Below are 54047 nucleotides of genomic sequence, written 5' to 3' on the forward strand. Positions count from 1 at the left end.
GCAGGCCACCTGGGTTTTTGGGAGGAGCGGGATCTAGGGGAATCGTGGGAGGTTCTTGGCGGGGGGGGGGGGGGGGGGAAAAGAGGGGGGGGGGGCGTGGGGGGGGGGGGGGGGGGCGTCCCCCCCCCCCCCCCCCCCCCCCCCCCCCTCCCACCCGTTGACCGGGATGGTTCGCCGCCTAGTCGGTCTTGGCGTACTCCCTGGCCATACCGCCCGCGAAGTCGTGGACCACGCACTGTTCGTCGCTCACGACCCAGGCGTCGTGCCCGGGCGAGCAGACGAAGACGTCACCGGGGCCCACCTCGCTCTCGGCACCGTCGTCCATGCGGATCCGCATGCGGCCGCGGACGACGTAGCCGTTGTGGTGGACCTGGCAGCTGTCGGTGCCCGCGAGCGGCGCCACGGACTCCGACCAGCGCCAGCCCGGTTCGAAGGTGGCCACGGCGAAGTCGAGGCCCTCCATGTGCACGGCCTCGAGGTGTCCCCGGGGGAAATCGCGCCGCTCGTCCGGCTTGTCGAGCGTCTTGACGTCGAGCATGACGCTCCTCCTTTCCCTGCCCACCACCCCATCGTCCGCCTGTCAACTCGGCACCGCCATCCGGGGGACGGCACGGTCTCAGCCCGGTGTGCCGCACAGCCGGGCGAAGCGTTCGGCGTCCACGTTGCCGCCGGAGAGGATCACGCCGACACGGCGGGGCAGCGGGCCGGCGCGACCGGTGAGGAGGGCTGCCAGCGGGGCGGCGCCGCTTGGTTCGAGGACGGTCTTCAGCCGCTCGAAGGCGAACCGCATCGCGTCCCGGATCTCGTCGTCGGAGACCGCCACGACCCGGTCGAGCAGTCGCCGGTTGAGGGAGAACGTCAGCTCGCCGGGGGTGGGCAGGGCCTGGCCGTCGGCGATGGTGTGCGGAACCGGGACGGTGACGCGCCGGCCCGCCTCCAGGGAGCGCCTGGTGTCGTCGCCGGCCTCCGGTTCGACGCCGAGCACCCGGGTGCCGGCGTGCAGGCCCTTGACGGCGGTGGCGCACCCGGCGATCAGCCCGCCGCCGCCGACCGGGGTGATCAGCGCGTCCAGCCGCCCCGTCTCCTCGACGAGTTCGAGGGCTGCGGTGCCCTGCCCGGCGATGACGTGCGGGTGCTCGTAGGGCGGGATCAGGCTCAGCCCGCGTTCGGCGGCCAGGGCCTCGGCGAGGGCGGCGCGGTCGCCGGTGTAGCGGTCGTAGGTGACGATCTCGGCGCCGTAGCCGGCGGTGGCGGCCCGCTTGGAGGGCGGCGCGTCCTCGGGCATGACGATCACGGCGGTGGTGCCCAGCTCGCGCGCGGCGAGGGCGACCGCCTGCGCGTGGTTGCCGGAGGAGTAGGCGGCGATGCCGCGGGACAGCTGCTCCGGCGTGAGGCGGGAGGCCGCGTTGTAGGCGCCGCGGAACTTGAAGGCGCCCACCCGCTGGAGGTTCTCGCACTTGAGGAAGACCTCGGCGCCGACGAGGGCGTCCAGCGTGCGTGAGCGCAGCACCGGGGTGCGGTGCGCGACGCCCCGGAGCCGGGCGGCGGCGGAACGGACGTCGTCGAGGGTGACCGGCGGGGTGGTGGTCGTCACGCGTGTCCTCCAGCGGGGTCGGCGGCCGGGCCGGTCGCGGCGCGGGCCTGGGAGAGGTAGCTGTAGGCGGAGGCCCGGGAGATGCCGAGCCGGGCGGCGACCTGCTCGACCGAGCGGCGTACGGCGAACACTCCGCGCCCGTCCAGGTCGCGGAAGAGCTCCAGGCGCTGTGCGCGGTCCAGTGCCGCCCAGCTCCTGTCCCGGCGCAGCGGGTGGGCGTCCACGATGGCGTCGACCACCGCGTCGATGTCGTCGCCGAAGGCGGTCGCGGGTGGATCGGCCGGGGTGCCCGCGGCTCCGGCCAGGGCACCGAGCAGCGCCTGGGCCCGGTCGACGGCGGTCACGTCCAGGTTGACGCACAGGGCGCCGAACACGGCCCCCGTGGAGTCGCGCAGCACCATCGTGGAGGACTTCAGCAGGATGCCGTCACCGGTCCGGGTGACGTAGTTCAGCTCGTCCCGCGCCTCGTCGCCGCGGGCCAGGACCCGCATGCCGATCTCGCTCATCGCCCCGCCCACCGTCCGCCCGGTCACCGAGCCGGCGACGGCCACGACCGACCGCTCGGGGCGCCGGTAGTCGTGCAGGACCACCTCGCAGACCGGGCCGAACGTCGCCGCGATCCCGTGGACGACGGGGCGCAAGGCGGCGAGGACGGCGTCCCGTTCGGCGTCCGGGGACGGTTCGCTCACCAGGTGCCTCCTTACTGGGCAGGCGGATGAACCGAGACTACACGTCCAATGTCTGGACTGTCAGTCCACACGAACTCCCCGTTTGACAACCGGTCCCCAGTTGATCATGCTTCTGCTAATGAATTAATGAAAGCATGGAAGGTGACGTGGTCGAGTACCGGATCGATCGGCAGAGCGGCATCCCCGCCTACGTACAGATCGTGCGGCAGACCGAACAGGCACTCCGGATGGGTGTCCTGCGGGTCGGGGACAGACTCCCGACGGCCAGGGAGGTCGTCGCCGCCACCGCCATCAACCCCAACACCGTGTTCAGGGCCTACCGCGACATGGAACAGGCCGGCCTGGTCCGGTCGCGGCGCGGACTCGGCACCTTCGTGACGCGGTCGCTGGCACGGCCCGGCACGGAGGACGACTCGCCCCTGCGTACGGAGCTCACCGAGTGGGTCGCCCGGGCCCGGTCGGCCGGACTGGAGCGGGACGACGTGCTCGCCCTGGTCTCGGCGGCCCTGGACGAGCACGAGCACGAGCACGAGTCGCACCAGCGGCACGAGAACGACCCGGACGACCGGGGAAGGACACAGGAGGACGTATGACCGGGCCCGACGAGCCCGCCGCGCTGCACGCCAGGGACCTCGGGTTCCGCTACCGGGCACGCGCCGAATGGGCCCTGCGGGACTGTGGGTTCACGGTGCCGCGCGGCCGCATCACCGCCCTGGTCGGCCGCAACGGCGCGGGCAAGAGCACCCTGCTGCACCTGGCCGGCGGGCTGCTGCGGCCCACGCACGGGGCGATCCGGGCGCTGGACACCGCCCCGGACACGGCCACGGCGCGCACCCGGGTCGCCCTGCTCACCCAGGACAAGCCGCTCTACCCCCGCTTCACCGTGGCCGACACCCTGCGCATGGGCGGCAAGCTGAACTCCGCGTGGGACCACCCGGTCGCCGAGCGGGTCGTGCGGGAGGGCGACATCCCGCCGGCCACCCGCGTGGGCGAGCTGTCCCCCGGTCAGCGCACCCGGGTGGCGCTCGCCCTGGCCCTGGGCAAGCGGCCGGAACTGCTGCTGCTCGACGAGCCGCTCGCCGACCTCGACCCGGTGGTGCGCGGCGAGATCATGGCGACGCTGATGGCCGAGGCGGCGGAGCGCGAGGTGAGCATCGTGCTGTCCTCGCACGTCCTGCCCGACCTGGAGCAGACCTGCGACCGGGTGCTGCTGCTGCGGGCCGGCCGGGTGGAGCTGAGCGAGGACGCCGACGCGCTCCGTGAGAGCCACACCCTGGTCACCGGACACGCCGACGAGGCGCCGGCACTGCGGGAGCACACCGTGGTGCACCGCCGTACGCACGGACGGCAGCTGACCGCCCTGGTGCGGCCGCGCGGCCCGCTCGGCGGGAACTGGCACGTCGAGCGGCCCGGCCTGGAGGAGATCCTGCTCGGCCACCTCCGGTCCGATGCCGACGACACGAAGGAGAGGGCGGCGTGAAGGGCACGCTGTGGCTGGCCTGGCGCCAGCAGCGGGTACTGGTCGTCTGCGGCGCGGCGGTCCTCGTGGCCACCGCCGCGCTCGCCGCGTACTTCCGTTCCGGCATGCTCGACGACCTGCACAGCGGGCTGTTCGACCACTGCGACCCCGGACCGCTGTACTGCGTCCGCTCCGCGGACGGCCTGCCCCAGTTCCTGGACGTCGAGCCGCTCAAGCTCCTCGGCGCGCTCAACATCGCCCTGCCCACCCTGATCGGCATGTTCTGGGGCGCACCCCTGCTGGGCCGCGACCGGGAACTGGGCACCCACCGGATGGTCCTGGCCCAGGGCGTGAGCCGGGCCCAGTGGTTCGCGTCCCGGTTCGCGCTCGCCGCGACGGGCACCGTGGTGCTCTCCGGGACCCTGGCCCTGCTGTTCCGGTGGTGGTGGGAACCCGCCGTCAACCGCAGCTACGGCGTCTTCTGGTACGAGGCCACCGCGCTGACCGGCTCGGGCCCCGCCACCGTCGCCGCCGCGCTGTCCGGCCTGGCCGTGGGCACCCTCGCCGGGCTGCTGACGCGCCGGGTGCTGTCCGCGATGACCTGGACGCTGCTGGTCACGGCGGCGGTCACGGTCCTGGTGCAGTGGACGCACCGGGCCCGCCTGCTGGTCCCGCCGCACCGGTACGTGAGCGACGGGTGGCAGCCCAAACCGCCGATGGGCGACAAGTGGTCCACCGGGCACTACGGCCTGATCACGGCCTCCGGACGCCGCGAGTCCGTCCTGGACTGCCCCTACCCGTCCGGCCGCGAGCTGAAGGAGTGCATGTCCCAGCACGGCTACGTCGCCCGCTTCTACGAGGCGAACCCGGCCGGCGACTACTGGACGTTCCAGTGGACCGACACGGCCCTCCTCGGCGGCCTCGCCCTGGGACTCACCGCCGTCACGGTCCTCCTGCTGCGCCGCCGGGTCTGACACCCTCTCCGGCATCCTCCTCACCGCCCCACCCGCACACGTCACACGGAGGTCGATCCGCTCATGCCCAAGGACGCCAAGTCCCCGAAGAAACTGCGCAGCAACCGCGCCGCGCTCACCCACAAGGTCGGGTACGCGCTGCGCCACCCCGAACGCGTCGGCCCCTACGTCCGCCGGGCCGGCCGCGACGCGTGGCTGCGGATCAAGCACCCGGACCACGTCGGTTACTACCGGGCCGTGATGGCCTCCGACACCCGCCGCAACCCCGAGGCCGCGGTCGGCAGCCAGACCCACGACCGCTGGCTGGCGCTCGGGCAGATGCAGTTCGAGTACCTCGTCGAGCACGGGCTGCGCCCCGGGCACCGCATGCTCGACATCGGCTGCGGCAACCTGCGCGGCGGCTGGCGCTTCATCGACCACCTCGACACCGGCCACTACTACGGCATCGACATCTCGCCGGACATACTGATCGCCGCCAAGAAGACGCTGAGCGAGCGCGGACTCCAGGCCAAGCTCCCCCATCTGACCATCACCGGGGACCTCACACTGGACTTCCTGCCCGACGACCACTTCGACGTCGTCCACGCGCACAGCGTCTTCTCCCACTCGCCGCTGAACGTCATCGAGGAGTGCCTCTCCCACGTCGGCCGCGTCCTGACCGACTCCGGGTTCTTCGACTTCACCTTCGACCGCACCGAAGGCACCGAACACCAGGTCCTCCGCGAGGACTTCTACTACCGCACCGACACCCTGCTCGCGCTGGCCCGCAGGCACGGTCTGCACGCCCGGTTCATGGAGGACTGGGAGCAGCGGCCGCACGGCCAGTCCAAGATCCGCGTCAGCCGCTCGCCGCTGCCGTCGTAGACGGCGGACCGAGCGGCCGCGGCACCCCGGGTCCGGGCCCTCCGTCCGGCGCTACGGCCGTGGGTCGGTGCGCCGCCAGCCGGGGCGGGCGTCCGCGCCCCGGCGGCCGGCCGCGGCCGCGCAGCGGGGGCAGACCCGGCGGACGGCGTCGGCCGCGCCGCCGGAGTCGGGCAGTACGTCGGTCCAGGTGACGGCCGGGAACCGGGACAGCTGCGAACGGTGCAGCGCGAGACCGCACACGGTCTGGTTCCTGCCCTGCTCCCACGCGTGCACCTCGCCGGCCGGCAGCCAGCGGTTGTCGTCCTCGTCCCACCAGCGGCCGGAGGCCGCCACGTCGTAACGCCGTGCCCTGGCCATCGGCTCCGCCCGCCGCCTTCCTCTCCCGTGCCCCCCGCCTCACCCGTCGTCCCCGGGTGCCCCGGCGGGCAGGCGCCCACACGCGCGTACCTCCTCCTGTGTGATCACTCCGCACGTCCTGACGGTTTCCGCCGTTATGTCTGCTTAGCATGCGGGGTCCGCGCATCGCGGGTCGGCGCCACCGCGCGACGGAACCCGGGCATGGACGGCGCACACCGGCTCGCCCCGTCGCGAGTACCCCGTGCCGGCGTGCGTGGGGCGACCGCCCGGGGCCCACCCGGTTCCCCGTGCCGTTCGCCCACGGACCGCCCGCCCCGTACGAGAGGACAGCAGATGGCGCCCACGGGCCGTCGCAGCTCACTGGCCGAGCACGCCTTCTCCCCCCACGACGCCGTGATGGGCGCCGCCGCCCGGCACCTCGGCCGCCGGCGTTTCCTCACCGTCACCGCGGCCGCCGCCGCACTCGCCTTCTCCACCAACCTGCCGGCCCGCGGCGCGATCGCCGCACCCCTGCGGACCGCCCGGATCAGCAGCGACCCGTTCACCCTCGGCGTCGCCTCCGGTGATCCCCTGCCGGACTCGGTGCTGCTGTGGACCCGGCTGGCGCCGGAGCCGTTCGCGGAGGACGGCGGGATGGGCACGGAGCGGGTCACGGTCGAGTGGGAAGTGGCCCTCGACGAGCACTTCGCGGCCGTCGTGACCCGGGGCACCGCCGAGGCCCACGCCGAGTACGCCCACAGCGTGCACGTCGACGTCCTGGGCCTGGCGCCGGGCACGGTGTACTACTACCGCTTCCGCACCGGTACCTGGCTCAGCCCGACGGGCCGCACCCGCACCGCACCGCCGGCGGACAGCGCCACGTCGGCGCTGAGACTGGCGGCCGTCGCCTGCCAGGCCTACCAGGACGGCTACTACACGGTGCACCGGCACCTCGCCGAGGACGACGTCGACGTGGTCTTCCACCTCGGCGACTACCTGTACGAGTACGCGGTGAACTCGGCCGGCGGGGAGCGCCGCTACACCGACATCGCACTGCCCGACGTGTTCAACCGCGAGACCATGACCCTCGCGGACTACCGGATGCGCTACGCGCTCTACAAGAGCGACGCGGACCTGCGGGCCGCGCACGCCGCGCACCCGTTCGTCGTCACCTGGGACGACCACGAGACCGAGAACAACTACGCCGGCAGCATCCCGGAGAACGACATCCCGCCGGACCAGTTCCTGCTGCGACGGGCGTCCGCCTACCGGGCGTACTGGGAGAACCAGCCACTGCGCGCCGCCCAGCTGCCCCAGGGGCCCGACGCGCGGCTGTACCGCCGGCTGCACTGGGGCACGCTCGCCCAGTTCGACATCCTCGACACCCGGCAGTACCGCTCCGACCAGGCCTACGACGACCGGCCGCACGCCCCCGGGCCCGAGTCGGACGACCCGGCGCGCACCATCACCGGCGCCGCGCAGGAGCAGTGGCTGCTCGACGGCTGGCAGAGCTCGGCCGCGCTGTGGAACGTCATGCCCCAGCAGGTCTGCTTCTCCCAGCGCAAGTTCGACGTGACCGCCGACGCCGCGGTCTCGATGGACGCCTGGGACGGCTACCGCGCCTCACGCGAGAGGGTCGTCGCCGGGGCGAAGGCCGCCGGGGTCGACAACTGGCTGATCCTCACCGGCGACGTGCACGTGGGCTACGCCCTCGACGTCAAGGACGATTTCGACGACCCCGCGTCGGCCACCATCGGCACGGAGGTCACCTGCACGTCGGTGGCCAGCGGCCGGGACGGCGTGGAGCAGCCCGCCAACTGGGATCTGTACCTGCGGGCCAACCCGCACATGAGGTTCTACAACGGCAAGCGCGGCTACGTCCGGGTCGGACTCGACCGCGAAGCCGCCCGCCTCGACTTCAGGACGGTCTCCGCGGTCACCACGCCCGGCGCTGCCATCAGCACGGCCGCGTCCTTCGTCACCGAGGCGGGTGCCCCGGGGCTGAAGCCCGCCTGACCCCGGCCCGGCGTACGCGTGCGCGTACTGCACTTGGCACCCCCCACGTCCCCCATCGCGCGAAAGACGCCCGGTCCCGGCATCGCCGCGGATCTTTCCGGCAAGGACTGTGACTTCGCCGCAGTCGCACCGTGATCCACGGTCACTCACCGATCCCCGCTGTCTCGCACAGCCCTCGAAGGAGGCACATCGCATGGTCGGCAGACATGCCGCGCGCAGCCGCCGCGCCGCCCTGACCGCGCTCGGCGCCCTGGTCCTGACCGCTCTCCCCGCGGCCGCCTCGGCCGCACCCCCGACCGCCCCGGAGCCGCAGCGCGTCACCGCCCGGACGCCCTCCGCCGGCAAGGCGTCGACGCACGTACTGCGCGCGATGGAGCGCGACCTGGGGCTGACGGCGGAGCAGGCGGCGGCCCGGCTGGTCAACGAGGCGGAGGCGGGCACCCGGGCGGGCATGCTGCGCAACGCCCTGGGCGACCGCTTCGCCGGGGCCTGGGTGAGCGGCGCGGCCTCCGCCGAGCTGACCGTCGCCACCACCGACGCCGCGGACACCGCCGCCATCGAGGCGCAGGGCGCCAGGGCCGCGGTCGTCGAGAGGGGGCTGGGCGAGCTCCGCGCGGTCAAGGAGAAGCTGAACGCCGCCGCCGCCCGTACGCAGACCCCGAAGACGCCGGTCTGGTACGTCGACGTGCGGACCAACCGGGTCGTGGTGCAGGCCACCAGCCGGTCGGCCGCGGCCGCGTTCGTCGAGGCCGCCGGGGTCGAGGACCAGAACGTGGGCGTCCGCATCTCGCCGCACCGGCCGCGGGTACTGGAGGACCTCGTCGGCGGCGACGCCTACTACATCGACGGTCAGGCCCGCTGTTCGGTCGGCTTCTCCGTCACCCAGGACGCCCAGCAAGGATTCGCCACGGCCGGTCACTGCGGCGACCCGGGCGACCCCACCACCGGGTTCAACGAGGCCGACCAGGGCACCTTCCGGGCCTCGACCTTCCCCGGCAAGGACATGGCCTGGGTGGGCGTGAACGCCGACTGGACCGCCACCCCCGACGTCAGGGCGCAGAACGGCCAGAAGGTGCAGGTCACCGGCTCGGTGGAGGCGCTCGTCGGCGCCTCGGTGTGCCGCTCCGGCTCCACCACCGGATGGCACTGCGGCACGATCCGGCAGCACGACACGAGCGTCAGCTACCCGGAGGGCACCGTCGACGGGCTGACCGAGACGACGGTGTGCGCCGAACCCGGCGACTCCGGCGGCCCCTTCGTCGCGGGCACCCAGGCCCAGGGCACCACGTCCGGCGGCTCCGGTGACTGCACGAACGGCGGGACCACCTTCTACCAGCCGATCAACCCGCTGCTCAGCGACTTCGGCCTCACCCTGACGACCACGTCCGGCGCGGCGGGAACGCCCGCGCCGCAGGACGACGCGGCGGCGGACGCGTGGGCGGCGGGCCGCGTCTACGAGGTCGGGGCCACGGTGTCCCACGCGGGCCTGCGGTACCGGTGCCTGCAGAACCACCAGGCGCAGGGTGTCTGGTCGCCCGAGAACACGCCGGCCCTGTGGCAGCGTGTCTGACGGACGGTGAGCCGCCGTACGGCGGACCGGGCGCGGGGTCGCTGCCGGAGGCGGCCCCGCGCCTTCGTCATTCCCCGGCGAGGAACGAGTAGGCCGTGGCGATGAACGGGTCGTGGGCGCGGAAGCGCCGGGTGCACACCGCGGCCAGGGCCGTGCCGGTGTCGGGCCGGAACCCCAGGAACGCCTGCTGGCCGAGGGTGGCGCCGCTGTGGAAGTACATCGGCCCGCCGTCGGTGGGGTGCCGGAACCACGTCACCGTGTGCACGTGCCGGTGGCCCAGCCCGCGCCTCAGCACCGGCACCCGTACGGCCCCCAGCGCGCCGGCGGCCGGTGAGCCGGCCGGGTCGAGGTGGGCCTCGAGGAAGGCGAGCAGGTCGTGCGGGGTGGACCGGACGGCCCCGGCCGCCTGGAAGCCGCCGGCGTCGAAGGGCGGGACGGGGGTGCGGCCGTCCTTGCGGTGGCCGGTGGCGTCGGTCTTCTCGTCCTCCGCGCGCAGGGCCGTGCCGCTCAGGCCGAGCGGGCGCAGGACGTACCCGGTGAGCAGGTCCTCCCATGCCGTGCCGGTGGCCGCGGCGACGGCGTGTCCGAGCACGGAGACGCCGTAGTTGGAGTAGTGCCAGCGGGCTCCGGGACGGTGCCGCGGGCGGTGGCGCAGGAAGGTGGCGGTCAGCCGCTCGGCCGGGTAGCGGGCGTAGGGGTTGGTGCGCCAGGCGGGCAGGGCGCGGGGGAAGAAGTCGGCCGGCAGGGCGGGCAGTCCCGACGTGTGGGTGATGAGGTGGGCGAGCGTCACGGGGTGGGGGCCTACCGGCCGGTCGGGGTCCAGGCAGGCTGCGGCCGGTTCGCCCCCGGTGAGGACACCGTGCCGGATCAGCCGGGTGAGCAGCAGTCCGGCGAGCGTCTTGGAGGCCGACCCGATCTCGTAGCGCAGGTCCTCGCGGGGGACCGCGCGGGGCGGGGCGGTGCCGCCGCTGTGGAGGGTGCGCCGGCCGTGCCGGGAGACGGCGAAGACGACGTCGGGTGCGTCGGCGGCGTCGACGGCGTCGACGGCGTCGGCCAGCCGTTCCCGCAGGGCCACCTCGTCGGCGGGTCCGGGGAGCCCGGGCTCCGGCGGGGCGTTCCCTTCGTCGTCGGGGTCGCCCGGCCACGGCGTGGGGCGGCCCGTCATGAGCCGGTGTGCGCCAGCGCGGTGAGGGCGCGGGAGGTGGCCAGCAGGGAGGCGAAGGCCGCGACCAGCGTCGGGTGGTAGACGATGTCGAACACCGTCTCGGGGTCGCCCGCGGGCATCGTCCGTATCGCGGGCATGGCGCCGTCGGGCTGCTGTGCGGCGGCGAAGCCCCGCCAGGCGGGTTCGTCGAGGGTGGGCCGGGGCAGGCAGGCGTCGACGACGAGGAGTTCGCCGAGCAGGTCCCAGCGTTCCAGGTCCAGCCAGTCGTCGATCCAGACCGGGAGCCAGGTGGCGAGGTAGTCGGCGATCGGGGCCGGCAGGCCGTCGGGGTTCTCGCCCCAGTCGGTGAGGTGGAAGACGGTGTGGGTGATGTCGTAGGCGGTATGGCCCTCGACCGTCCACGGTTCGGGGGTGCCGGCCAGCCAGGTGGTGCCCACCAGGTCGGCCTCCGGGGGCCGGGGCGGCAGGCCGAAGCGGCGCTGGAAGGCGGAGAGGCCCAGGCGCCGGGTCGGCGTCAGCGGCATCCGCGTCCAGCTCGCCAGCCGGTGGTTGAGGACCGCGGCCCGCTCCACCTCGGGCTGGCTGTAGCCGAGCTCCTTGAACGCCAGGTACACCTCGAACGGGATGGGTGAGAACGGCTCGATGCGCTGTCCGCGCACCAGCATGCGGCCCCCGTCCAGGGTTTCGCGCCAGGTGTCGTCGAGCAGCCGGCGGGCCAGTTGCGCCTGCCGGGACCCGGCGACGCCCTCGCGGAAGAGCACCTTGCAGATGAGGGCGAGTTCGCCGATCGGCTTGAAGCGTTCCAGGAAGCCGATCTCGGGGTCCACCTCCGGCTCCAGCCGGAAGCCGTCGCGGTGGGCCCACAGCCATTCCAGGGCACCGGCTCCGACGCGGTGGATCAGTCGGGTGTCCGTCATCCCGGCACTCCTTGTCCGGCGTGGTCCACGTCCCTCGGCCGTGCCGTGGTGAGGGCTGCCGCGAACGCCGCCATCAGGGTGGAGTGGTAGCAGTCGGTGAAGGCGTAGGGGGCGGCGTCGGCGCCGTCGGTGGACCCGGCGGCGTCCTGGACGGCGCCCTCCTCGGGGACCGCGCCGGACACGTGCTGTGCCGCCGCGACGCGCTGCCAGGCGTCCTCCAGGACGGCCGGTTCGGGCGGACGCGGCAGGCTCGCCGCCACCGCCAGCAACTCGCAGCTCAGGTCCCACATCCGCGCTTCCAGGCAGCTGTCGAGCCAGGGCGGCAGCCAGTGCAGCAGATAGTCCGCCAGGTCCGGCGGTACCCCTTGGGCGGTGCGTCCCCATTCGGTGAGGTGGAAGACGACGTGGGTGAGCGCGTAGCCGGCCGCGCGTTCGAAGGTCCAGGGTTCCGGCAGGCCGCCCAGCCAGGTGCGGCCGAGCGCCCGCGGTACCCGGTCGTGCGGGCTCAGGCCGCTGCGCCGCTCGGCCTCGATGACACCGAGCCGGCGGGTGGGGTACTGCTCGGTCAGCCGCCAGCCGCGGGTGCGGGCCACCACGGCGGCGGACGCCTCGTACCCGGGGTGCCGGTGACCGGCCGAGGCGAAGGCCGCGTACACCTCCAGCGGGTAGGTGGCGAAGGGCTCCAGCGACTGCATCAGCAGGAACAGTTCGCCCCGGCGGGTCTGCTGCCAGGCGAAGTCCAGCAGGTCGGACACGCGGGTGTGGAGCGGGTCCGACGGCGGGGCGCACGCGGACACGGACGCGCAGACCTGCGCCAGTTCGCCCAGTGGCTTCCAGGTGCGGTTCACCTGGCCGTCGGCGGCCAGGGCGTCGTCGCCGAGCGCGAAGCGGTCGCGGTGGGCCCACACCCAGGCCAGGGCGGCTTCCTCGACCGCCCGGACGCTCACAGGAGTACTGCGGCCGGCATCAGCCGGGCCGCCTCCAGCTGCAGGGCCACCCGCGGGTCGTTGCCGCCCATGAGCCGGACGAAGTCGAGTCCGGCCTCGAGACCGAGGGTGTCGGGCACGCCGTCCAGGAGGGTGAGCCAGCGCCCGGCTCCGGCCGCCTGCTGCCAGTCGCGGCGACGTACCGCGCGTACGAAGCCGCGGGCGACGTCCACCGGACGGCGCCGGGCCGCACGGGTCACCGCGCACTCCTCGCCGGGCAGCGCGAGCGGGGCGAGTACGGCGAGCTGGTGGGTCAGGTACTGCCAGCCCGCGTCGTCGAGCCATCCGGCGTCGGGTTCGGCGCCCGGATCGTCGCCGTCGAGCGGGTGGGTCAGGGGTTCTTCGAGCCGACGAAGGGCGCGGGCCATGGCCCAGTGGCTCCATACGACGGTGGGGGCCGCGTCGGCGCGCGGCGGATGGGCCGCCACGGCGTCCTTGAACACCGCGAGTCGCCCGGGTTCGGGCGGAATGCGCAGGAGTGCGGTGGGCAACAGCGTGTCGGCGCCCAGGACGCGTACCGCCGCGACGGCGACGCCTTCGGCGCTCCCCGTCAGGGTGCCCCCCGCTCGCACGTGGTCTCCGCTCCGAAGAGCGGAGACCACGTCGGAAGCGAGGTCCAGCACCGTCCCCTGGAGAAGGGCTGACGTGCTCGACTGCTCCATCTCAATGCTCCCGTCGGTCCGTCAGCCCTTCTTCGGGCGCGGGGTCGGCGGCGAAAGCAGCAGCTTGCCACCTCCGGCCTGGAGGGCGAGCGCGGCGCACTCGCGGCTGTCGCGGAAGACTCCGTCGGGCTCGGCGGGGTTCAGTGCCGCTTCGATGTCGATGTTCTCGGTGCGGACTTCCTCGAGCACCTTGTCCTTGGAAGGCATTTCACCATCTCCCTCTGGTAGCCAAAGGCCTTCACACCACAGGTGTCCGGGAAGCCACAAAACATGCCTCTCGTCACAAGATTCACAGAAGGTGACTTTTTCAACAAAATGGACAGGTGCTTTCCGGGGCGCCCCGCTGAACCGGTGCCGGCGGGCGCCGGGAGCGTCGGCACCGGTTCAGCGGGGCCGGGGGCTCACCTCCGCCGCAGGCGCCACACGTGGTCTTCACGGAAGCCTTCGACGCCCTGGGGCGAGGCGCTGGGCCGGCGGACGGTCTCCTTGGTCTCGACGGTCCATTCGCCGTCCGGCAGGGCGAGTTCGGCGAGGACCCCGTCCAGGGTGGGGAAGACGACGTCGAAGGGCGGTTCGGTCTGCCAGGACGGCCACCCGGCGTGCAGCACGACGAGCAGGGTGCCGCCGTCCGCCACGGCCCGCGCGGCGTCACGCAGTACCGTCCGCTGGTCGAGAGCGACCGGGGACTGCAGGTAGTGGGCGCTCACCAGGTCGAACGAGCCCTCGGGGAACGACGTGCCCAGCTCGTGACGTTCCCAGTCGACGCGTTCACCGACCCCCGCGTCCGCGGCGTGCCCGGCGGCGCGTTCGAGCGCGGTGCCGGAGATGTCCACGCCGGTGACCCGCCAGCCGCGCGAGGCCAGCCACACGGCGTCCGCTCCTTCCCCGCAGCCGAGGTCCAGCGCGGTGCCGGGCGCGAGGTCGCTCGCCTCGCGGACCAGCAGGTCGTTGGGGCGTCCGCTCCAGACGCGGTCGGTGTCACGGTAGCGGGCTTCCCAGAACTCTGCGGGAGCCGGCGCGGGCGTGTCGGTCATGGGTGCCTCCTGGGGCGGACGGATCGTCTGCTCGGTGGGGACGCGCGACGACCGCGTGCCCTGTGTGCAGACTGCACCTGCCGGAACCGGACGGCAAAGATCTTTGCCGGTCCCGCAAACACGATCGGCACCGTCCGCCCGGCCCGACCCCGTCAGCGCGTCAGTGCGCCGGGCCCGGAGTCCGCGGTGTCGGTACGCACCCGTACCGTCCGCCGCGGGAAGAAGCTGTCGGTGCCCGCCCAGTCCAGGGCGTCCTCGACCCGGCGGCGCAGCTCGCGGGTGACGCCCCCTGCTGGAGCGGCACGGTCTTCACGGCGAGGCGCACCAGGACAGCGGTCGGCGTCCAGGCGTCTCCGCCGTCGGGCCCGCATGTCCACGGACAGCCCGGACAAGACACCCGGAACGCCACGAGCGTGTTCACCCCCTTTGCCTCTTTCGCCTCTTATGCCAGACGGTTGCGTCATCTTCACCCGGGACCGGCCCATCACCGGCCCGGGCCCGGGCACCCGTGAGGAGTCGTCCACAGCGGAGGGGGGACCTGCGGCGTGGTTGTCGTTGCCGTCCTGCTACTGCCCGCACTGGGGCTGCTGTTGTTCACCATGACGTACCTGGAGGACCGGCTCTTCGGTGATCCGGGGCCGCCCCGGCACGCCCGGCGCCGCCACCTGCGTCTCGTTCCGGGCGGCAGAGCCAGGGAAGCGTCCCCGGCCCGGAACCAGGCACGGGCCGAACCCCGGTCACGCGACCGGGACGCTGCCTGAGGCCGGCCCCCGGCACGGCACCCGCGCCGGTCGCGGGCGTCTGCTCCGGCGGCCCCGGTGCGGCGCCCGGGCCGCAGGACGACCACCGGGGCCACCGCGAGCAGGACTTCGGCGACTGCGCGGTCATGGTGGCCGATGCCCCCTTCACCGGTCGGCCGCGTTCCGGCCGGGGCGGCCGACCGACGGCACCCTCGACCGCCCGGCCCGGGCAGGAGGATGGAGGGCGGCAGGTCACGGCGCACGTCCACCACAGGGTGGGGACGTGCCTGGGGCGGACCGAGTGAGCGGCGGGGGCGGCGCGGGCCGGGCTCGGCGGACGGCACCGGTGTCACGGCCGGTGCCCTGGCCGGAGGCTTCGGCCTGGCGCCGACTACGGTCAGGTCGTGGGACCGGTGCTACGGGCCGGCCCCGGTCGACCGGTAACGCGGTCGGTGCCGGCCGACCGCCACGGGAGTCCCGCCCGCGGAGGCGACGCGCGCGGCGAAGGCGGGTCAGGGCGGGGACACGAGCGGCTCACTCAAGGAGACCGGATGAACGCCGAGGCACGACACGACACGGACGCGGACGCCGAGTTCGTGAGGTTCTGGCAGGAGCGCCGGGTGTGCTTCCTGTCGACGGCGCGCGCCGACGGGACCCCGCACCTGGTCCCGGTCGGGGTGACGTACGACCACGCCACCCGTACGGCGCGCGTCATCACGAGCGGGGGCACCGCGAAGGCGCGCAACGTCCGGCGGGCCGAGCGGCCCGTCGTCGCCGTGAGTCAGGTGGACGGCAGACGCTGGTCCACCCTGGAGGGCGTCGCGACCGTGCGGGACGACGCCGAGGCGGTCCGCGACGCGGAGGCCCGGTACGCGGCCCGCTACCGGCAGCCCCGGGCGAACCCGGAGCGGGTCGTCATCGAGATCGCCGTCCGGCGCTTCCTCGGCACGGTGCGCCCCCTCACACCCTCCGGGGCCGGCACCCCTGGAGGGTGAGCCCGCCGGGGTCAGCCACCACTCCAGGGGCGGGAATCGGAGGTCCCGGCCGCTCCGGCCGGTGTCCGGCGGCCGAGACGCCCGGGCCACCACGCGACGGCGCCGATGTCGCGGGCGAGCGCCGGGACCAGCAGCGAGCGCACCACGAGTGTGTCCAGCAGGACGCCGAAGGCCACGATGAAGGCGATCTGCACCAGGAAGGCCAGCGGGATCACCCCGAGGGCGGCGAACGTGGCGGCGAGTACGACGCCGGCCGAGGTGATCACGCCGCCGGTGGCGGTCAGCCCTCGCAGGATCCCCTCCCGTACGCCGTGGTCCAGCGACTCCTGCCGCACCCGGGACATGAGGAAGATGTTGTAGTCCACGCCGAGGGCGACCAGGAACACGAACCCGTACAGCGGGACGGAGGCGTCGGTGCCGCTGAAGCCGAACACATGGGTGAAGACGAGGGCCGAGACGCCGAGCGTGGCCAGGAAGTTCAGCGCCACCGTCGCCACGAGCAGCACGGGCATCAGCAGGGAGCGCAGCAGGGCGATCAGGATGACCAGGATGATGGCGAGGACCACGGGCACGATGAGCGAGCGGTCGTGTTCGGCGGTCCGCTGGGTGTCGTACTGCTGCGCGGTGTAGCCGCCGACGAGGGCGTCCGCGCCGGGCACGTCGTGGACGGCGGACCTGAGCCGGGCCACCGTGCTCTTGGCGGCGTCGCTGTCCGCCGGCGCCTGCAGCGTCGCGTCGATGCGCACCCGCCCGTCGGCCACCTTCGGTTCACCGCCGCCGGGTCGGCCGGAGGCGGTCACCGCGGCGGCGGAGGCGACGCCGCGGGTGTCGCGGGCCGCCGCGAGGACGGGGTCGAGCCGGTCGGCGTCCGCGATGATCACGGCGGGGTTGCCGGAGCCGCCCGGGAAGTGCCGCGCCAGGGTCTGCTGGGCGGCGACGGACGGAGTGTCGTTGACGAAGATCTCGTCCAGCGGCACGCCCTTGGAGGTCAGGGTCGGTGAGAAGGCGGCGCAGGCGAGCAGCGCGGCGAGCGACACGGCCCAGATGCGGCGCGGGGCCCGGTCCACCAGGGCGGCGACACGGTGCCACAGGCGGTGTCCGGCCTCCGGGTCGCCGGTCCGGACGGGCTTGGCCGGCCAGTAGGCGGCCCGGCCGAGCACGACCAGGACGGCGGGCAGGAAGGTGAGCGTGCTCAGGACGGCGCAGACGATGCCGATGGCGCCGACGGGTCCGAGCGCGCGGTTGTTGGTCAGGTCGCTGAGCAGCAGCGCCAGCAGCCCCAGGGCGACGGTCGCCGCGCTGGCGACGACGGCTCCCCAGGAGGCGCGCAGTGCGGCGCGCATGGCGCCGAAGCGGTCCGGGTGCCGGGCCAGTTCCTCACGGTAGCGGGCGGTGAGCAGGAGCGCGTAGTCGGTGGCGGCGCCGATGACCAGGATGGAGAGGATGCCCTGGACCTGCCCGTCGACGCGTACGACGTCCCGGTCGGCGAGCGCGTAGACGATCGCGCAGGCCAGTCCCAGTGCGAAGACGGCGCCGAGGATGATGACCAGGGGCAGCAGGACGCTGCGGTAGACGAGCAGCAGGATCACCAGCACGGTGACGAGCGCGACGCCGAGCAGCAGCCCGTCGATGCCCGCGAAGGCGTCGGAGAGATCGGCCTGGGAGGCCGCCGGTCCGGCGAGTTGCGCGTGGGTTCCGGGGACCTGTCCGGCGGCTTCGCGGATGTGCTCCAGGACGTCGGGCAGGCGGTCGCCGAGGCCGGGCTCGACCTGGACGACGGCTTGGAGGGCTTCCCCGTCGTCGGAGGGCAGGGCGGGCGTCGCGGGGCCGGCGACCCCGGGCTCCCCTTCGAGGCCCGCGACCGCTCGGGTGGCGGGCGCCCGGTGTTCGGTGACGGCGCCACCGCCGTCCGCGGTCCACACGACGATCACGGGGAGGGTCTCGTCCTGCTGGAAGGCCTTCTGCGCGTCGATGACGCGGGTGGACTCGGCGCTGCGGGGCAGGAAGGCGGCCTGGTCGTTGGTGGCGACCTCACCGAGCTTTCCGGCGTACGGGCCGAGCGCTCCGCCGATGCCGAGCCAGACCAGGAGCAGGACGACGGGGACGAGCCAGCGGGCTCGTCGGGAGGGGATGGACATCGGTCTTCGGGTCTCCAGGTCTCCAGCGGCAGGGAAGTGACTCGATCATAAACAATCTCAATGATTGAGTTACTTGGGGTCGTCGCGACACACCGGCTTCTGCCCGGACCTGTCCCCCGGATGCCCCGATCGCCCGGAGAATCAGCGGTCGTGCGCCCGGACCAGCCGCAGCTCCTCGTTCATCGCCGCCAGGAAGCGGACCACCACCGCCAGTTCGCCGTCGTCGAAGCGCGAGCAGGTGACGGCGGCCGCCTCGGCCAGCGGACGGAAGTACGTCCGGGCCGCCGCCCGGGCGTCGGGCACGTAGCGCAGATGGACGACCCTGCGGTCGGCGCTCTCCCGCACCCGGCGCACGTGCCCGGCGCGCTCCAGCCGGTCGACGCACGCCGTCACCGCGCCGGAGGTGAGCCCCAGGTGCTCCCGCAGCCGCCCCGGCGTCATGGGCTCCTGTGCGTCCAGGATCGCCGCGAGTGCCTGGACGTCGGTGGCGTGCAGTCCGTGCGTGCCGGCGAAGCTCTGCACGAGGCGGTTGATCTCGCCGTTCATCCGCCGGAGCTGCGCCGCGAGGACGTGCAGGTCGCTCTCCTCGGCACCGGCTCCGGTCCCCCGCTCGTGCGCGTGCTGCCCGCGCTGATTCGCTGTCGCCACGTGATCAGCGTATAGAAGGGCCGAACCGGGCCCACCGCGCGTCCCGGGCGACCCTCGCGACAGGAGATCACCGCGACGACTTCCGGTGCGGGACGGAGCCCGCACCCCGTGAGCGGTCCCGGTGACCGTCCGTCGGGGCACGCACCGCGCGCCGGGGTCAGGCGAAGGGACTGTTCGGGAGCCGGGTGCCGGGGCTGTCGGGACGGGCCGTGTGGTCCGGGTGGTTGCGGGTGCGGCGGGCCTCCTTCAGCTCCGCCTCGTACAGATGGTCACGGCCCTCGGCGAGCCGGTCCACCGCCGCGCGCTCCAGGTCCCGGAACGCCTGGTAGTACGTCCGGTCGTACGCCTCGACGATCTGGAACGTCCAGTGCCCGGGGATGACGTTGCGCCCGAGGATCTCCGTGCGGACACGCTCCGCCCATTCCGTGTGGCCCGCCTTGCGCAGCAGCTCGACCGCGCGGTCCAGTTCGAAGTCCGCCGTGCCGGTGAGCTGGTGGAACGCGAACAGGTGCCCACGGGCACGGTCGGTCGTCTCCAGCGCCTTGGACAGGGACCCGAGGGCTTCCACCGTCTCGTCGCTGACGCCCTCGGGGCGCCGGTGCGGGTCTTCCACGTGGTCGGTCCCTTTCGGTGAGTGAAGGTGAGAAAGGTGGCACGTCAGCGGCTCGCGGCCCGGGTTCGTGAGCGCGAACCGGCGGCCGGGGCCTCGGTGCGCTCGGGGGACTTCTCCTCCACCGTCCCCTCGGCCCCGCTGCCGGGGCGGCTCCAGGCGGCCTTGTATCCCGTGCAGGGATTCCGCTCCCCGTCGCGGTTCTTCGCCACCTCACCGCTCCTTCCAGTCCAGACCAGCCTGAACCGGCTGCGGAGGTCCTACCACTCGACGCGGGACCCCGATCGGCTTCGACGTCCTGCGCCGCCGGGCTACGGCCGTGGAGACGTCCGACGACGGGAGTCACCGCACGTACTGCCCCGGGCGTCCACGGCGGGGAGACAGCCGTGACCCGATCGGCGCAGTCCTCCGTGACCCGCCCTGCGGGGAACCGTCGCCCGCCATAGGCTCACGGGTATCCCCCGGAAGCGCCGCTAGGAGTTCCCATGCGTCTGCCCGTCGAACCCAGGCATCTCCCCCCACGACTGGCCATCGGGGCTTTCATCCTCAATTCCGGCCTGGCGAAACGCGGGGCCGACGAGCAGACCGCCGCCATGCTGCATGGAATGGCGAAGAACACCTATCCGTTCCTCGACAAAGTGCAGCCGACGACTTTCGTCCGTCTGCTGTCCGCCGGTGAGATGGCCCTCGGCGCGGCGCTGCTCCTGCCGGTCGTACCGACGGCAGTGGCGGGGATCGGCCTGACCGCGTTCTCGGCCGGGCTGGTGGGTATGTACCTGCGCACGCCCGGCATGCGCGAGGAAGGCAGTCTGCGCCCGACCCAGGACGGCACGGCCCTGGCGAAGGACACCTGGTTGCTCGGCGTCGGTGTCGGATTCGTCGTCGACGGAGTCACGCGCGAGTCACGGTGACCGCGTGGTGTCCGTCGCAGGCCGCCGCGTGGCGCCGAGGATCGCGGTGTGTGCGTGGGCAGCCGCGCACGGGGACGGGTTGCTCGACACGCGGGTGCTGTACGAACACCACGGCATCACGACGCGGGCCGCCGGAACACCGCGGTTCCGGCCGACCTCTCAGGTGTCACGAACCCACGAACCGGCGCACTCCGACCGGGAGCGACCGCGACGAAGCCGACGCGGGTCCGGGGTGAGCGCTGTCCCGCCGGTTGCGCGCGGGTCCGGGGTGAGCGCTGTCCCGCCGGTTGCGCGCGGGTCCGGGGTGAGCGCTGTCCCGCCGGTTGCGCGCGGCACGGGCGGCGCAGGTGGCGAGATCGACGTTTTGCCCTCTTCGTCCCGGGTGACCCGTATGGAGCACATCCACGGTGACGAGGTGAGAACCATGCTGGTACTGGGCCTCCTGCTGATGGCGGGCGCCGCCGCCTTCGCAGGTCTGCTGATCGCGTACAACCTGTCCGGCGGTCCGGACTACACGGTGACCCTGCTGGGCAGCGACCCCTTCACGATCAGCACACTCGGGGCGTTTCTCGGCGGCATCGCCCTGACTCTGATCTTCGGCCTGGGCATGTGGATGCTGCTGGCCGGAACGGTACTGGCGCGCCATCGCAGCAAGAAGCGTCGCGGGGAGCGGGAGGCCGCCCGGCGGGCCGCCGCGGAGCGCGACCGACTGGCCGACCGACTGGGGGGCGGGAGCCGTGAGGACGGCAGCACCAGCCCTTCGGACGAGACGGCGGGACAGCACCGCCCGGCCGCCCACCGGCCGCACCGGCTTCGCTTGCACCACTGACCGACGGCGCTTTCACCGCTGACCGACGCAGCCGGGTGAGCGTCGGCCGTTTCCCTCCCTCCGCCGCTTGCTCTCGTGCCGGTTCGACCGGCACGAGAGCAGGCGGCGAGTTCGTCTCACGCGACGGCGGTTGCCTCGAGTTCGACCATCTGGCCGGGGATCGCCAGCCGTGTCACCCCGAGCATCGTGCTGGCCGGGGCCACCCCGGCGGCGCCCAGCCGCGACGCCAGCACGCCGTAGTGCGGGAACAGCAGAGCGACGTCGGTGGTGTAGACGTTGAGCCGGACGACGTTCGAGAGGGACATGCCGGCCTCGCCGAGCACGGCCTCCAGGTTGTCGAGGCTCAGCGCCAACTGGGCGGCCATGTCACCGTCGTGCTGGGGTTTGCCGTCGGCGGACATCGCGGTCTGTCCGGAGCAGTACAGGGTCCGGGTGTGTCCGGAGACGACCTCACCCTGGTTGAATCCCATCTCGACCGACCAGGTCACCGGGTTGACCGCTGTTCGTTCCACTGCCACATCAGCTCCATCTGTATGCACCGGGAGTAAGTACGACGCCCGGCGGCGACGCAGCCGCCTTCGTCGACGTCGGTGCTGACGAGCCTTCCGGAAAATCACGACACCCTTGGTCGTGTATGCGATGGGTTCCCGCCCGTTCGTGCGCCGATCGGCCCGTCGGGCGCACCCGGCGACTCAGGTGAGGCCGGCGGCGGTGACGGCGAGAGCGGTGCGCAGGGTCGCCGCGAGGTCGATCCTGACGGCCGCGGGGTCGGTGTTCGGCTCGGTCGTCCGGTAGGCGTGGTGCTCGACGGCCGCGCGCAGCGCCGCGTTGATCATGGCGGCCCAGATGGCCGGCCGTACGTCGCCGGCGGGGAGTCCGGCTCGCTCGGCGAGGGCCCGGGCGAAGGCGGGCTCCGCCTCGTCGTGGGTCTGCAGCCAGACCGCGCGCAGACCCGGCTCCGTCCGGGTCAGCCGCAGCAGCGCGCCGACGTCCGGTCCGGGCAGGACGGCGTCGGCGGTCCACAGGTGGTCGAAGGCTTCCTGAAGGGGTTGGCCGGGGCGCCACTGCCGCAGCGCGGTGGCGATCGCATCGATGCCGGTCGTGAACAGCGGCCCCACGCAGCTTTCCTTGGTGGGGAAGTAGCGCCACACCGTGCGCGCGGAGATTCCGACCGCCTGTCCGATCTGCTCCCCCGTCGTCGCGGCGACGCCCTGGGCGATGAACAGGTCGACCGCGGCCCGGGCGATCCCCAGCCTGATGACGGCCTTGCGCTCCTCGGTCAGGGGTGGCCGCCCGGTCCGTCCGCGAGCTGCGGTCATCGGCCCCTCCGGCGCACAGAGATCCACGTCATGAGCGTGTATTCTCCACCAAGACTTTATGTCACTCAGAGACATTAAGCGTGGGTGTGCCGGCGCGGTGGGACACGGGTCCGCCGCGTCAGCACTTCGGAGATGGAGTACTTCATGACCGCCGATCTGAACGGCCGCAGCGTGATCGTCACCGGAGCGGGATCGGGCATAGGCCGCGCGGCCGCCCTCGCCTTCGCCGCGCAGGGGGACCGCGTCGTGGTGGCGGACCTCAACGCCGACGGCGCCGACGCGGTCGTCGAGGAGATCGAGCAGGCGGGCGGCACCGCGGTGGCCGTCACGGGTGACCTGAGCGAGCAGGCTGTCGTGGACCGGGTGACGGCGACGGCGGTGGAGCGGTTCGGCGGCGTGGACGTCCTGGTGAACAATGCCGGGATCATGGACAGCATGTCGGCCCTGGCCGACGTGACCGACGCCGAGTGGGAGCGGGTCATCCGGGTCAATCTGACCGCGCCGTTCATGCTGGCCCGCGCAGTGCTGCCGCACATGCTGGGCGCGGGCCGCGGCGCCATCGTGAGCACCGCCTCCGAGGCCTCCTTGCGCGGGAGCGCGGCAGGCACCTCGTACACGGCTTCCAAGCACGGCGTGGTGGGCCTGACGAAGTCGCTCGCGGTGATGTACCGGAAGAACGGCATCCGCGCCAACGCCATCTGCCCGGGTGGCACCGCGACCGCCATCTCGGTGGAGGCCGACCGCACGGCGCACGGCCCGGCGGCGATCGGCCCGCACTTCGTCAACCTCGGCCGTGTGTCGCAGCCGGAGGAACAGGCGGCCGCGATCCTGTTCCTCGCCTCGGACGCCGCGAGCAACATCAACGGCGCGATCCTGCCCGTCGACGACGGCTGGTCCGCCGTCTGACACGGCGTCGGCCCCACGTACTGGGGGGGTGCCTCGCCGCCACGTCGTGAGCGCGCGGCACCGCACCCGGTGACGGACCGCGAGCCGGGCGGAACCCGGCAGTCGGCGACCTGGCCTTGGACGCACCGCCTCTCGGTCCCTACCTTCCAGGAGTCGTCGCAGCGGGTGGCGATGCCGCGTCAGGCCGCCTCGGGAGCGTCCGCGGCCCGGGCTGCGGAGCCCCCTTCCTCGCGCCCCGACGGGGTGCTGGTGGGCGCGGACGACGGTGGAGCGAGGACTCCGGCAGCACGCATCGGGCAGTCAGGTCGCCGTACCACCCGACCGTGATCCACCGCTCAACAGCCTGTGAAGGCGTCGCCTAGCAGCCCGCTTCGACACCGCTGTTCAGGAACGAGTCGATGTTGATCGAGTAGCCGGCACCGGTGGTGAGGTCGGGGCGGCTTCCGTGGCCGTCCTCCGCGAGGCCCTCGGCGGTGAGGAAGACGATCCGCAGGGTCATTTCCTCTTTGGCGAAGCACAGGTCGCCGGACGAGGCGTCCGGGTCGGGATTCCATCCGTTCCGCGTCGCTGCCGTCCGGTAGTGTGCGGCCACTTCGGCCCGCGTGCCGGGGAAGGCGTACGTCCGGTTGGCGTACACCGAGACGTCGCCGCTGTCCGCCCAGCAGCCGGCGTCGGCCTCCTCGAAGCCCCGGGCGACGGTGGCCTCGGCGGGGCGGGAGGCGAGGATGTCGAGCGCCGCCATCTCCTTCACCCGGTTGTCGGTTCCCTCGCAGCCCCTGGCGAGTTCCCGCAGCGTGCAGCCGGTGAGCGTGCCGACCGCTAGCACGGTCGACAGAAGCAGGGACATCGGGCGGGTGGTACCTGTCCGTAGAGGCAAAGGGGGCTCCAGGAGAAGGCCGGGCGCGGGACGTCCGCCAGGCAGCAGAGTGATCCGTGCCGCTCCACAGCGGCACCGGCCAGTTCTACCAAGGATTCGCCCTTTGTCGTTCCTGATGGGTGGAACCACCCGTGGCCGGAGGCGTCCTCGGCGATGACGGCGAGCCAGGCGTCCACCCGTCCCCGTCGCGACAACCGGGGCACCGGCCTGCCCACCTGCGGCCGTCCTCGTTGCCGCCCTCACCGAGTGCTGGTGACGTACTGGTCCGACGACAACTCGAACACCCGTACTCGCCGGCCACAGGTGGGATTGACGGTCTCACGGACCGGACGCATCCCCAGTTTGGCCATGATCCGCTCGGAGGCGACGTTGCCCACTTGAGCGATGCTGACGATCCGCTCCAGTCCCCGCTCTTCGAAACCGAACCGTACAGCGGCCGCAGCGGCCTCGGTGGCCAAGCCCTGACCCCAGTGGGCACGTCCCAGCCGCCAGCCGACCTCGACCGCCGGCAGTACCTCCGGCAGGAAGTCGGGCACCGAAAGGCCGGTGAACCCGGCCAGCTCGCCGGTGGACCGGATCTCCACGGCGAACAGGCCGAAGCCCTGTGCCTCCCACTCGCTCTCCCATGCCCGGACCCCGTCGCGAGTCTGCTGTTCGTCGCGGACGCTGCCGTCACGGATCCACCGCATGACCTCGGGGTCGGCATGGACGGCAGCCATGGGCGCAACGTCTTCCTCGCGCCAGCGACGCAGGATCAAACGGGGAGTCTCAAGCATGACCATCCCGTCATCCTGGACCACGAAGGGGCTCTCGGCCATCCTCACCAGGCACTTCGATGCACGGCCGGCAGCCGGCCCGATCGCCGGCCCCGGCCGACTCGACCGCCGAACAGATCACCATTGGCCCGACAGCCATCAAACCTGACGCATTGCCGCAGGTCAGCGCACCCTTCCTCGCGGTTTCAACGGCACCGCCGGCAGCGACGGCGCGGGCAGCGGCGCCCCGTCGTACCCCTTCACCTCGCCGAACCGTGTCCCTTCCATCCAGTCCCGGCGGGCCTGTGCGATCTCCTCCTGGGACCGTCCGATCCAGTTCCAGAACATGATCAGCTCCTCCTCGAACGGCTCGCCGCCCAGGAGCATCAGACTCGCGTCGGAGCCGGCGCGCAGGGGGAGTTCGTCGCGGCCGCAGCCGAGGTAGAGCATCGAGCCCGGCACCAGCGGCACGCCGTCGACGTGGGCCTCGCCGGCCATGGACAGGACGGCGTACTCGAAGTCCCGTTCCAGCGGGAGGCGTACGTCCGTGCCGCCTGTGAGAGTCAGGTCCGCGCCGACGAGGGGGGTGTACGTCGTGCCCGGTGAGGTGGCGCCGTCGAGGGTGCCGAGGAGCAGGGTGGCCGTCAGGCCGGGGGCCGTGACGAGGGGCAGGTCGGCGTGGAACTCGAAGTGCGGGTCGGTGTGGCGGTGGGCGTCCGGGAGGGCCACCCACAGTTGCGCGCCGTGCAGGTAACGGGCGTGCGAGCGCGGACTCTCCTCGGAGTGGCTGATCGCGCGGCCGGAGGTCATCAGTCCCAGCTGGCGCGGGCGGATGGTCTGCAGGCTGCCGGTGGAGTCGCGGTGCAGCACCTCGCCCTCGTGCAGCCAGCTGACCGTCTGCAGGCCCATGTGCGGATGGGGCGGCACCTGCATACCGGGCTCGTCGGCGATGTCGTCGGGACCGTAGTGGTCGACGAAACACCAGGCTCCGACCATGCGCCGGCCCAGGTTGGGCAGCAGTCGGCGGACCTCGGTGGACTCGCCGAGCCTGACGTGGCGAGGGCTGAGGAGTTCCCGCACGGGCTCCGCCACCACGAAGCCGCGGCCGCCGCACGGGCTGGGAACCGCCTCACGATCAAGATTGCTCATGCTGCCCAACCTAGCCCCGGACGGCTCCCCGCGTCAGACCGTCCCGCGGCCGTCACCGTGGCGGGACCACACGCCGCCGTCGACACGCTCGCGGTTGTGGAATGCTCAATCATGTCGCGCGGTTGAGTACGCCGAAGGAGGTCACCAGTGGACACGACGTACTACGACCACGGATCACCGACGGAGCGTTGGGAGCGCGCGCGGCTGTTCTTCGACGCCAAGGACTACGCGGCCGCGGCACGTGTCCTGAGCGGGCTGGTCGAGGAGGTGCCCGAGCAGACCGGGCCTCGGCTGCTGCTGGCTCGCGCCTACTACCACTCGGCCCAACTGCGGCGTGCGGAGGCGGAGCTGCGGGTCGTCGTCGAGCGCGATCCGGTCGAGCAGTACGCCCGGCTGATGCTGGGACGCACGCTCGAACGGCAGGGGCGGCAGGAGGAGGCCGACGCGCAGCTGCGGATCGCCGCTGCCCTGGCGGGGGACTTCGCCGGCCGCTGAGCGGCGGTGCCACGGCGGAGCGGTGAGTGCGTGAGCGCGGTGAGTGCGGTGAGCGCGATGCCGTACTCACCGCTCCGCCGCTGCGACTCGGCACTCGGCGCAGCCGCTCACCGTTTCGGCGACGCACCGCTCGCATACGTCCGACGGCCCCGGCGGTGAGCGATCTCGCCGAGCACGACGTCGAGCGCGACGAACGCGGCCAGTGGGATGCCCAGCAGTGGCACGAAGTAGCCGAGGACGGCGACCGCCGCCAGCAGGGGGACGAGGAGCAGTGGCGGCACCTGCTGCCACGCGCCGCGCGGGATCGGGCGGCCGAACGCGGAACCCCTGCCTCGCTGCCACCACATGCGGTAGCCCCAGATGATGAGCAGGATCAGTGAGGCCGCCAGCAGCATCAGGGCGATCTGGTTGGGCAGGCCGAACAGGCTGCCGGTGTGCAGGTCGATGCCCCAGCGGCTGAGCTTGGCGAGCACCGGGTAGTCGGCGAAGCGGAGTACGTCGGTCACTTCTCCCGTCGCCGGGTCCACGGCGACCGAGTCCTGCTTCTCGGGCCAGCTCCGCTGCACCTGCTTGACGACGTAGGCGGAGGACGCGTCGGCGGGCGGGACGATCTCCACGGGGTCGCCCAGGCCCTCGGCGCGCGCGGCGGCCAGGATCTTGTCGAGGCCGACCCCGTGATCGGCGTCTCCGCCGGCGCCCGCCGCCGCGCCGTGGCCGGCGTGCTCGCCGCCCGACGCGCCCGACGCCGAGGCCGAGACGGACGGGGTGGTCTGGCCGAGCGAGACACGCAGGTTCTCGATGTTCGCTCCGGCATACGTCGACCAGGTCAGACCGGTGGCCGAAAGGAACACGAACCCGGCCGCGGCCCAGGCGCCGACCGTGCCGTGCAGGCCCAGGGTTCGGCGCCGGCCGCTGGTGCCGCGCAGCTTGCGCCGGGCCCGGCGCCGGGAGAACCACAGCACCAGGCCGCCGCTCGCGATCACCCAAAGCCAGCTGGCGGCGAACTCGCTGTACAGGCGGCCCGGTTGGCCGAGGTGCAGGTCGCGGTGGAACTCGTCGATCCAGGTGCGCAGCGGCAGCGCGCCGGTCGAGCCGTACTGTTCGAGGGCGCCGCGCACCTTCGCGGTGTACGGGTCGACGAAGACCGCCAGGGTGTGGTCCGCGTCGACGCCCTCGACGCCGGACAGCAGCACCCTGGTGGTGGCGTCCGCCTCGGGCGAGGGGCGTACGGCCGACACCGTCCCCTCGGGGTGGGCCTGCCGGGCGGCGGCGACCTGCTCGGAGACCGGCAGCTTGCTCTCGCCCACGTCGGGGACGGTCAGTTCGTGCGCGTAGAGCATCTTCTCGGCCTGGAAGGAGGCGGCGTAGAGGAAGCCGGTGGCCGCCGCGATCAGCAGGAAGGGCGCCACGAACAGGCCGGCGTAGAAGTGCAGGCGCAGGACGAGCGGGCGCAGCGTGGACCATCTGCCGGGTGGGGGCGGCGGCGGGGTCGCCGGTCCTGGGGTCTCGTCCGTGGGGGTCGCGGAGGTGGTGGTCATCGGTGGGCGCTCCGGGGACGTCGTGGGGGCGGGGTGCTCCCAGTGGTCGGGGCGAGGACGCCCCCAGTTCCCCGTCGTTTTGGTGGTGTGCGTCACAGTGGGGCTCGGTGGTTGCCGTACGCCGTGGCATCCTGGCGCGATGGGAACTCCGAGTGATCGTGCGCCCTTTGCGGAGCGGGTCGGGGAACTGCTCGCCGTCGGCGGGCCGTTGCCGATCGTCGCGGCCGGCGATCCGGTGCTGCGGCGCGTGGCCGAGCCCTTCGACGGGCAGTTGGAGCCGTCGCTGCTGGCACGGTTCGTCGAGGCGCTGCGCCTCACCATGCACGCGGCGCCGGGCGTCGGCCTGGCCGCGCCGCAGGTGGGTGTCGGGCTCCGGATCGCGGTCATCGAGGACCCGGCGCCGGTGCCGGACGAGGTACGGGTGGTCCGGGGGCGGGTGCCGCAGCCGTTCCGGGTGCTGGTCAATCCGTCGTACGAGCCCGTCGGCGCCGCGCGCGCCGCGTTCTTCGAGGGCTGTCTGAGCGTGCCGGGCTGGCAGGCGGTGGTGGCTCGGCATGCCGAGGTGCGGCTGCTGGCGCGGGACGAGCACGGGCGGGCGGTGGACGAGGTGTTCTCGGGTTGGCCGGCCCGGATCGTGCAGCACGAGACGGATCATCTCGACGGCACGCTGTATCTGGACCGGGCCGAGCTGCGGTCGCTGGCGTCGAACCGGGCGATGGCCGAGTGGTGGGGACAGGCGACGCCGGAACGGGCGGCGGCGGAGCTGGGGTTCGGGCTGCCCGCCCCGGCGGTCTGACTGGCCGCCGGGGCGGCACGGGCGGGCTGTGCGCACCCGCGCGGTCGCGGGGGGCCGCCGCCGCCCGCCCGTGCCGCACCGGGAGTGCCTGCGGGGGCGTTCGGGCACCGGGAGGGGCCGGACTGCCCTCAGCCGGGGCACCGGCAGAGGCACGACTGCCCCTCAGCCGGGGCGGCTGCCCTCAGCCGTGTGAGGGGGTCACTGGTCCCGGTACGCCTCCAGCAGCCGCAGCCACACCTCGCTGATCGTCGGGTAGGACGGGACCGCGTGCCACAGGCGGCTGACCGGGACGCGGCCGGCGACGGCGACGGTCGCGGAGTGGATCAACTCGCCGACGCCGGGGCCGACGAAGGTGACGCCGCGGACGATCTCGTCCTCCAGGTCGACGACCATGCGGGCGCGCCCCCTGTAGCCGTCGCCGTACAGGCTCGCGCCGGCCACCGTGGCGAGGTCGACGTCGACGGCGCGGACGCGGTGGCCCGCCTGCTCGGCCTCGGCGAGGGTCAGGCCGACGGACGCCGCCTCGGGGTCGGTGAACACCACCTGGGGGACGGCGTCGTGGTCGGCGGTCGCGGCGTGTGCGCCCCACGGGCCGCAGTCCAGGTCCGCCGCGCCGGAGACGCGGGCGGCGATGGCGGCGCCCGCGATACGGGCCTGGTACTTCCCCTGGTGGGTGAGCAGGGCGCGGTGGTTGACGTCGCCGACGGCGTAGAGCCAGTCGTGGCCCGCCACCCGGAGGCTGTCGTCGACCGGGAGCCAGGAGCCCGGTTCCAGTCCCACGGTCTCCAGACCGATGTCGTCGGTGCGCGGGACGCGGCCGGTGGCGAAGAGGATCTCGTCGGCCTCGACGCGGTCGCCGGTGTCGGTGACCACGACGACGGTGCCGCCCTCCCGGGTGACGGACTCGACGGACGTGCCGGTGCGGATGTCGGCACCGGCCTCGGTGAGCGCCTCGGCGACCAGTTCGCCGGCGAACGGCTCCATGCGGGCGAGGAGGCCGCCGTCGCCGCGCACCAGGAGCGTCACCCGGGAGCCGAGGGCCTGCCAGGCGGTGGCCATCTCCACGGCGACGACTCCGCCGCCGACCACGATCAGCCGGCCGGGCGCGCTCTTCGCGCTGGTGGCCTCGCGGCTGGTCCAGGGGCGTACCTCGGCGAGCCCGGGCAGGGCGGGCAGGGCGGCGCCGCTGCCGGTGCAGACGGCGACGGCGTGCCGGGCGGTCAGTACCCGGCGCGTGCCGTCGGGGGCGGTCACCTCGACCGTGCGCGGTCCGGCGAGGCGTCCCTGTCCCCGGTGCAGGTCGGCGCCGATGCCCTTCACCCACTGGACCTGGCCGTCGTCCTTCCAGTGGGAGGTGTACTCGTCTCGGCGGGCGAGGACCGCCGCCGCGTCGAGGGGGTCCCGCACCGACCGGCTCAGACCTGGCAGGCGGTGGGCGTCCGCGCGGGCGAGGACCGGGCGCAGCAGGGCCTTGCTGGGCATGCACGCCCAGTAGGAGCATTCGCCGCCGACCAGTTCGCTCTCCACGATCGCGGTGGACAGCCCGGCCGCGCGGGTACGGTCGGCGACGTTCTCCCCCACGGGGCCCGCGCCGATCACGACGACGTCGTACGCGATGGAATCCGTTTGCGTCATGGGGCCAGTCTGGTGGGTGGTGTGCGGCGTGGCCACATGGGTACGAGCGCGGAATACCCAGCAGGTCGGCAGTGTTGTGCCGACGGCTCACGCCCCCGAACCCAGGAAGAGGGATCTCGCATGACCAGCACCGTGGAGCTCACCAAGGAGAACTTCGACCAGACGGTCACGGACAACGAGTTCGTCCTGATCGATTTCTGGGCGTCGTGGTGCGGTCCGTGCCGTCAGTTCGCCCCGGTCTACGAGAAGGCGGCCGAGGCCAACCCCGACCTCGTGTTCGGCAAGGTGGACACCGAGGCGCAGCCGGAGCTGGCCCAGGCCTTCGGCATCCAGTCGATTCCGACGCTGATGATCGTCCGGGACCAGGTGGCCGTGTTCGCGCAGCCGGGCGCGCTGCCCGAGGAGGCGCTGACGGACGTCATCGGGCAGGCCCGGAGGCTGGACATGGACGAGGTTCGCAAGTCGGTCGCCGAGCAGCAGGCGCAGGCCGGGGGCCAGGCCGCGCAGGACGGCCAGTAGGCGGACCGGTTTCCGGCCGGCCCGACAGTCAGCTCGACTCCCGGTGCACCACCGCCGCGCCCAGCACCTTGTGCCGCTCGGGCGCGGCGCCGGGGTCGCGGACCGCCCGGTCGACCAGGGCGGCCAGGTCGCGGCCGGCTGGCAGTTCCAGGTGGACGGTGCTCAGCCGGGGCCGCAGCAGGCGTCCCAGCACCAGGTCGTCGGCGCCGATCACCGCGGCGTCGCCGGGGATGCCGAGGCCCTCGTCCTGCAGCGCCCGCATCAGCAGCATCGCGTACTCGTCGTTGTACGCGTACACGGCGTCGAGACCGAGGGAGTCCCAGCGGGCGGCCAGCCGGGCGGCGTCCTGCTCCTCGTAGGCGAGGCGGAGTTCGGTGACGCTGGCGTCGGTGTCGTGCACGGCGCGGCGGGCGCCGGTCAGACGCGGTGCGGAGAAGACCTCGAGCCCGTCCTCCGCGGGCACGACGACGCCGATCCTGCGGCGTCCGCGTTCGTGGAGGTGACGGACGGCGCGGTGGCCGACGATCTCGTGGTCCATGAGCAGCGCGTGCGCTCCCTCGACGGCCTCGGGGCCGAGGGTGACGACCGCCCGGGCGCCCGAGCGCTTGAGGACCTCCACTCCGCGCGGGCCGAGACCCGGTCCGGGGACGAGGACGGCGACCGGGCGTAACTCGGCCCAGGCGCGGGCGGCCTCGTCGTCGTAGGGGCCGACGGTGCCGTACTGGACGACGGTGTAGTCGAGGCGGCCGAGGGCCTGCTGGAGTTCGTCGAGGAACCGGCGGTAGAGCGGGCCGGCGGGGAAGGACGGCGCGGGCATCAGGACCGTGCGGCTGTGCCCGGCGCGCAGGGAGCGGGCCGCCGCGTGCGGGACGTATCCGAGCTCCGTGGCGGCCTCGTGGACCCGGCGGCGGGTGGGCTCGCTGATCCGGACGGCGCTGGTGTTGTTGAGGACGTAGGAGACGGTCGCGCGCGAGACGCCGGCCAGGCGGGCCACATCGGCGCTCGTGGGCACGGAGCGCGGTGCGAGGGACTCGGGGGCGGGCGGTTTCGGTATCTGCACCATGACGTACGGCATCTTGGCAGAAGCCCGGCGGGGGGCGGCGGGCGGGGGAACGTCGTCCGGACCGGACGAGTACTCAGCCCTTGGGCGCGGTGGGCACGGTGGTCGCCGTGGTCGCGGGCTCGGCCGGGATCTCGGTGCGGGTCACCCGTGCGACCAGGTCCAGCCAGCCCGCCTGGAGCCGCGCCGGGGGCACTCCGCATTGTTCAGTGAGGTGGTGGACCAGGGCGGCGTCGAGATACGCCAGCAGCGTGTGGGAGAGGAGTTCACTGTCCCCGTCCGGGACCGCCTGCCGCAGCAGCAGGGCGACGTGGCCGCGCAGGAAGCGGCGCGGCGCGGAGGTGTAACGGCGTTCCGCGCTCGGTTCGGCGGCCAGTTGCAGTTCCAGTTCGTCGATGGAGCGGCGCAGCATCGCGCAGCCGAACGCGCGCAGCCGCTCGACGGGCGGCGCCCCGGGGCCCAGGGGCGGCGGGCCGCCGAGGAGCGCGGCCTGGAACTTCTTCTCGGAGTGGTCGAGGAGCGCCATGAGCAGGCCGGTGCGGTCGCCGAAGCGGCGGAAGACCGTGCCCTTGCCCACCGAGGCCGCCGCGGCCACCGCCTCCATCGTGACGCCGGCCGCGCCGTGCTCGGCGACCAGCCGCGCGGCGGCCTCCAGCAGCCGGGCCCGATTGCGCGCGGCGTCGGCGCGCAGGCACGGCTCGTCCTCCTCGGTCCCCGTGCCGAGCTGCAGCAGTTCGGGTGGACCGGCGGTCTCCTGGGGCTTCGGGAAGGGGGGCAGGGCGGCGGACATGGAGCCAGCCTAAGGCATCGGGAAGAAAACTGGACCGCGGTCCGTTTGGGATGTTAGAAATTAAACGGACCTCGGTCCGGATCCGTTACGGCAGTGTTTTCAGCAGCGTCTGCCCCGTCAGCGTCTGCTCCGTCCTTGGGAGTACTCATGTCTGTCCGCATCCTTGCGCTCGTCGGCAGCCTTCGCGCCGGTTCGCACAACCGCCAGCTCGCCGAGGCGGCCGCCAAGTTCGCACCGGAGGGCGCCGAGGTGCAGCTGTTCGAAGGCCTGGCCGAGATCCCCTTCTACAACGAGGACATCGACGTCGAGGGCAGCGTCCCGGCCGCCGCCGTGAAGCTGCGCGAGGCCGCGCAGGCCTCCGACGCCTTCCTGTTCTTCTCGCCGGAGTACAACGGCACCATGCCGGCCGTCCTCAAGAACGCCATCGACTGGCTGTCCCGTCCGTTCGGCGCGGGCGCCTTCGCCGGCAAGCCCGCCGCCGTGGTGGGCACCGCCTTCGGCCAGTACGGCGGCGTGTGGGCGCAGGACGACACTCGCAAGGCCGTCGGTATCGCCGGCGGCAAGGTGATCGAGGACCTCAAGCTGTCCATCCCCGGTTCGGTGACCCGTTTCGCCGAGACCCACCCGGCCGACGACGCCGAGGTCGCCGCCCAGCTGACCGAGGTCGTCGCCCGGCTGCACGGCCACGCCGACGAGGCCGTCGCCGCCTGACGCCCGCCTGCACGCGTACGGGACCAGAGCTCCGCCGAGCTCCGGTCCCGACGTGTGTCGCCGTCCGCGGCCGGCGTGAGCCGGGGTCCGCGGTGCCGGGGTCCCGCGGCCCCGCGGCTCTGCGGCTCTGCGGCTCAGCGGCTCAGCGGCCACAGCAGGCCGACGCCCGGATCGCGGGCGGGCTGCCGGATCTGACGGGAGGCGGCGGACGTGGGGAAGCGCGGGTCGTAGACCGGTGCGGGGCGTGGGGACCGGTGCGGGGCGTGGGGACCGGTGCGGGGCGTGGGGACCGCCGCGGTGACTGCAGGCTCCTGTCGTCGACGACCGCGGCACCCGCGTCGTCTCGCGCGGAAAGCCCTCGCCGCGCCTGGGGGCAGACAACCCCTGGTGGTGGCGTCCGGGCCTCGCGGCGCCATGTGGATCTCGACGCGCTCGGGACGGACCCTCACACCTCCGAGGTTCACGTGGGAGCCGTCGTCTCCTTGACTGGTCGCGCAACCGGAAGACACACGACCTCACGGGGGTACGTATGAAGCGCGGGACGAACGTCGTCATGGCCGGGATGGCCGCCACGGTATCGGTGCTGGCCCTCACGGCGGCCGGCTCCGCCGTTCCGGCGCCGGCCACGCCGCCCGGAACAGCTGCCTCCGCGGCAGCAGCCGGTGTCGACTGCGACGGCTGGGTGCACAACAACAACCCGGACCACGGCATCGCCGGTTGCAGCAACAACACCGACCGCACCATCACCTTCCGCGCCGAGATCGTCTGCGGCCGGGCACCCGACGTCTCCGGCCAGTGGGTGACACTGGCGCCCGGGCGGTACGGCGAGTCCTCGGGCGTCTGCGCGTTCTACAGCTCGGGGGTCGGCAGCGTGGGCTGGACCATCCAGTAGGCCTCCGTCACGCGTCCCGCCCCTTCTCCTCCGCCTCCTCCCGTTCCCGCTCCTCCTCCTGTTCCCGCTCCGGTTTCCTCGCGGCCCACAGGCTCGTCGCCGTGGTGACCGCGAGGACGAGCACGATGAAGCCGAGCGAGAAGGGGATGCCGATCTCGGGGACGTGGACCCCGGACTCGTGCAGGGCGTGCAGGAACAGTTTGACGCCGATGAAGCCCAGGATGACCGACAGGCCGTAGGAGAGGTGGATCAGCTTCTTCAGCAGGCCACCGATGAGGAAGTACAGCTGGCGCAGGCCCATCAGGGCGAACGCGTTGGCCGTGAACACGATGTACGGGTCCTGGGTCAGGCCGTAGATGGCGGGGATGGAGTCGAGGGCGAACAGGACGTCGGTGGAGCCGATCGCGAGCATCACGACCAGCATCGGAGTCATGACCCGCTTGCCGTTCTCCTCGATCCACAGCTTGGTGCCGTGGTAGCGGTCGGCCACTCCGAAGCGGCGTTCGACCGTCCTCAGCAGCTTGTTCTCCTCGTACTCCTCGTCGTGCCCGCCCTTGCGGGCGTCCTGGATGAGCTTCCACGCGGTCCAGATCAAGAAGGCGCCGAAGATGTAGAAGACCCAGGAGAAGGCGGAGATGATCGCCGCGCCGGCCGCGATGAACGCGGCGCGCAGCACCAGGGCCACGATGACGCCGACCATCAGAACCCGCTGCTGGTACTGCGAGGGCACCGCGAACTTCGCCATGATCAGGACGAAGACGAAGAGGTTGTCGACGCTCAGCGACTTCTCGGTGATGTAGCCGGCAAAGAACTCGCCGGTGGGCCCGCCCCCGGCGAACACCAGCAGCCCCACACCGAACAAGCAGGCCAGAACCACCCAGACGGCCGTCCAGATCCCGGCTTCCCTGATCGACACGTCGTGCGGCTTCCGGCCGATGAAGAAGTCGGCGGCGACGAGTACGCACAGGCCCGCGACGGTCAGCAGCCAGACCGTGAGTGAGACGTCCACTGGTGCTCCTGATACGTGTGAGGGGCCGACCCGGGTACGGGTTCTCGGTCAGCGTGTTTCCGTAATCCGGTGCAGGCAACCCGGCAGCGTGCGCGGTCCGCGCACCGAGGCCGGCGGTCCGGCCGACCCCGACGTGACGGGAGCCCCTGCATGACCACTGCCCCCTCGCTTCCGCCCCCCGCCCGGCCGCGCCCGCGCATCGGCGTGCTCGGTTCCTACGGCGGCTTCAACATCGGCGACGAGGCGATCCTGACCTGCGTCCTGAGCTGCCTGCGCGCCCAGCGGCCCGACGCGCACCTGATCGTCCTGAGCCGGAACGCGGAGCACACCCGCACCCATCACCCCGACGCCGACGAGGTGGTGCCCTGGGAGGGCGTCAGCCGCAACCACGTCCTCGACGTACTGCCCGGCCTGGACCTCCTGGTGCTGGGCGGTGGCGGCATCCTCTACGACGGTGAGGCGCGGCGCTATCTGCGACTGGTGCGCGCCGCGCAGACCCGCGACGTGCCGACCTTCGCCTACGCCGTCGGTGCGGGGCCGCTGACGGACGCCGAGGACCGGGACGCGGTGCGCACCGTGCTGGCGGACATGGACGACGTCGTGGTGCGGGACGAGGAGTCCCGGCTGGTCCTGGAGGAGGTCGGCCTGGAACGCGAGGTCACGGTCACCGCCGACCCGGCCCTGCTGCTGGGGCCCGAACCCTTCACCGAGGCCATGATGCGGGACGAGGGCATCCCCTCCGGCGCCCGGCTGGTGGGGATGTCGGTGCGCGAACCGGGCCGGGCCGCCGAGAAACTCGACGAGGGCGACTACCACGCGCTGCTCGCGGACGTCGCGGACTTCCTGGTGCGGCGACTGGACGCGCACGTGGTGTTCCTGCCGATGGAGCGGCACGACGTACGGCACGCGCACGCCGTGCTGTCCCACATGACCGCGCCGGACAAGGGCCGGATCCTGCACGGCGACTACAGCCCCGGGCAGGTCCTCGGCTTCATGCGGCATCTGGACGTGGCCGTCGGCATGCGGCTGCACTTCGTGATCTTCGCGGCGCTCACCGGCGTGCCGGTGCTGCCGCTGCCCTACTCCGGCAAGGTCTTCGACTTCGCCCGCCGGCTGGGCGCCCCGGCCCTGGTGGGCGTGGCACGGGAGCAGGCGGGGTTGCTGCTGGCGGAGGTCGACCGGATGTGGGACGAGTATCCGCGGCGCCGGGAGGACCTCCGGTCCCGGATGCGGGAACTGTCCGCGGCGGCCAGGGAGACCTGTGTGCGCTGCGGCTCGCTGCTCGACGCGATCGGCGAGGTGGACGCGGCCGGCGAGGCGGGCGACGGGCCGCGGGCACAGGCGGCGGGGCCGGACCCGGAGCCGTACGTCTCCGAGCCCCGCCCGTTGCACGCGTGACGGCCGACGCATGACCGGCCCGTTGCACGCGTGACGGCCGACGCCTGACCTCCGAGGAGAGCGATGCCGATCCTGGAAGAGCCCCGCGAACCCCGCACGGTCACCCTGCCCCCGCGGCCCGCCCGGCACGGGGGCCGGTGCGACGTGCTGGTGGTGGGCGGCGGCCCCGCCGGGTTCGCCGCCGCGGTCGGCGCGGCCGACGCCGGGGCCGACGTCGTACTGGTGGAGCGGTACGGGTTCCTCGGCGGCAACGCGACCGTGGCGCTGGTGATGCCGCTGATGTCGTTCCACAACGAGCACAAGCAGGCCGCGTTCACCGAGTCGGGGGACACCTCGCGGCTGCTGCCCACCGACCACGGCGAGGGCGAGCCGGTGGTCGCGGGCGTGCTGTGGCAGCTGCTCGACCGGCTCATGGGGCGCGGAGGCTGTCTGCCGCCCTCTCCGAAGACCGGGTACACGGTCCCCTTCGACCCGGAGCTCTTCAAGCTCTCCCTGCTCGAGATGATGGACGAGGCGGGGGTGCGGATGCTGTTCCACTCCTTCGCCTCCGGCGCGCTGCCCCTCGACGACGGCTCCGGCTGGCGGGTGGTGTTCGAGACGAAGTCGGGGCCGGTGGTGATCGACGCCGGGGTGGTCGTGGACGGCACGGGCGACGGCGACGTGGCGACGTCCTGCGGGGCACCGTACGAGATCGGCCGGCCCGAGGACGGGCTGGTGCAGCCCATGACGCTGATGTTCCGCGTCGCGGACTTCGCGCGGCCGGACTTCGCCGACTACGTGCGCGCGCACCCCGACCAGTGGCGCGGCGTGCACGGTCTGTGGGACCTGATCGAGGAGGCCAGGGCGAACGGCGAGCTCCGGCTGCCGCGCGAGGACATCCTCTTCTTCGCGACACCGCACCCGCGCGAGATCGCCGTCAACAGCACCCGCGTCAACCGTGTGCTCGGCACCAGCGTGTGGGACCTGACCCGGGCCGAGTACACGGCCCGGCGCCAGCTCTCCCAGATCGACCGCTTCCTGCGCACCCGCGTGCCCGGTTTCGAGGAGGCGTACGTGGTGCAGAGCGGCACGCACATCGGCGTACGGGAGAGCCGGCGCGTGCTCGGCGACTACCAGCTGACCGGACACGACATCCTGGCGGCGCGCACCTTCCCGGACGTGGTCGCGCACGGCGCCTACCCGGTCGACATCCACAACCCGCGCGGCTCCGGCACCGTCCTCAAACGGGTGCCGCGGGGCAGCTTCTACGACATCCCGCTGCGCTGCCTGGTGCCACGGGGCACCGAGCGGCTGCTGGTGGCCGGACGCTGCATCTCCGGGACGCATGTGGCGCACTCGTCGTACCGGGTGATGCCCATCGCCATGGCGACCGGCCACGCGGCCGGGTGTGCGCGGCGCTGACGGTCCGGCACGGGCGCGGCCCGCGCGGCCTGCCCTACCGGATGGTCCAGCACGAGCTGCTGCGGCAGGGGGCCCGGCTGCGGATGGATGCCCCCACGGCTGCGGACGGGTGACGCGAGGTCGTTCGACGGCTGCGGGAGGGTGACGCGAGGTCGTTCGCGGACGGGTGAGCCCTGCGGGACGGGGCGGACCGGTGAGGCTCGTGACCCTGAGGGGCTGGTGGGTGGGCGTCGAGGTCAGCCGGTCAGCTCGCCCAGTCCAGCAGGCGTTCCCGGGTCTCGGGGGCGCGCAGGTGGTCGAGGGAGGCCTTCTCCAGTTGACGGACGCGTTCCCGGGTCAGGCCCACGTGCTGTGCCACCTGCTGCAGGGTGCGGGGACGGCCGTCGTGCAGTCCGTAGCGCAGGCTGAGGATCAGGGCCTCGCGGGGCGCGAGGGTGCCGACGGCCTCCCGCAGTTCCGCCGCGAGGGCCTGGAACTCGGCCACCTCGGGGGCCTGGAGCACCTCGGTGTCGGGAATGAGGTCGCCGACGACGGTCTCCCCCGCCTCGTCCACCGGAGTGTCCAGGCTGACGGCGCTCCGTCCGACGCGGCGCAGCCAGACGACCTTGTCGCCGTCGATACCGCTCTCGGCGGCCACCTCCTCGGCGGTCGGCTCGCGGTCGAGGCTCCCACGAAGCCGCCGCTCGACCTTGGCGAGCTTCTGCAGCTGCTCCACGACGTGCACCGGCAGCCGCACCGTGCGCGCGTGGGTCGCCAGGCCCCGCTCGATGGCCTGGCGGATCCACCAGGTGGCGTACGTGGAGAACTTGAAGCCCTTGGTGTGGTCGAACTTCTCCACGGCCCGGATCAGTCCGAGGTTGCCCTCCTGGATGACGTCCAGGAGGGGCAGCCCGCGGTGGGCGTGGCGTTTGGCCATCGACACCACGAGCCGCAGGTTGGCCCGCACCATGTGGTCCTTGGCCGCCTGGCCGTCGTGGACGGCCTCCTCCAGCGCGCGGCGCCTGTCCGGTGTCGGGGCGGGCTCGCCGGTGTCGGCCGACTCCAGCTCCTCCATGGCCCGGACCCCGTCCTCGATACGCCGGGCCAGGCTCACCTCGTCCTCGGCGGTCAGCAGCGGGGTGGCGCCGATCTGGGTCAGGTACTGGCCGAGCAGGTCGGGTTCCTCGTCGGGTTCGGGTATCCGGTTGCGCAGCCGGGCGGTGCGGGTGGCGGCGCGGCGGTCCTCCCGGGCGCCTGCCGTCGTGGTTCGTGCCGGGGGAGCCATGTCGCTTCCTCCGTCCCCTTCCTCGGGTGGTTCTCGGGTCAGTGCGGTACAGGGGTGCCCCGTCCGCGCCGCAACCGGCCGGCCACGACCACCAGGTCGGCCGCCGCCGGCAGTGCGAACGCCGCGCACACGGCGGCGAGGGCCACCAGGCCGCCTCGTCCGGGGCTGTCGCCCGAGCCGGTGTCCGCGGCCCACACGCCGAAGAACGTGGCTCCGGCGACGAACAGCGGCAGGAAGACGGCCGACAGCAGCAGCCGCAGCCGCAGCGGGCTCTGTGCGGTGACCGGTTCGGTGCCGGTGCGCGGGAAGCGGCGGCCGGTCGCGCCGGGCCGCGCGCGAGGGGCGGGTTCCGCGGCCCCGTGGGGCCGGCGTCGGTCGCTCATGCCGTTCCCTCCGTGCGGGTCGGAGGCGTCAGTGGTCGGGCGGGGCCTCGCTGATGTCCGCCAGGGCGGAGTGCGGGTCGTCGGTGGCGGCCAGGTCGCCGAGGGTGACCACGCCGACCGGGACGCCGCCGTACTCGACGACCGGCAGCCGCCGCACGGCGTGGCGTCGCATCAGCTCGGCCGCGTAGTCGGTGCTGTCGTCCGGTTCGAGGGTGACGACGGGCGGGGGCGTGCAGACCGAGCCGACCGTGGTGTCGTCGGGGTCGCGACCGTCGGCGACGCTGCGCAGCACGATGTCGCGGTCGGTGAGTACACCGAACAGGTCCCGGTCGTAGGTCACCAGAACGTCGCCGATGTCCTCCTCGCGCATCAGCCGGGCCGCCCGGGCCACTGTGGTCATGGGCTCGACGGCCACCACGGCGGGTGACATCACGTCTCGGATGCGCCGTGTCATGGTCGCGCCTCCCGGGGTGGTGCGGAGTTCCGTGCGGGCCGCGTAGCCCTCACCCGGGCCGGTAAACCGCCCTGCGGCGGCCGGCTCAGCCCAGGTCGATCAGGGCCAGGCCGATGTCGGGGCGGTGGGTCTTGGCCAGTTCGGCCGGACTGTCCCGCACGACGACCTCCAGCGTCGGCCAGACCCGGCCGGACAGCAGGTGGCCGCCGCGGGTCGAGCCGTCGGACAGGCCCAGTACGGCGTGCAGGTGCGGGGCCGGTCCGTCGTCGGCGACGGCGATGTCCCCGATCAGGGACAGCACCTCGCACTGCTCCCCCACCGGAATGCGCCGGTAGTCCTTGGCCTGCCGGTCGAACCAGCCGACGACCGCCTCCGAGAAGGCGCCCACGGCCGTCACCTGGGATGCTCCGAGCGACCGGTCGCGGGCGAAGGCGGTGAGTTCGGCGAGCGCGTCCTCGCCGGGGTCGAGGACCACCACGTACACCGCGGACGGCCCGTCCTGCACCTGTCGCCACTTCATGCGCGGTCGGGTACCCGGCGCGGGTCGGGGCAACCCCGCTGCGCCGGGCGTCCCGCCGCCACGTCCGCCTGTGGACGCCGGCTCGGCCGACCCCGGCGGACCGCGCCGTCCGCGGCTGTCCGCCTGGTCGGTCGGCGGCAAACCGACGACCGCGGCTCCGACCGGGGTGCGGGGGCTCCGGGCCGGCTGACCGCCACCGCGTACGGCGGTCGCGGTGGCGGGCGTACTCGTCCTGGCGCCCCGCTGCTGCCCCGGCACGACCACGCGTCGGCATAGCTAGCTAGGACTGCGGTGTCCCCGGGCCCAGCGTGGGGAACCGGCGCCGGGCCAGCGCGAACAGGGCGGGATAGTCGGTGCCGTAGGTGATCGCGGCGGCGAAGAGGGCGTCGAGGGCGGCGCGCAACGGGTCCGGTCCGGCCGCGGCGGGCAGTGCGGGCATCGCCATCGCCTGTTGCAGCAGGTTGTCGCGGCATCCGTCCGACGAGTCCACCAGGGCGTGGGTCGTACGGTCGTCGGCGAAGAACCGGTCCCAGGCCCGCTGCGGGACGTCGAACGGCGCCGGCAGGGGCTCCCCGCGGTCCAGTGCCGCCAGCGCGGGTGCGATCCAGTCGACGCCGTCCAGCCCCGCCGCGGCGAAGGCCCGGTGGGCGGCCCACCGGGCGAGGTCGCGCTGCGTCGCCGGGCACGCCGCGTCGACGGCGTCGAGCAGGTCGCGGTCCAGCGGAACGAGTCCCCGCGCGTTGCCGCCGGCCTCGCGCAGGCGGCGGCTGGGCAGCCGACCGCCCCAGGACAGGGCTTCCGCACGCTCCTGTGCGGCCTGCTCCGCCGCCCGCCGCTCCTCCCGCCGGCGGCACTCGGCCGCGGCCCGCTCCTCGGGCGTGGAGGGCGGCGGCAGACCGCGGGCGTGCCGGTGCCGGTGTGCGGCGCTGCGCGAGGTCTGCCGGACGACGAGGTCCGCGGCGGGCGGGGCCGGCCAGAACTGGAGCAGGTAGTGGTCGACCGGCGCGCCGCCTTCGAGTACGGCGAGCTCCTCCTCCCGGCCCCGGTCCATGCCGCGCCCGCAGTAGCGCACCCGGTGGTCGGCCGGGAGCAGGTCCAGTGCGCACAGGGGGCCGTCGCCCCACGGCAGGACGACCGTCGAGGCGGAGGCCGGCCGGAAGGACACCTCCACCACGTCCTCCCAGCCGTCGTCGAGCGGCGGTGCCGCCCCGTGCACCTCGACGGTCAGACCGACGCGGCCGGTGTGCAGGCCCGTGACGAGGAAGAGGTGTCCGGGGACGGCCGCCCCGCACAGTCCGTTGGTCTGCCCGGCGCAGGCCGGCGACGGACCCGGGTTCTCCTCGTCAGGTCGGCTGTCCACGTAGAACTGTCCGTAGCTGACGTGTAGTTCACCGCTGTACACCGTCCGCACGGCCACCCCCTCCTCATGTCCGGCTCCCTGAGGCCACCAGTATGCGGAGGGGGTGTGACAACGGTCGCCGACGGCCGGTCAGCGTGCCCCGGGGACGTCCTGGGTGACGCCGTTCAACGGCGAGGACGGGTCGCTGCCGTAGGGGCGGGTGAAGGCCTCCATGCCGTGCCCGGACGGGTCGCCGAAGTACACGCCCCGTCCGCCGTCGTTGCGGTTGATCCGGCGCGGGTGCCGGCCGTGCGGGTCGGCCTGGATGGGGACCCCGTCCTCGACGAGCCGGGCGAGGATCTCGTCGAACTCGTCCTCGGAGACGAGGAACGCGTAGTGCTGCACCGGGATGTCGATGTCGACGGTGGCGAAATCGAGGGTGACGCCGTTGTCGGTCGTCACGGGCAGGAACATCCCGGCCGGCTCACCGACCTCCAGCCCCAGGATCCGGGCGAGGAAGTGAGCGGACTTCTCCCGGTCCCGGGAGAGAACGATGGTGTGGTTGAACTCGACTGACACGGGTGAATGCCTCCACGGGCATCTCCGCGGCGCCTCCATGCCTCACCCGGACGGTGACCGACACGCGATGCCGCGCCGTGGATCCTAGAGGAGGCGGCCGGTCGTGTCGATACCCGGCGGGATCCCCGTGGTCCACGGTGCCGGCCCCTGCTCAGCCGGACGCCTGGTCGCTGTCCTTCAGGGCGCCCCAGCCGTGCCAGCGCTCGACCTCGACCCAGGCGCTGACCCTGGCCCGGTCCCGGTTGGGGTACGGGTTCCCCGTGTAGTGCCTGGAGAGGCGGTCGATGCCGGTGAGGCCCTCGTCGTCGCGGGTCTCGGTGACGCGGCCGATGAGGGTGACGTGCGTGTACCAGTCGTCGCCCGCGAGGACGGTGAGGGTCACGCGCGGGTCGCGGCGCACGTGTCCCAGGCGTACCCGGCCCTCGTCGAAGTTGATCAGGACCCGGCCGTCGTCCTCCCACAGGTACCAGGTGGGCGTGGAGACGGGCGCGCCGTCCGAGCGGAGGGTGGCCATGACGCACGGGTTGGGGCGGCGCAGCAGGTCGACGGCCTCGGGCGGCAGCGGCGGCTTGGACATGCGGACTCCTTTGATCTTGGTGTGTGCCGAGACTACTTCGGTCTTCCGGTTGTTCCGCTCACCCGGTACCCCGGGTGAGCTCAGTCGGACGCCCTCTCCTCGAAACTGGCGAAGTAGGCCGCCGCCATGTCCTCGTCGCCGTGTCCCTGTGCGGCGGCGCGCGCCAGGCGTTCGGCGCCGGCGGCGGCCACGTCCAGGCGGACGCCGTTCGCCTCGCCCGCCTCGACGACCAGCCGGGCGTCCTTCGCGGCGGTGGTGACCGCGAACTGGGCCGGGCGCAGCGCGCCGTCGCGGATCAGGCCGGCCTTGGCGCGCAGGTAGCCCATGTCGAGCGGGCCGCCCGCGATGGCGTCGAAGAAGCCGTCCGGGTCCACACCCAGTGCCTTGGCGAGCGCCAGGACCTCGCCGGCCGCGTTGGTGGCGGCGAGGACCCAGCTGTTGGCCACCAGCTTCAGCCGGGTGGCGCTGCCGGCCGCGCCGTCCTCGCCGGTCCACACCGTGCGGGAGCCCACGGCGTCGAGGACGGGCGTCACCGTGCCCCGTGCGTCGGACGGGCCGGCGGCCAGGACCAGGAGCTGACCGGCCTCGGCGGGCCCGCGGGTGCCGAGGACGGGGGCGTCGAAGAAGACGAGGCCGTGTTCGTCGGCGAAGGCGGCCAGGTCGGCGACCGCGTCGACGCCGGCGGTGGTCGACTGCACCCACGCGGTGCCGGGGCGCAGACCGGGGGTGGCCTGCCGCATGACGTCCAGAGCGGCCGGACCGTCGTACAGCATGGTGACGACGACGTCGGCGTCCCGCACCGCCTCCTCGGGGCGGGCCGCGACGTGCGCGCCGTCGGCGGCCAGCGGCTCGGCCTTGTCCCAGGTGCGGTTCCAGACCCGGACGGTGTGTCCGGCGCGGGCGAGATTACGGGCCATCGCGGCACCCATGATGCCGGTGCCCAGGACGCTCACGGTGAGCTGGTCGGTCATGACGTCGGCTTTCTCCGCTCGTACGGTCGGGGCCGGGGCGGACCCCGGTATTCGGCCAGTCGGTGCCGGGGGCGGTCCGGCCCCGGTGATCGGCCAGCCGGTGCCGGGACGGTGCGGCCCCGGTGATCGGCCAGCCGGTGCCGGGACGGTGCGGCCCCGGTGATCAGCCTGCCACCCGATCGCGGGTGCCGCAGATCAGTCCGTCCGGCCAGGTCCGGAGACCGCCCCCACCGGGGACCGCGTCTGCGGCTCGGGGCGGCGGCCGACCCGCCCGCACCGGCACTCCCGGACGACGAGGACGCGGCCCCGCCGCCGGCACGTGGGACCGCTCCGGGCGGGACTCGTGGCCGGCGTGGACCGGGTGCCGCGGCTGCGCGACGCCGGTGCGCGCCACCGCGAGGCGTGCGCCCTGGACCGGAGGCCGTTCGGCGCCGTACCGCAGCGGCTGCGGGAGCGCTACGGCTGGAGCCGGCCGGGACGGCCCGCCCCCTCCGGGAAGACGCGTGCGAAGGCGGCCCTGACCGTGCCGCCCGGCGTGCGGTCCAGGATGCCGAACGTCACCCGCTCGAAGGCTTCCGCGAACCGTCCGCCGGGCCCGAGCCGCGTCCGGAAGGCGCCCGCCACCTCGGCCGGGTCGTTGCGGAACACTCCGCAGCCCCAGGCACCGAGCACCAGCCGCCGGTACCCGTGGGCGGCGGCCGTCTCCAGCACCCGCTCGGCGCGTGCGGCGAGGGCCGCGGGCAGCTCGGCGGCGCGCTCCGGGGCCGTGCGCAGCACCACGCCCGCGTTGGGTGCGGCGGACGTGAGGAAGCCGGCGGTGTACGGCTCGTCCAGCAGCCGGCCGCGGTCGTCGCGGAAGACGGGCACGCCGGGCGAGTGGATGACGCGGTCGGTGTAGAACGGGTCCCGGTGGGCGCGGTGGTGGTCGTAGAACTCGCGTGCCCGCAGCAGGCAGGTGTACAGCGCGGAGGCCCGGCACAGGGCTTCCTCCTGGGCCTGGGCGCCATTGAGATAGCCGCCGCCGGGGTTGCGGGCGGAGGCGAAGTTCAGCACGGCGACCTCGCCGCCGAGGCGGCGGGCGGCCTCTAGGCTGCTCTCGCCGGTGACCTCGAAGACCGTTCGCACCGGAACGGACGCAGCCGGTTCCACGGGTGACGGGCCGAACATGCGGGTGCGCTCCCGCGCCTCCTCGACCGCCGCGGCGATCGGTACCTCGCGCCCGTCGGACGCGCGGTAGGACCCCGCCATCACGATCTGCTCGGTCTGCTGTGCGATGCCCCGCAGGCGCGCGCTCACGGCGCCACCCCCGTGGACGCCGTGACCGCGCACCGCGCGGTGTCCCCCGTCGTGCTCATGCAGGAATCCTGGGTGATGCTGGTGATGCGGTGCAACGGAGTTTCCCGGCCCGGGAACGACGGGGAAAGCCCCCGGAAACGGACGGGTCACGGAGATTACCAAGCCGGTACGTCCCGGTATGCACCCTTGTGCGGGACCGCACGAGGGTCTTGGGTGGGACGAGTGTGCCGACCCGGCCCACCGCTGAAGGGTCGGCGGCATGGATGGAATCTCAGGAGGATCCCGACATGTCCGATGCGGTAAGTGGCTGCACGCGGCCACGCACCTCTGTCACCGAAGCCGAGGTCGAGGCGCTGGTCCGCGGCATCTGCTTCAAGACCGGTCCGCCGAGGCTGCTCGGTGTCGAAGTGGAATGGCTCGTCCACGAGCTGGACGCACCCCGGCTGCCCGTGTCACCCGAACGACTGCGCGCCATGTACGCCGCACTGCGGACCGTGCCCCTCAGGTCGGCGCTGACCGTCGAACCCGGCGGCCAGCTGGAGCTGAGCTCGCTCCCCGCCGCCTCCCTGATGGAGTGCATCGGTACCGTCTCCGCCGATCTCGACGCCGTCCGCGCGGTCCTGCGCGACGACGGCCTCGCCCTCGTGGGCCTCGGTCACGACCCCTGGCACTCCCCCCGCCGCTATCTGAGGCAGCCGCGCTACGACGCCATGGAGGCCTGTCTCGACCGCACCGGACCCGCGGGCCGCTTCATGATGTGCGCCTCCGCGTCCGTGCAGGTGTGCGTGGACGCCGGGTACGACGAACCCGGCCCGCTCGGTCACGTACGCCGCTGGTGGCTGGCCCACCACCTGGGCGCGGTCCTCACCGCCGCGTTCGCCAACTCCCCGCTGGCCGAGGGCCGGCCCACCGGCTGGCGGTCCACCCGGCAGCTGCGGTGGACGCAGATCGCCACCGGCCGGGCCGGTGGCCCCCCGCTGGACTCCGACCCGCGCGGCGCGTGGACCCGGCACGTCCTTCAGGCGCCGGTGATGTGCGTACGCCGGGAGGAAGGACCGTGGGACGTACCGGAGGGCCTGACCTTCCGCGAGTGGACCCGGAGCCGGGCGTCGAGACCGCCGACCCGGGAGGATCTCGACTACCACCTCACCACACTCTTCCCGCCGGTCCGGCCGCGCGGGCATCTGGAGCTGCGCATGATCGACGCCCAGCCCGGCGACGACGGCTGGATGGTGCCGCTCGCCGTGACGGCGGCCCTGTTCGACGACCAGGAGGCCACCGAGACCGCCTACCGGGCCGTGAAGCCGCTCGCCGAGCGCACGCTCGGCCTGCCCGCCCCGCACAACCCGCTGTACCGGGACGCCGCCCGCGACGGCCTCACCGATCCGGAGCTGCGCGAGGCGGCCGTCGTGTGCCTGACGGCGGCGCTCGCCGCCCTGCCCAGGCTGGGAGCCACCGCGGCGGTGACGGACGCCGTCGCGGCGCACCTGGAGCGCTACGCGCTCAAGGGCCGCTGCCCCGCCGACGACCTGCTGGACACGCCGGACGGCGCGAGCCGTGGCCCGCACGGGACGGAGACCCGCCCATGACCGACCCCGCCATGGACACCGCCGCCGACACCCCCGACACCACCACCGACACCACTGGCGGGACGGCCGTCGACGCCGGCGCCCTGCGCGAACGGGCCCTGGCCACGCTCGTCACGGCCCGCGACCGGACCACGCTGCTGACCAGCTGCGTGGACGGCCCCGATCTGACGTCCCAGGTGTCGCCGCTGATGTCCCCGCTGGTGTGGGACCTGGCGCACATCGGCAACCAGGAAGAGCAGTGGCTGCTGCGCGCCGTCGCCGGGCAGGAGGCGATACGGCCCGAGATAGACAGCCTCTACGACGCCTTCGAGCATCCGCGCGCGGAGCGGCCCAAGCTGCCGCTGCTGTCGCCCGCCGAGGCCCGCCGGTACGCGGCCGACGTGCGCGGACGGGCCCTGGACGTGCTGGAGAGCACCGCGTTCCACGGGACGCGGCTGACTCAGGCGGGTTTCGCCTTCGGGATGATCGCCCAGCACGAGCAGCAGCACGACGAGACCATGCTGATCACCCATCAGCTCCGCAGGGGCCCGCAGGCCCTGACCGCGCCGGACCCGGACCCGGTGCCGCTGTTCACCGGCCCCGCGGAGGTCCTGGTGCCCGGCGGCCCGTTCACGATGGGCACGTCGACCGAGCCGTGGGCCCTGGACAACGAACGCCCCGCGCACCGGCGCGAGGTGGCGCCGTTCTACATCGACACCACGCCGGTGACCAACGGCGCGTACCAGGCGTTCATCGACGACGGCGGCTACGACGACCCGCGCTGGTGGACCCCCGAGGGCTGGGACCACATCCGCCGGCACTCCGTGACCGCCCCGCTGTTCTGGCGCCGGGACGGCGGGCAGTGGCTGCGGCGGCGCTTCGGGCTCACCGAGGTGGTGCCGGCCGACGAGCCGGTGGTGCACGTGTGCTGGTACGAGGCGGACGCCTGGGCCCGCTGGGCCGGACGGCGGCTGCCCACCGAGGCCGAGTGGGAGAAGGCCGCCCGGTACGATCCGGCGGGCGACCGCTCGGCGCGCTATCCGTGGGGGGACGCGGATCCGGGGCCGGACCACGCCAACCTCGGCCAGCGGCATCTGCGCCCGGCGCCGGCGGGCAGCTATCCGGCCGGTGAGTCGCCGCTCGGGGTGCGGCAGTTGATCGGTGACGTCTGGGAGTGGACGTCGAGCGACTTCGCCCCGTACCCGGGCTTCAGGGCGTTCCCGTACAAGGAGTACTCGGAGGTGTTCTTCGGGCCCGAGTACAAGGTGCTGCGCGGCGGGTCGTTCGCCGTGGACGCGGTGGCCTGCCGGGGAACGTTCCGCAACTGGGACCATCCGATCCGGCGGCAGATCTTCTCCGGGTTCCGCACCGCCCGCACCCCGGAGGCCTTCTGATGTGCCGTCACCTCGCCTACGTGGGCCCCGAGGAGCCGCTCGGCCGGCTCCTCGTGGCGCCGCCGCACGGCCTGTACCGCCAGTCCTGGGCACCCAGGCACCAGCGCCACGGCACGGTCAACGCCGACGGTTTCGGCGTCGGCTGGTACGCCGGGGGCGACCCGGTGCCGGCGCGGTACCGCCGGGCCGGGCCCATCTGGGCGGACCAGTCCTTCGCCGACCTGGCCCGGGTCGTACGGACCGGCGCGCTGCTCGCCGCCGTGCGGGACGCGACGCTGTCGGGCGCGGACGCGGAGGCCGCGGCGGCGCCGTTCGCCGCGGGCACCTGGCTGTTCAGCCACAACGGTGCCGTGGCGGGCTGGCCCGGTTCGCTGGCGCGGGTGGCCGGCACGCTGCCGCCCGAGGACCTGCTGGCGCTGGAGGCGCGCAACGACTCGGCACTCGTGTGGGCGCTGGTCCTCGGCCGGCTGCGCGCCGGGGACGACGAGGGCCGGGCCCTCGCCGAGACGGTGCTGGAGGTCGCCGCGGCGGCCCCCGCCTCCCGGCTCAACCTGCTGCTCACCAGCGGCACCACCATCACCGCGACCACCTGGGGCGACACCCTGTGGTACCTGAGCCGCCCCGGGGGTGGCACGGTCGTCGCCTCGGAGCCGTACGACGACGACCCGCACTGGCAGGAGGTCCCCGACCGCACCCTGCTCGCGGCGAGCCGCACGGACGTGCTTCTCACCCCGCTCAAGGACCCGGGCGACACCGCCCTCGCAGACGCTTTCGTCTCTCCGAAGGAGCCCCGTACGTGAGCCCGTTCCGCCTCACCCGCACGCTGCCCGAGGACGCCACGGACGCCGCCCTGCGCGCCGACGTCCTGGCGGGCCTGACGAGCACGCCCAAGTGGCTGCCGCCCAAGTGGTTCTACGACGCGCGGGGCAGCGAGCTGTTCGAGGAGATCACCGCGCTGCCCGAGTACTACCCGACGCGGGCCGAGCGGGAGATCCTCGTCGACCGGGCCGGCGAGATCGCCGCGGCGACCGGTGCCCGCACGCTGGTGGAGCTGGGTTCCGGTTCCTCGGAGAAGACGCGGTTCCTGCTCGACGCGCTGACCGGCCTGCGCGGCTACGTGCCGGTCGACGTCAGCGAGAGCGCCCTGACCCAGGCCGGTCGGGCACTCGTCGCCGAGCGGCCGGACCTCCAGGTGCACGCGCTGATCGCCGACTTCACCGGAGGGCTGACGCTGCCCGGGACGCCGGGTCCCCGGCTGGTGGCGTTCCTCGGCGGCACGATCGGCAACCTGCTGCCCGGCGAACGCGCCGCGTTCCTGTCCGCCGTCCGCTCCCTGCTCTCCCCCGGCGACTCCCTGCTGCTCGGCACGGACCTGGTCAAGGACGAGCGGACGCTGGTCCGGGCGTACGACGACGCGGCCGGGGTGACGGCCGCGTTCAACAAGAACGTACTGTCCGTCATCAACAGGGAGCTGGACGCCGACTTCGCGCCCGCCGCCTTCGAGCACGTGGCGCTGTGGAGCGCCGACCGCGAGTGGATCGAGATGCGACTGCGCTCCCGTACCGCGCAGACGGTCAAGGTCCAGGCGCTCGACCTGGCCGTGGACTTCGCGGACGGGGAGGAGTTGCGTACCGAGGTGTCCGCGAAGTTCCGGCGGGATGGCGTGCGGGCCGAACTGGCCGCGGCGGGGCTTGAGCTGGCCCATTGGTGGACGGACGGCGAGGACCGTTTCGCGCTGTCGCTCAGCGTGGCCCGCTGAGGACGGCTCGCCGAGGACGGCTCGCGGCACGTGAGCGTGCCGGGCGCGGTCCGCCGACGCGGCGACGCCTCAGCGCGCGTCGAGGTCCAGCAGTTCGGTGACGCGGTCGGAGGCCTTGCGGGCCTCCGACTCCGCGTCGCCCCCGGTGAGCACCTTCGTCATGTACGTCTTGATCGGATTGTCCGCCTCGACCGCGCCCCACCGGGGCGTGCCGGGGGTCGCCCGGCCCTGCGCGGCGCCGGCCGCCATGGCGGCCACCCCCTCCTCGCCCGCGACGGCCGCGGCGAGCGACTTCTTGTTCGGGACGTAGTTCATGGTCCGGGCCAGGTCGGTGTTCCACTTGGTGCCGACGAGCGCCTCGACCACGGCGAGGGCGCCGTCGTGTTCGTCGGTGTTCTTCGGCACGACGAGGTCGGAGCCGCCGGTGAAGACGGCACCGGGCTTGCCGGCGCTCTTGCCGGGCACGGGGAAGAAGCCGAGCTTGCCCTCGAGTTCGGGGTTCTCGCGCACGATGGACCGGGCGAGCCCCGGCACCGCGACGATCTGCGCGACCCGCCCCCGGGCGAACACGCCGGCCTGCGGCGGGTGTTCCTCGTCGGCGTCCAGCGGGCCGTCACCGAGGGCCTGCAGCTCGCGGTAGAAGTCCATGCCGCGCAGGGCGGCCTCGGAGTGCAGGGCGCCCGACCAGACGCCACCCGACTCCGTGGCCAGCTCGCCGCCCTCGTCCCAGATGAAGCCGGAGAGTGTGTACCAGTCCTGTCCGGCCAGGTAGATGCCCTGGTCACCGCCCGAGTCGAGCTTCTCGGTGGCGGTGAGCCACTCCTCGCGGGTGCGGGGCGGCCCGGTGATGCCGGCCTGCTCGAACAGGTCCTTGCGGTAGATGACCACGCGGTTGGCCGCGTACCAGGGAATGCCGTACTGCTGGGACATCCACTTCCCCGGCTCGGCGAGGCCCGGCAGCCAGTCGCGGATGCCCCAGTCCCGCATCGACTCCAGCGTCAGATCCATCAGCCGGCCGCCCTCGGCGTACTGCGGAACCTGGGTGTTGCCGACCTCGATGACGTCGGGCCCGTCCGTGCCGTCGGCCTTCAGCGCGGTCTGCACCTTGTCACCGATCCCGGTCCACTTCTGGATCCGGATGTCCAGGTCGAGGCCGGGGTTCTTCCGCTCGAACTCCTCGGTGAACCGCTGCAGGAAGTCCTGCGAGGCGCTGTCCTTCATCAGCCACACGGTGACGGTGCGCCGCTCACTCCCGCCGTCCTGCGGCATCAGGCCGCAGCCGCTGAGCAGGGAGGCGGACACACAGACAAGGGCGAGCAGGCGACGTCTCACGGGGGGTCCTTCTGTCTGACGGACAGGGGGCGGTGGCGGACAGGGGTGTCCTGCGCACGCGAAGGGAGACCCGACGTGGGGGACGAGCCCGAGGCTCGAACGGGTGTCTGGGATTTTGGTATGGACCAATGCGGAGGTCAAGGGGTGACCTTGCCCGGACCCCCGACGCCTCGCGCTCCGTCGCGGCTTGCGGCACGGTGGAGTGACGCACGACACACGGCGTACGGCACGTGCCACAGGCCACCGCCGCCCCGCGGAAGGGAGCACCCGCATGTCGAACCACACCTACCGGGTCACGGAGATCGTCGGTACCTCGCCCGACGGCGTCGACCAGGCGATCCGCAACGGCATCACCCGCGCCTCGCGGACCCTGCGCAATCTGGACTGGTTCGAGGTGACCCAGGTGCGCGGCCAGATCGAGGAAGGGGAGGTCGCCCACTGGCAGGTCGGCCTGAAGCTCGGCTTCCGCCTGGAGGAATCGGACTGACGGCCCCGGGCGTACTCCGCTCCCGGTTCACCGCGGCGGCCGCCCTCGGGCTCACCGCGGCGGCCCCCTGGCCGACCGGGACGGTCAGGTGCGGCCCTCGCGCTCCTGCGCCACGCGCAGCTCGGCCGACCGGGCCGCCCAGCGTGCCCGGACGACGGTGAACCCGGCCCGTTCCGCGTCGTCGCACACCAGCTCGTCGTCGTCCACGAGGACCCGGACCTCGCGGGTGCGGGCGAGCCGCCGGAGGATGTCCAGCTTGGTGCGCCGGGCGGGCCGGCGGTCGGCGTTGCCCCGCATGTGCACGGGACCCTCGGGCAGGCCGTGCGCGGTCAGCCAGTCGAGCGTGTCGCGCCGGCAGCGCTCGGGCCGCCCGGTCAGATACACGATCTCGCACTCCTCGGCGCTCGCCCGCAGCAGCGCGATGCCCTCCGCGAGCGGCGGATCGTGGGGCGCGGCGGCGAAGAAGGCGTCCCAGTCGCGCGGCCGGCGCTCCAGGAACCGCTGCCGGTGCGCGGTGCCGGCGAGGGTGTTGTCCAGGTCGAACACGGCCACCGGGGGCTTCTTGCTGTCGGTCACCCGCCCACCCTAGAGCGCCGTACCGGGAATCCTGGCGCCGTCCGGACGTTGAACAGCGTGTGAGCTCAGTGATCGCGACCACCCGCTTCTCCGTTCTCGACCGCTCCCGCATCCGCGAGGGCCACACCGGCGCACAGGCGTTGCGCGACACCGTGGAACTGGCGCGGGAGGCCGAGCGGCTCGGCTACCACCGGTTCTGGGTGGCCGAGCACCACGGTGTGCCCGGGGTGGCGGGATCGGCGCCGACCGTGCTGGCCGCCGCCGTCGCCGGGGCCACGCGCACCATCCGGGTCGGCACCGGCGGTGTGATGCTGCCCAACCACCGGCCGCTGGTCGTCGCCGAGCAGTTCGGCGTGCTGGAGTCGCTCTTCCCCGGCCGGATCGACATGGGACTCGGCCGCTCGGTGGGCTTCACCGACGGCGTGCGGAGGGCGCTGGGCCGGGACAAGGAGGACGCCGACGACTTCGGCGCCCAGCTGGCCGAGCTGCTCGGCTGGTTCCGCGGCACCTCCCCCACGGGGGTGCGCGCCCGCCCCGCGGAGGGGCTGACCGTGCCGCCGTTCGTGCTGGCCATGGGCGAGGGCGCGGCCGTCGCCGCCCGGGCCGGCCTGCCGATGGTCATCGGGGACCTGCGCGACCGCGACCGGATGCGCCGCGGCATCGACCGCTACCGCGCCGGGTTCCGCCCCTCCGCGTGGAGGGCGGAACCGTACGTCGTCGTCTCGGGCACGATCGCCGTGGCCGGCACCCCGGAGGCGGCCCGGCGGCTCCTGGTCCCGGAGGCCTGGTCGATGGCCCACGCCCGCACCCGCGGCTCCTTCCCGCCCCTGCCCCCGGCCGAGGAGGTGGAGTCCCGGACGATGACCGCCAAGGAGCGCGACCTGTACGACGCCGGTCTGGCCGGCCACATCGCCGGCACCGAGGAACAGGTCGCCGACGAGCTGGAGTCGCTCCTCGAGGACACGGGCGCGCAGGAGGTCCTGGTGACCACGAGCACGTACGACCGCGAGGCGCTGCGGGACTCCTACCGGCGGCTCGCCCGTGTCACCGGCGCGGGCACGTGCGCCGGCCAGGCGTAGAATCGCGGGGTTTGTCCCACCGGCCCCACCGGCCCCACCGGCCCCACCGGCCCCACCGGCCCCCGGTCGGCGCCGGCCGTCA

General features: G+C 73.4%; 59 protein-coding genes. 24 read left to right on the plus strand and 35 right to left on the minus strand.

Annotated features, from left to right (window positions below):
* Positions 1–178: 178 nt before the first annotated feature.
* The 3 genes from ACZ7G3_RS28615 to ACZ7G3_RS28625 form a co-directional block, all read right to left on the minus strand.
* The gene (locus ACZ7G3_RS28615) at positions 179–538 is read right to left on the minus strand and encodes a cupin domain-containing protein (protein WP_426603531.1); all 360 of its coding nucleotides are present in this window, start codon (positions 536–538) and stop codon (positions 179–181) included.
* 78 nt (positions 539–616) lie between these two features.
* Positions 617–1594, minus strand: coding sequence for a pyridoxal-phosphate dependent enzyme (locus ACZ7G3_RS28620; protein WP_470928876.1), 978 nt, complete (start codon positions 1592–1594; stop codon positions 617–619).
* Positions 1591–2283, minus strand: coding sequence for a helix-turn-helix transcriptional regulator (locus tag ACZ7G3_RS28625; RefSeq protein WP_470928878.1), 693 nt, complete (start codon positions 2281–2283; stop codon positions 1591–1593). Before ACZ7G3_RS28625 ends, ACZ7G3_RS28620 begins: the two co-directional genes overlap by 4 nt.
* 134 nt (positions 2284–2417) lie before the next feature.
* Between ACZ7G3_RS28625 and ACZ7G3_RS28630 the strand changes: the two genes are divergently transcribed.
* The 4 genes from ACZ7G3_RS28630 to ACZ7G3_RS28645 all read left to right on the plus strand — a co-directional run bounded on the left by ACZ7G3_RS28630 (position 2418) and on the right by ACZ7G3_RS28645 (position 5580).
* Positions 2418–2876: a GntR family transcriptional regulator gene (locus tag ACZ7G3_RS28630; protein WP_470928880.1), complete on the plus strand. Its 459-nt coding sequence runs from the start codon at positions 2418–2420 to the stop codon at positions 2874–2876.
* Positions 2873–3763 (plus strand): ATP-binding cassette domain-containing protein, encoded by an 891-nt coding sequence (locus ACZ7G3_RS28635; protein ID WP_470928882.1) that lies wholly within the window; start codon positions 2873–2875, stop codon positions 3761–3763. Before ACZ7G3_RS28630 ends, ACZ7G3_RS28635 begins: the two co-directional genes overlap by 4 nt.
* Complete coding sequence (locus ACZ7G3_RS28640; RefSeq protein ID WP_470928884.1) at positions 3760–4716, plus strand: ABC transporter permease; 957 nt, start codon at positions 3760–3762, stop codon at positions 4714–4716. The genes ACZ7G3_RS28635 and ACZ7G3_RS28640 overlap by 4 nt, the downstream gene beginning before the upstream one ends.
* A 63-nt stretch (positions 4717–4779) precedes the next feature.
* Entirely contained in the window at positions 4780–5580 is an 801-nt protein-coding gene (locus ACZ7G3_RS28645; protein WP_426603541.1) for a class I SAM-dependent methyltransferase, read from the plus strand.
* Positions 5581–5631: 51 nt separating this feature from the next.
* Here ACZ7G3_RS28645 and ACZ7G3_RS28650 read toward each other — a convergent pair whose 3' ends face one another.
* Entirely contained in the window at positions 5632–5937 is a 306-nt protein-coding gene (locus ACZ7G3_RS28650; protein ID WP_470928886.1) for a hypothetical protein, read from the minus strand.
* Between the two features lie 333 nt (positions 5938–6270).
* On the opposite strand from ACZ7G3_RS28650, the gene ACZ7G3_RS28655 reads away from it, so the two are divergent.
* Both ACZ7G3_RS28655 and ACZ7G3_RS28660 read left to right on the plus strand, forming a co-directional pair.
* Complete coding sequence (locus tag ACZ7G3_RS28655) at positions 6271–7932, plus strand: alkaline phosphatase D family protein (protein WP_470928888.1); 1662 nt, start codon at positions 6271–6273, stop codon at positions 7930–7932.
* A gap of 193 nt (positions 7933–8125) precedes the next feature.
* Positions 8126–9502 carry an alpha-lytic protease prodomain-containing protein gene (locus ACZ7G3_RS28660; protein WP_470928890.1) on the plus strand — a complete coding sequence of 459 codons (1377 nt, stop codon included), beginning with the start codon at positions 8126–8128 and terminating at the stop codon, positions 9500–9502.
* A gap of 67 nt (positions 9503–9569) precedes the next feature.
* Here the strand turns inward: ACZ7G3_RS28660 and ACZ7G3_RS28665 are convergent, their stop codons facing one another.
* From ACZ7G3_RS28665 to ACZ7G3_RS28690, 6 genes are all read right to left on the minus strand, one after another.
* Positions 9570–10667: a serine hydrolase domain-containing protein gene (locus tag ACZ7G3_RS28665; RefSeq protein ID WP_470928892.1), complete on the minus strand. Its 1098-nt coding sequence runs from the start codon at positions 10665–10667 to the stop codon at positions 9570–9572.
* Positions 10664–11584, minus strand: a complete 921-nt coding sequence (locus ACZ7G3_RS28670) for a DUF6895 family protein (protein ID WP_470928894.1) — start codon at positions 11582–11584, stop codon at positions 10664–10666. The genes ACZ7G3_RS28665 and ACZ7G3_RS28670 overlap by 4 nt, the downstream gene beginning before the upstream one ends.
* The gene (locus ACZ7G3_RS28675; RefSeq protein WP_470928896.1) at positions 11581–12531 is read right to left on the minus strand and encodes a DUF6895 family protein; all 951 of its coding nucleotides are present in this window, start codon (positions 12529–12531) and stop codon (positions 11581–11583) included. Before ACZ7G3_RS28675 ends, ACZ7G3_RS28670 begins: the two co-directional genes overlap by 4 nt.
* Positions 12528–13232 carry a hypothetical protein gene (locus ACZ7G3_RS28680; protein ID WP_470928898.1) on the minus strand — a complete coding sequence of 235 codons (705 nt, stop codon included), beginning with the start codon at positions 13230–13232 and terminating at the stop codon, positions 12528–12530. Before ACZ7G3_RS28680 ends, ACZ7G3_RS28675 begins: the two co-directional genes overlap by 4 nt.
* A 21-nt stretch (positions 13233–13253) precedes the next feature.
* Positions 13254–13439 (minus strand): hypothetical protein, encoded by a 186-nt coding sequence (locus tag ACZ7G3_RS28685; RefSeq protein ID WP_279565553.1) that lies wholly within the window; start codon positions 13437–13439, stop codon positions 13254–13256.
* Positions 13440–13633: 194 nt separating this feature from the next.
* Complete coding sequence (locus ACZ7G3_RS28690; RefSeq protein WP_426603557.1) at positions 13634–14266, minus strand: class I SAM-dependent methyltransferase; 633 nt, start codon at positions 14264–14266, stop codon at positions 13634–13636.
* Between the two features lie 545 nt (positions 14267–14811).
* Between ACZ7G3_RS28690 and ACZ7G3_RS28695 the strand changes: the two genes are divergently transcribed.
* Together ACZ7G3_RS28695 and ACZ7G3_RS28700 are read left to right on the plus strand one after the other, a co-directional pair.
* Positions 14812–15027: a hypothetical protein gene (locus tag ACZ7G3_RS28695; protein WP_470928900.1), complete on the plus strand. Its 216-nt coding sequence runs from the start codon at positions 14812–14814 to the stop codon at positions 15025–15027.
* A 530-nt stretch (positions 15028–15557) separates the two neighbouring features.
* Complete coding sequence (locus ACZ7G3_RS28700) at positions 15558–16001, plus strand: PPOX class F420-dependent oxidoreductase (protein WP_470928902.1); 444 nt, start codon at positions 15558–15560, stop codon at positions 15999–16001.
* A gap of 11 nt (positions 16002–16012) precedes the next feature.
* Here the strand turns inward: ACZ7G3_RS28700 and ACZ7G3_RS28705 are convergent, their stop codons facing one another.
* The 4 genes from ACZ7G3_RS28705 to ACZ7G3_RS28720 form a co-directional block, all read right to left on the minus strand.
* Positions 16013–18139 carry an MMPL family transporter gene (locus ACZ7G3_RS28705; protein WP_470928904.1) on the minus strand — a complete coding sequence of 709 codons (2127 nt, stop codon included), beginning with the start codon at positions 18137–18139 and terminating at the stop codon, positions 16013–16015.
* Between the two features lie 141 nt (positions 18140–18280).
* Positions 18281–18787 carry a MarR family winged helix-turn-helix transcriptional regulator gene (locus tag ACZ7G3_RS28710; RefSeq protein WP_426603567.1) on the minus strand — a complete coding sequence of 169 codons (507 nt, stop codon included), beginning with the start codon at positions 18785–18787 and terminating at the stop codon, positions 18281–18283.
* Positions 18788–18944: 157 nt separating this feature from the next.
* Entirely contained in the window at positions 18945–19400 is a 456-nt protein-coding gene (locus tag ACZ7G3_RS28715; RefSeq protein WP_426603569.1) for a hypothetical protein, read from the minus strand.
* A 44-nt stretch (positions 19401–19444) separates the two neighbouring features.
* A complete protein-coding gene (locus ACZ7G3_RS28720; RefSeq protein WP_470928906.1) occupies positions 19445–19609 on the minus strand; it encodes a hypothetical protein in 165 nt (54 codons plus the stop codon).
* Positions 19610–19882: 273 nt separating this feature from the next.
* Between ACZ7G3_RS28720 and ACZ7G3_RS28725 the strand changes: the two genes are divergently transcribed.
* Both ACZ7G3_RS28725 and ACZ7G3_RS28730 read left to right on the plus strand, forming a co-directional pair.
* A complete protein-coding gene (locus ACZ7G3_RS28725; RefSeq protein ID WP_426603573.1) occupies positions 19883–20308 on the plus strand; it encodes a hypothetical protein in 426 nt (141 codons plus the stop codon).
* A 391-nt stretch (positions 20309–20699) separates the two neighbouring features.
* Complete coding sequence (locus tag ACZ7G3_RS28730; protein ID WP_426603575.1) at positions 20700–21137, plus strand: hypothetical protein; 438 nt, start codon at positions 20700–20702, stop codon at positions 21135–21137.
* 116 nt (positions 21138–21253) lie between these two features.
* Here ACZ7G3_RS28730 and ACZ7G3_RS28735 read toward each other — a convergent pair whose 3' ends face one another.
* Together ACZ7G3_RS28735 and ACZ7G3_RS28740 are read right to left on the minus strand one after the other, a co-directional pair.
* Positions 21254–21649, minus strand: coding sequence for a RidA family protein (locus tag ACZ7G3_RS28735; RefSeq protein ID WP_470928908.1), 396 nt, complete (start codon positions 21647–21649; stop codon positions 21254–21256).
* 180 nt (positions 21650–21829) lie between these two features.
* Positions 21830–22456 carry a TetR/AcrR family transcriptional regulator gene (locus ACZ7G3_RS28740; RefSeq protein ID WP_470928909.1) on the minus strand — a complete coding sequence of 209 codons (627 nt, stop codon included), beginning with the start codon at positions 22454–22456 and terminating at the stop codon, positions 21830–21832.
* Between the two features lie 144 nt (positions 22457–22600).
* Between ACZ7G3_RS28740 and ACZ7G3_RS28745 the strand changes: the two genes are divergently transcribed.
* The gene (locus ACZ7G3_RS28745) at positions 22601–23362 is read left to right on the plus strand and encodes an SDR family NAD(P)-dependent oxidoreductase (RefSeq protein WP_470928911.1); all 762 of its coding nucleotides are present in this window, start codon (positions 22601–22603) and stop codon (positions 23360–23362) included.
* 358 nt (positions 23363–23720) lie between these two features.
* Here the strand turns inward: ACZ7G3_RS28745 and ACZ7G3_RS28750 are convergent, their stop codons facing one another.
* The 3 genes from ACZ7G3_RS28750 to ACZ7G3_RS28760 all read right to left on the minus strand — a co-directional run bounded on the left by ACZ7G3_RS28750 (position 23721) and on the right by ACZ7G3_RS28760 (position 26143).
* A complete protein-coding gene (locus ACZ7G3_RS28750) occupies positions 23721–24209 on the minus strand; it encodes a hypothetical protein (RefSeq protein ID WP_470928913.1) in 489 nt (162 codons plus the stop codon).
* 269 nt (positions 24210–24478) lie between these two features.
* Positions 24479–25015 (minus strand): GNAT family N-acetyltransferase, encoded by a 537-nt coding sequence (locus ACZ7G3_RS28755; protein WP_470929037.1) that lies wholly within the window; start codon positions 25013–25015, stop codon positions 24479–24481.
* 162 nt (positions 25016–25177) lie between these two features.
* Entirely contained in the window at positions 25178–26143 is a 966-nt protein-coding gene (locus ACZ7G3_RS28760) for a pirin family protein (protein WP_470928915.1), read from the minus strand.
* 147 nt (positions 26144–26290) lie between these two features.
* Here ACZ7G3_RS28760 and ACZ7G3_RS28765 point away from each other — a divergent pair, with 147 nt between their 5' ends.
* Positions 26291–26638, plus strand: coding sequence for a tetratricopeptide repeat protein (locus ACZ7G3_RS28765; RefSeq protein ID WP_470928917.1), 348 nt, complete (start codon positions 26291–26293; stop codon positions 26636–26638).
* Between the two features lie 107 nt (positions 26639–26745).
* Here the strand turns inward: ACZ7G3_RS28765 and ACZ7G3_RS28770 are convergent, their stop codons facing one another.
* Complete coding sequence (locus tag ACZ7G3_RS28770) at positions 26746–28176, minus strand: PepSY-associated TM helix domain-containing protein (protein ID WP_470928919.1); 1431 nt, start codon at positions 28174–28176, stop codon at positions 26746–26748.
* Positions 28177–28315: 139 nt separating this feature from the next.
* Here ACZ7G3_RS28770 and ACZ7G3_RS28775 point away from each other — a divergent pair, with 139 nt between their 5' ends.
* Positions 28316–28972 carry a peptide deformylase gene (locus tag ACZ7G3_RS28775; RefSeq protein WP_426599949.1) on the plus strand — a complete coding sequence of 219 codons (657 nt, stop codon included), beginning with the start codon at positions 28316–28318 and terminating at the stop codon, positions 28970–28972.
* Between the two features lie 198 nt (positions 28973–29170).
* Here the strand turns inward: ACZ7G3_RS28775 and ACZ7G3_RS28780 are convergent, their stop codons facing one another.
* Entirely contained in the window at positions 29171–30607 is a 1437-nt protein-coding gene (locus tag ACZ7G3_RS28780; RefSeq protein WP_470928921.1) for a dihydrolipoyl dehydrogenase family protein, read from the minus strand.
* Between the two features lie 36 nt (positions 30608–30643).
* Here ACZ7G3_RS28780 and trxA point away from each other — a divergent pair, with 36 nt between their 5' ends.
* Positions 30644–31126: a thioredoxin gene (gene trxA / locus ACZ7G3_RS28785; RefSeq protein WP_426599951.1), complete on the plus strand. Its 483-nt coding sequence runs from the start codon at positions 30644–30646 to the stop codon at positions 31124–31126.
* 28 nt (positions 31127–31154) lie between these two features.
* Here the strand turns inward: trxA and ACZ7G3_RS28790 are convergent, their stop codons facing one another.
* Both ACZ7G3_RS28790 and ACZ7G3_RS28795 read right to left on the minus strand, forming a co-directional pair.
* Positions 31155–32189 (minus strand): LacI family DNA-binding transcriptional regulator, encoded by a 1035-nt coding sequence (locus tag ACZ7G3_RS28790; RefSeq protein WP_470928923.1) that lies wholly within the window; start codon positions 32187–32189, stop codon positions 31155–31157.
* A gap of 73 nt (positions 32190–32262) precedes the next feature.
* Positions 32263–32976 carry a TetR/AcrR family transcriptional regulator gene (locus ACZ7G3_RS28795; RefSeq protein WP_426599953.1) on the minus strand — a complete coding sequence of 238 codons (714 nt, stop codon included), beginning with the start codon at positions 32974–32976 and terminating at the stop codon, positions 32263–32265.
* Between the two features lie 147 nt (positions 32977–33123).
* Here ACZ7G3_RS28795 and ACZ7G3_RS28800 point away from each other — a divergent pair, with 147 nt between their 5' ends.
* Positions 33124–33687: an NAD(P)H-dependent oxidoreductase gene (locus tag ACZ7G3_RS28800; RefSeq protein WP_426599954.1), complete on the plus strand. Its 564-nt coding sequence runs from the start codon at positions 33124–33126 to the stop codon at positions 33685–33687.
* A 529-nt stretch (positions 33688–34216) separates the two neighbouring features.
* Positions 34217–34579, plus strand: a complete 363-nt coding sequence (locus tag ACZ7G3_RS28805) for a hypothetical protein (protein ID WP_470928925.1) — start codon at positions 34217–34219, stop codon at positions 34577–34579.
* Positions 34580–34586: 7 nt separating this feature from the next.
* Here the strand turns inward: ACZ7G3_RS28805 and ACZ7G3_RS28810 are convergent, their stop codons facing one another.
* Positions 34587–35588, minus strand: coding sequence for a TerC family protein (locus ACZ7G3_RS28810; RefSeq protein ID WP_470928927.1), 1002 nt, complete (start codon positions 35586–35588; stop codon positions 34587–34589).
* A 150-nt stretch (positions 35589–35738) separates the two neighbouring features.
* Here ACZ7G3_RS28810 and ACZ7G3_RS28815 point away from each other — a divergent pair, with 150 nt between their 5' ends.
* Together ACZ7G3_RS28815 and ACZ7G3_RS28820 are read left to right on the plus strand one after the other, a co-directional pair.
* The gene (locus ACZ7G3_RS28815; RefSeq protein WP_470928929.1) at positions 35739–36986 is read left to right on the plus strand and encodes a polysaccharide pyruvyl transferase family protein; all 1248 of its coding nucleotides are present in this window, start codon (positions 35739–35741) and stop codon (positions 36984–36986) included.
* Positions 36987–37049: 63 nt separating this feature from the next.
* On the plus strand, positions 37050–38387 hold the full coding sequence (locus ACZ7G3_RS28820; protein WP_470928931.1) for an FAD-dependent oxidoreductase: 1338 nt from the start codon (positions 37050–37052) through the stop codon (positions 38385–38387).
* 244 nt (positions 38388–38631) lie between these two features.
* Here the strand turns inward: ACZ7G3_RS28820 and ACZ7G3_RS28825 are convergent, their stop codons facing one another.
* From ACZ7G3_RS28825 to ACZ7G3_RS28865, 9 genes are all read right to left on the minus strand, one after another.
* The gene (locus tag ACZ7G3_RS28825) at positions 38632–39651 is read right to left on the minus strand and encodes a sigma-70 family RNA polymerase sigma factor (protein WP_470928933.1); all 1020 of its coding nucleotides are present in this window, start codon (positions 39649–39651) and stop codon (positions 38632–38634) included.
* A gap of 38 nt (positions 39652–39689) precedes the next feature.
* The gene (locus ACZ7G3_RS28830) at positions 39690–40034 is read right to left on the minus strand and encodes a DUF6343 family protein (RefSeq protein WP_470928935.1); all 345 of its coding nucleotides are present in this window, start codon (positions 40032–40034) and stop codon (positions 39690–39692) included.
* A gap of 28 nt (positions 40035–40062) precedes the next feature.
* Positions 40063–40488, minus strand: coding sequence for a CBS domain-containing protein (locus tag ACZ7G3_RS28835; protein WP_426599961.1), 426 nt, complete (start codon positions 40486–40488; stop codon positions 40063–40065).
* Positions 40489–40573: 85 nt separating this feature from the next.
* Positions 40574–41008 carry a PPC domain-containing DNA-binding protein gene (locus ACZ7G3_RS28840; RefSeq protein WP_470928937.1) on the minus strand — a complete coding sequence of 145 codons (435 nt, stop codon included), beginning with the start codon at positions 41006–41008 and terminating at the stop codon, positions 40574–40576.
* Between the two features lie 280 nt (positions 41009–41288).
* Entirely contained in the window at positions 41289–42419 is a 1131-nt protein-coding gene (locus ACZ7G3_RS28845) for a hypothetical protein (RefSeq protein WP_470928939.1), read from the minus strand.
* Positions 42420–42497: 78 nt separating this feature from the next.
* Positions 42498–42926, minus strand: coding sequence for a VOC family protein (locus tag ACZ7G3_RS28850; protein ID WP_426599964.1), 429 nt, complete (start codon positions 42924–42926; stop codon positions 42498–42500).
* 151 nt (positions 42927–43077) lie between these two features.
* Positions 43078–43503 (minus strand): PPOX class F420-dependent oxidoreductase, encoded by a 426-nt coding sequence (locus ACZ7G3_RS28855; protein WP_426599965.1) that lies wholly within the window; start codon positions 43501–43503, stop codon positions 43078–43080.
* An 80-nt stretch (positions 43504–43583) separates the two neighbouring features.
* On the minus strand, positions 43584–44474 hold the full coding sequence (locus ACZ7G3_RS28860) for an NAD(P)-dependent oxidoreductase (protein WP_470928942.1): 891 nt from the start codon (positions 44472–44474) through the stop codon (positions 43584–43586).
* A gap of 456 nt (positions 44475–44930) precedes the next feature.
* On the minus strand, positions 44931–45770 hold the full coding sequence (locus ACZ7G3_RS28865) for a TIGR02452 family protein (RefSeq protein ID WP_470928944.1): 840 nt from the start codon (positions 45768–45770) through the stop codon (positions 44931–44933).
* Positions 45771–46057: 287 nt separating this feature from the next.
* On the opposite strand from ACZ7G3_RS28865, the gene egtA reads away from it, so the two are divergent.
* Genes egtA through egtD form a run of 4 tightly spaced genes read left to right on the plus strand, consistent with a single transcriptional unit; the run spans position 46058 to position 50491 of the window.
* Positions 46058–47359 carry an ergothioneine biosynthesis glutamate--cysteine ligase EgtA gene (egtA, locus tag ACZ7G3_RS28870; RefSeq protein ID WP_470928946.1) on the plus strand — a complete coding sequence of 434 codons (1302 nt, stop codon included), beginning with the start codon at positions 46058–46060 and terminating at the stop codon, positions 47357–47359.
* Positions 47356–48732 carry an ergothioneine biosynthesis protein EgtB gene (egtB, locus tag ACZ7G3_RS28875; RefSeq protein WP_470928948.1) on the plus strand — a complete coding sequence of 459 codons (1377 nt, stop codon included), beginning with the start codon at positions 47356–47358 and terminating at the stop codon, positions 48730–48732. Before egtA ends, egtB begins: the two co-directional genes overlap by 4 nt.
* Entirely contained in the window at positions 48732–49532 is an 801-nt protein-coding gene (egtC, locus tag ACZ7G3_RS28880) for an ergothioneine biosynthesis protein EgtC (RefSeq protein ID WP_426599970.1), read from the plus strand. The genes egtB and egtC overlap by 1 nt, the downstream gene beginning before the upstream one ends.
* The gene (gene egtD / locus ACZ7G3_RS28885; protein ID WP_470928950.1) at positions 49529–50491 is read left to right on the plus strand and encodes an L-histidine N(alpha)-methyltransferase; all 963 of its coding nucleotides are present in this window, start codon (positions 49529–49531) and stop codon (positions 50489–50491) included. Before egtC ends, egtD begins: the two co-directional genes overlap by 4 nt.
* Positions 50492–50560: 69 nt before the next feature.
* Here the strand turns inward: egtD and ACZ7G3_RS28890 are convergent, their stop codons facing one another.
* Entirely contained in the window at positions 50561–51823 is a 1263-nt protein-coding gene (locus ACZ7G3_RS28890) for an extracellular solute-binding protein (RefSeq protein ID WP_470928952.1), read from the minus strand.
* A 271-nt stretch (positions 51824–52094) separates the two neighbouring features.
* Between ACZ7G3_RS28890 and ACZ7G3_RS28895 the strand changes: the two genes are divergently transcribed.
* On the plus strand, positions 52095–52310 hold the full coding sequence (locus tag ACZ7G3_RS28895) for a dodecin (protein ID WP_470928954.1): 216 nt from the start codon (positions 52095–52097) through the stop codon (positions 52308–52310).
* An 84-nt stretch (positions 52311–52394) separates the two neighbouring features.
* On the opposite strand, the gene ACZ7G3_RS28900 is transcribed toward ACZ7G3_RS28895, so the two are convergent.
* The gene (locus ACZ7G3_RS28900; protein WP_426599974.1) at positions 52395–52886 is read right to left on the minus strand and encodes a phosphatase domain-containing protein; all 492 of its coding nucleotides are present in this window, start codon (positions 52884–52886) and stop codon (positions 52395–52397) included.
* Between the two features lie 59 nt (positions 52887–52945).
* Here ACZ7G3_RS28900 and ACZ7G3_RS28905 point away from each other — a divergent pair, with 59 nt between their 5' ends.
* A complete protein-coding gene (locus tag ACZ7G3_RS28905; protein ID WP_470928956.1) occupies positions 52946–53965 on the plus strand; it encodes an LLM class flavin-dependent oxidoreductase in 1020 nt (339 codons plus the stop codon).
* Positions 53966–54047 lie beyond the last annotated feature (82 nt).

The organism is Streptomyces sp. NPDC037271, assembly GCF_055603605.1.

Excerpts from the sequence above, each read along its gene's own strand:
- ACZ7G3_RS28615 (WP_426603531.1), bottom strand. The coding sequence starts at position 538 with ATGCTCGACGTCAAGACGCTCGACAAGCCGGACGAGCGGCGCGATTTC.
- ACZ7G3_RS28690 (WP_426603557.1), bottom strand. The coding sequence starts at position 14,266 with ATGACCGACACGCCCGCGCCGGCTCCCGCAGAGTTCTGGGAAGCCCGC.
- ACZ7G3_RS28755 (WP_470929037.1), bottom strand. The coding sequence starts at position 25,015 with ATGCTTGAGACTCCCCGTTTGATCCTGCGTCGCTGGCGCGAGGAAGAC.
- ACZ7G3_RS28830 (WP_470928935.1), bottom strand. The coding sequence starts at position 40,034 with ATGAGCGACCGACGCCGGCCCCACGGGGCCGCGGAACCCGCCCCTCGC.
- egtA (WP_470928946.1), top strand. The coding sequence starts at position 46,058 with ATGTCCGATGCGGTAAGTGGCTGCACGCGGCCACGCACCTCTGTCACC.
- ACZ7G3_RS28650 (WP_470928886.1), bottom strand. The coding sequence starts at position 5,937 with ATGGCCAGGGCACGGCGTTACGACGTGGCGGCCTCCGGCCGCTGGTGG.
- ACZ7G3_RS28800 (WP_426599954.1), top strand. The coding sequence starts at position 33,124 with ATGTCTGTCCGCATCCTTGCGCTCGTCGGCAGCCTTCGCGCCGGTTCG.
- ACZ7G3_RS28740 (WP_470928909.1), bottom strand. The coding sequence starts at position 22,456 with ATGACCGCAGCTCGCGGACGGACCGGGCGGCCACCCCTGACCGAGGAG.
- ACZ7G3_RS28635 (WP_470928882.1), top strand. The coding sequence starts at position 2,873 with ATGACCGGGCCCGACGAGCCCGCCGCGCTGCACGCCAGGGACCTCGGG.
- ACZ7G3_RS28775 (WP_426599949.1), top strand. The coding sequence starts at position 28,316 with ATGGGAACTCCGAGTGATCGTGCGCCCTTTGCGGAGCGGGTCGGGGAA.
- ACZ7G3_RS28670 (WP_470928894.1), bottom strand. The coding sequence starts at position 11,584 with ATGACGGACACCCGACTGATCCACCGCGTCGGAGCCGGTGCCCTGGAA.
- ACZ7G3_RS28750 (WP_470928913.1), bottom strand. The coding sequence starts at position 24,209 with ATGTCCCTGCTTCTGTCGACCGTGCTAGCGGTCGGCACGCTCACCGGC.
- ACZ7G3_RS28660 (WP_470928890.1), top strand. The coding sequence starts at position 8,126 with ATGGTCGGCAGACATGCCGCGCGCAGCCGCCGCGCCGCCCTGACCGCG.
- ACZ7G3_RS28805 (WP_470928925.1), top strand. The coding sequence starts at position 34,217 with ATGAAGCGCGGGACGAACGTCGTCATGGCCGGGATGGCCGCCACGGTA.
- ACZ7G3_RS28745 (WP_470928911.1), top strand. The coding sequence starts at position 22,601 with ATGACCGCCGATCTGAACGGCCGCAGCGTGATCGTCACCGGAGCGGGA.
- ACZ7G3_RS28630 (WP_470928880.1), top strand. The coding sequence starts at position 2,418 with ATGGAAGGTGACGTGGTCGAGTACCGGATCGATCGGCAGAGCGGCATC.
- ACZ7G3_RS28685 (WP_279565553.1), bottom strand. The coding sequence starts at position 13,439 with ATGCCTTCCAAGGACAAGGTGCTCGAGGAAGTCCGCACCGAGAACATC.
- ACZ7G3_RS28705 (WP_470928904.1), bottom strand. The coding sequence starts at position 18,139 with ATGTCCATCCCCTCCCGACGAGCCCGCTGGCTCGTCCCCGTCGTCCTG.
- ACZ7G3_RS28645 (WP_426603541.1), top strand. The coding sequence starts at position 4,780 with ATGCCCAAGGACGCCAAGTCCCCGAAGAAACTGCGCAGCAACCGCGCC.
- ACZ7G3_RS28855 (WP_426599965.1), bottom strand. The coding sequence starts at position 43,503 with ATGTCCAAGCCGCCGCTGCCGCCCGAGGCCGTCGACCTGCTGCGCCGC.
- ACZ7G3_RS28795 (WP_426599953.1), bottom strand. The coding sequence starts at position 32,976 with ATGTCCGCCGCCCTGCCCCCCTTCCCGAAGCCCCAGGAGACCGCCGGT.
- ACZ7G3_RS28780 (WP_470928921.1), bottom strand. The coding sequence starts at position 30,607 with ATGACGCAAACGGATTCCATCGCGTACGACGTCGTCGTGATCGGCGCG.
- ACZ7G3_RS28815 (WP_470928929.1), top strand. The coding sequence starts at position 35,739 with ATGACCACTGCCCCCTCGCTTCCGCCCCCCGCCCGGCCGCGCCCGCGC.
- ACZ7G3_RS28760 (WP_470928915.1), bottom strand. The coding sequence starts at position 26,143 with ATGAGCAATCTTGATCGTGAGGCGGTTCCCAGCCCGTGCGGCGGCCGC.
- ACZ7G3_RS28840 (WP_470928937.1), bottom strand. The coding sequence starts at position 41,008 with ATGAAGTGGCGACAGGTGCAGGACGGGCCGTCCGCGGTGTACGTGGTG.
- ACZ7G3_RS28730 (WP_426603575.1), top strand. The coding sequence starts at position 20,700 with ATGGAGCACATCCACGGTGACGAGGTGAGAACCATGCTGGTACTGGGC.
- ACZ7G3_RS28655 (WP_470928888.1), top strand. The coding sequence starts at position 6,271 with ATGGCGCCCACGGGCCGTCGCAGCTCACTGGCCGAGCACGCCTTCTCC.
- ACZ7G3_RS28665 (WP_470928892.1), bottom strand. The coding sequence starts at position 10,667 with ATGACGGGCCGCCCCACGCCGTGGCCGGGCGACCCCGACGACGAAGGG.
- ACZ7G3_RS28860 (WP_470928942.1), bottom strand. The coding sequence starts at position 44,474 with ATGACCGACCAGCTCACCGTGAGCGTCCTGGGCACCGGCATCATGGGT.
- ACZ7G3_RS28835 (WP_426599961.1), bottom strand. The coding sequence starts at position 40,488 with ATGACACGGCGCATCCGAGACGTGATGTCACCCGCCGTGGTGGCCGTC.
- ACZ7G3_RS28820 (WP_470928931.1), top strand. The coding sequence starts at position 37,050 with ATGCCGATCCTGGAAGAGCCCCGCGAACCCCGCACGGTCACCCTGCCC.
- ACZ7G3_RS28770 (WP_470928919.1), bottom strand. The coding sequence starts at position 28,176 with ATGACCACCACCTCCGCGACCCCCACGGACGAGACCCCAGGACCGGCG.
- ACZ7G3_RS28790 (WP_470928923.1), bottom strand. The coding sequence starts at position 32,189 with ATGGTGCAGATACCGAAACCGCCCGCCCCCGAGTCCCTCGCACCGCGC.
- ACZ7G3_RS28725 (WP_426603573.1), top strand. The coding sequence starts at position 19,883 with ATGCGTCTGCCCGTCGAACCCAGGCATCTCCCCCCACGACTGGCCATC.
- egtC (WP_426599970.1), top strand. The coding sequence starts at position 48,732 with ATGTGCCGTCACCTCGCCTACGTGGGCCCCGAGGAGCCGCTCGGCCGG.
- ACZ7G3_RS28680 (WP_470928898.1), bottom strand. The coding sequence starts at position 13,232 with ATGGAGCAGTCGAGCACGTCAGCCCTTCTCCAGGGGACGGTGCTGGAC.
- trxA (WP_426599951.1), top strand. The coding sequence starts at position 30,644 with ATGGGTACGAGCGCGGAATACCCAGCAGGTCGGCAGTGTTGTGCCGAC.
- ACZ7G3_RS28700 (WP_470928902.1), top strand. The coding sequence starts at position 15,558 with ATGAACGCCGAGGCACGACACGACACGGACGCGGACGCCGAGTTCGTG.
- ACZ7G3_RS28895 (WP_470928954.1), top strand. The coding sequence starts at position 52,095 with ATGTCGAACCACACCTACCGGGTCACGGAGATCGTCGGTACCTCGCCC.
- egtB (WP_470928948.1), top strand. The coding sequence starts at position 47,356 with ATGACCGACCCCGCCATGGACACCGCCGCCGACACCCCCGACACCACC.
- ACZ7G3_RS28825 (WP_470928933.1), bottom strand. The coding sequence starts at position 39,651 with ATGGCTCCCCCGGCACGAACCACGACGGCAGGCGCCCGGGAGGACCGC.